General features: G+C 36.9%; 47 protein-coding genes (2 of these 47 only partly in view). 27 read left to right on the top strand and 20 right to left on the bottom strand.

Features of this window, described 5'->3' with window-relative positions; genetic code table 11:
- The 6 genes from ACQ33O_RS07080 to ACQ33O_RS07105 all read left to right on the top strand — a co-directional run.
- Positions 1 to 674: the 3' portion of an MFS transporter gene (locus tag ACQ33O_RS07080; RefSeq protein ID WP_430994869.1), read on the top strand. 550 nt of this gene lie to the left of the window's left edge; only the last 674 of its 1,224 coding nucleotides appear in the window; its start codon lies off the left edge, out of view; the stop codon is at positions 672 to 674.
- A gap of 74 nt (positions 675 to 748) precedes the next feature.
- A complete protein-coding gene (locus tag ACQ33O_RS07085) occupies positions 749 to 1,348 on the top strand; it encodes a DUF922 domain-containing protein (RefSeq protein WP_430994870.1) in 600 nt (199 codons plus the stop codon).
- 52 nt (positions 1,349 to 1,400) lie between these two features.
- Positions 1,401 to 3,494, top strand: coding sequence for an ATP-dependent DNA helicase RecG (gene recG, locus ACQ33O_RS07090; RefSeq protein WP_430996153.1), 2,094 nt, complete (start codon positions 1,401 to 1,403; stop codon positions 3,492 to 3,494).
- A gap of 83 nt (positions 3,495 to 3,577) precedes the next feature.
- On the top strand, positions 3,578 to 7,231 hold the full coding sequence (locus ACQ33O_RS07095; protein WP_430994871.1) for a PKD domain-containing protein: 3,654 nt from the start codon (positions 3,578 to 3,580) through the stop codon (positions 7,229 to 7,231).
- A gap of 55 nt (positions 7,232 to 7,286) precedes the next feature.
- Positions 7,287 to 8,363 (top strand): PorP/SprF family type IX secretion system membrane protein, encoded by a 1,077-nt coding sequence (locus ACQ33O_RS07100; RefSeq protein ID WP_430994872.1) that lies wholly within the window; start codon positions 7,287 to 7,289, stop codon positions 8,361 to 8,363.
- A 5-nt stretch (positions 8,364 to 8,368) separates the two neighbouring features.
- On the top strand, positions 8,369 to 8,977 hold the full coding sequence (locus ACQ33O_RS07105) for a hypothetical protein (RefSeq protein ID WP_430994873.1): 609 nt from the start codon (positions 8,369 to 8,371) through the stop codon (positions 8,975 to 8,977).
- Here the strand turns inward: ACQ33O_RS07105 and ACQ33O_RS07110 are convergent.
- Positions 8,974 to 9,510, bottom strand: a complete 537-nt coding sequence (locus ACQ33O_RS07110; protein WP_430994874.1) for a TIGR00730 family Rossman fold protein — start codon at positions 9,508 to 9,510, stop codon at positions 8,974 to 8,976. The genes ACQ33O_RS07105 and ACQ33O_RS07110 overlap by 4 nt on opposite strands.
- Positions 9,511 to 9,565: 55 nt before the next feature.
- Here ACQ33O_RS07110 and ACQ33O_RS07115 point away from each other — a divergent pair, with 55 nt between their 5' ends.
- The 5 genes from ACQ33O_RS07115 (at position 9,566) to ACQ33O_RS07135 (ending at position 15,370) form a co-directional block, all read left to right on the top strand.
- Complete coding sequence (locus ACQ33O_RS07115; protein WP_430994875.1) at positions 9,566 to 11,065, top strand: sodium:solute symporter; 1,500 nt, start codon at positions 9,566 to 9,568, stop codon at positions 11,063 to 11,065.
- 104 nt (positions 11,066 to 11,169) lie between these two features.
- Entirely contained in the window at positions 11,170 to 11,802 is a 633-nt protein-coding gene (locus tag ACQ33O_RS07120; RefSeq protein ID WP_430994876.1) for an O-methyltransferase, read from the top strand.
- Between the two features lie 24 nt (positions 11,803 to 11,826).
- Positions 11,827 to 12,990 carry a glucosaminidase domain-containing protein gene (locus ACQ33O_RS07125; RefSeq protein ID WP_430994877.1) on the top strand — a complete coding sequence of 388 codons (1,164 nt, stop codon included), beginning with the start codon at positions 11,827 to 11,829 and terminating at the stop codon, positions 12,988 to 12,990.
- A gap of 12 nt (positions 12,991 to 13,002) precedes the next feature.
- Entirely contained in the window at positions 13,003 to 13,545 is a 543-nt protein-coding gene (gene hpt / locus ACQ33O_RS07130) for a hypoxanthine phosphoribosyltransferase (protein ID WP_430994878.1), read from the top strand.
- Between the two features lie 70 nt (positions 13,546 to 13,615).
- The gene (locus tag ACQ33O_RS07135; RefSeq protein ID WP_430994879.1) at positions 13,616 to 15,370 is read left to right on the top strand and encodes a YfbK domain-containing protein; all 1,755 of its coding nucleotides are present in this window, start codon (positions 13,616 to 13,618) and stop codon (positions 15,368 to 15,370) included.
- Positions 15,371 to 15,375: 5 nt separating this feature from the next.
- Here the strand turns inward: ACQ33O_RS07135 and ACQ33O_RS07140 are convergent, their stop codons facing one another.
- Positions 15,376 to 16,275 (bottom strand): carbohydrate kinase family protein, encoded by a 900-nt coding sequence (locus ACQ33O_RS07140; RefSeq protein ID WP_430994880.1) that lies wholly within the window; start codon positions 16,273 to 16,275, stop codon positions 15,376 to 15,378.
- A 221-nt stretch (positions 16,276 to 16,496) separates the two neighbouring features.
- Between ACQ33O_RS07140 and ACQ33O_RS07145 the strand changes: the two genes are divergently transcribed.
- Complete coding sequence (locus tag ACQ33O_RS07145; RefSeq protein ID WP_430994881.1) at positions 16,497 to 18,026, top strand: sensor histidine kinase; 1,530 nt, start codon at positions 16,497 to 16,499, stop codon at positions 18,024 to 18,026.
- Positions 18,016 to 18,423, top strand: coding sequence for a response regulator (locus ACQ33O_RS07150; RefSeq protein ID WP_430994882.1), 408 nt, complete (start codon positions 18,016 to 18,018; stop codon positions 18,421 to 18,423). The genes ACQ33O_RS07145 and ACQ33O_RS07150 overlap by 11 nt, the downstream gene beginning before the upstream one ends.
- 3 nt (positions 18,424 to 18,426) lie before the next feature.
- Here ACQ33O_RS07150 and ACQ33O_RS07155 read toward each other — a convergent pair whose 3' ends face one another.
- From ACQ33O_RS07155 to katG, 7 genes are all read right to left on the bottom strand, one after another.
- The gene (locus ACQ33O_RS07155; protein ID WP_430994883.1) at positions 18,427 to 18,891 is read right to left on the bottom strand and encodes a hypothetical protein; all 465 of its coding nucleotides are present in this window, start codon (positions 18,889 to 18,891) and stop codon (positions 18,427 to 18,429) included.
- Positions 18,892 to 18,923: 32 nt separating this feature from the next.
- A complete protein-coding gene (locus ACQ33O_RS07160) occupies positions 18,924 to 19,523 on the bottom strand; it encodes a zinc-ribbon domain-containing protein (protein ID WP_430994884.1) in 600 nt (199 codons plus the stop codon).
- A gap of 133 nt (positions 19,524 to 19,656) precedes the next feature.
- Positions 19,657 to 20,823 carry a molecular chaperone DnaJ gene (gene dnaJ / locus ACQ33O_RS07165; RefSeq protein ID WP_430994885.1) on the bottom strand — a complete coding sequence of 389 codons (1,167 nt, stop codon included), beginning with the start codon at positions 20,821 to 20,823 and terminating at the stop codon, positions 19,657 to 19,659.
- Positions 20,824 to 20,932: 109 nt separating this feature from the next.
- Positions 20,933 to 21,484, bottom strand: coding sequence for a nucleotide exchange factor GrpE (locus tag ACQ33O_RS07170; protein WP_430994886.1), 552 nt, complete (start codon positions 21,482 to 21,484; stop codon positions 20,933 to 20,935).
- Positions 21,485 to 21,638: 154 nt separating this feature from the next.
- Entirely contained in the window at positions 21,639 to 21,980 is a 342-nt protein-coding gene (locus ACQ33O_RS07175; protein ID WP_430994887.1) for a T9SS type A sorting domain-containing protein, read from the bottom strand.
- Positions 21,981 to 22,087: 107 nt separating this feature from the next.
- Complete coding sequence (locus ACQ33O_RS07180; protein ID WP_430994888.1) at positions 22,088 to 25,645, bottom strand: T9SS type A sorting domain-containing protein; 3,558 nt, start codon at positions 25,643 to 25,645, stop codon at positions 22,088 to 22,090.
- Positions 25,646 to 25,885: 240 nt separating this feature from the next.
- Complete coding sequence (gene katG, locus ACQ33O_RS07185; RefSeq protein WP_430994889.1) at positions 25,886 to 28,090, bottom strand: catalase/peroxidase HPI; 2,205 nt, start codon at positions 28,088 to 28,090, stop codon at positions 25,886 to 25,888.
- 219 nt (positions 28,091 to 28,309) lie between these two features.
- Between katG and ACQ33O_RS07190 the strand changes: the two genes are divergently transcribed.
- Both ACQ33O_RS07190 and ACQ33O_RS07195 read left to right on the top strand, forming a co-directional pair.
- Complete coding sequence (locus tag ACQ33O_RS07190) at positions 28,310 to 28,990, top strand: toxin-antitoxin system YwqK family antitoxin (RefSeq protein ID WP_430994890.1); 681 nt, start codon at positions 28,310 to 28,312, stop codon at positions 28,988 to 28,990.
- A 66-nt stretch (positions 28,991 to 29,056) separates the two neighbouring features.
- Complete coding sequence (locus ACQ33O_RS07195) at positions 29,057 to 29,437, top strand: group III truncated hemoglobin (protein WP_430994891.1); 381 nt, start codon at positions 29,057 to 29,059, stop codon at positions 29,435 to 29,437.
- Positions 29,438 to 29,596: 159 nt separating this feature from the next.
- Here the strand turns inward: ACQ33O_RS07195 and rpsA are convergent, their stop codons facing one another.
- Entirely contained in the window at positions 29,597 to 31,513 is a 1,917-nt protein-coding gene (rpsA, locus tag ACQ33O_RS07200) for a 30S ribosomal protein S1 (RefSeq protein ID WP_430994892.1), read from the bottom strand.
- A gap of 390 nt (positions 31,514 to 31,903) precedes the next feature.
- On the opposite strand from rpsA, the gene ACQ33O_RS07205 reads away from it, so the two are divergent.
- Entirely contained in the window at positions 31,904 to 32,872 is a 969-nt protein-coding gene (locus ACQ33O_RS07205) for a serine hydrolase domain-containing protein (RefSeq protein WP_430994893.1), read from the top strand.
- Here the strand turns inward: ACQ33O_RS07205 and ACQ33O_RS07210 are convergent.
- Complete coding sequence (locus ACQ33O_RS07210; RefSeq protein WP_430994894.1) at positions 32,855 to 33,328, bottom strand: FKBP-type peptidyl-prolyl cis-trans isomerase; 474 nt, start codon at positions 33,326 to 33,328, stop codon at positions 32,855 to 32,857. The two genes, ACQ33O_RS07205 and ACQ33O_RS07210, sit on opposite strands and share 18 nt — an antisense overlap.
- A gap of 220 nt (positions 33,329 to 33,548) precedes the next feature.
- Between ACQ33O_RS07210 and ACQ33O_RS07215 the strand changes: the two genes are divergently transcribed.
- The 4 genes from ACQ33O_RS07215 to ACQ33O_RS07230 are packed head-to-tail and all read left to right on the top strand — an operon-like array spanning position 33,549 to position 36,771.
- Positions 33,549 to 34,139 carry a TetR/AcrR family transcriptional regulator gene (locus ACQ33O_RS07215; RefSeq protein WP_430994895.1) on the top strand — a complete coding sequence of 197 codons (591 nt, stop codon included), beginning with the start codon at positions 33,549 to 33,551 and terminating at the stop codon, positions 34,137 to 34,139.
- Positions 34,140 to 34,144: 5 nt separating this feature from the next.
- Complete coding sequence (locus ACQ33O_RS07220; protein ID WP_430994896.1) at positions 34,145 to 34,366, top strand: hypothetical protein; 222 nt, start codon at positions 34,145 to 34,147, stop codon at positions 34,364 to 34,366.
- A 10-nt stretch (positions 34,367 to 34,376) separates the two neighbouring features.
- Positions 34,377 to 35,657, top strand: coding sequence for an MFS transporter (locus ACQ33O_RS07225; RefSeq protein WP_430994897.1), 1,281 nt, complete (start codon positions 34,377 to 34,379; stop codon positions 35,655 to 35,657).
- A gap of 13 nt (positions 35,658 to 35,670) precedes the next feature.
- A complete protein-coding gene (locus ACQ33O_RS07230) occupies positions 35,671 to 36,771 on the top strand; it encodes a hypothetical protein (protein WP_430994898.1) in 1,101 nt (366 codons plus the stop codon).
- 92 nt (positions 36,772 to 36,863) lie between these two features.
- On the opposite strand, the gene hxpB is transcribed toward ACQ33O_RS07230, so the two are convergent.
- On the bottom strand, positions 36,864 to 37,520 hold the full coding sequence (gene hxpB, locus ACQ33O_RS07235; RefSeq protein ID WP_430994899.1) for a hexitol phosphatase HxpB: 657 nt from the start codon (positions 37,518 to 37,520) through the stop codon (positions 36,864 to 36,866).
- Positions 37,521 to 37,615: 95 nt separating this feature from the next.
- Between hxpB and ACQ33O_RS07240 the strand changes: the two genes are divergently transcribed.
- Complete coding sequence (locus tag ACQ33O_RS07240) at positions 37,616 to 38,392, top strand: lysophospholipid acyltransferase family protein (protein WP_430994900.1); 777 nt, start codon at positions 37,616 to 37,618, stop codon at positions 38,390 to 38,392.
- Positions 38,393 to 38,402: 10 nt separating this feature from the next.
- On the opposite strand, the gene ACQ33O_RS07245 is transcribed toward ACQ33O_RS07240, so the two are convergent.
- Positions 38,403 to 38,945: an acyl-CoA thioesterase gene (locus tag ACQ33O_RS07245; protein ID WP_430994901.1), complete on the bottom strand. Its 543-nt coding sequence runs from the start codon at positions 38,943 to 38,945 to the stop codon at positions 38,403 to 38,405.
- Between the two features lie 70 nt (positions 38,946 to 39,015).
- Between ACQ33O_RS07245 and ACQ33O_RS07250 the strand changes: the two genes are divergently transcribed.
- Together ACQ33O_RS07250 and ACQ33O_RS07255 are read left to right on the top strand one after the other, a co-directional pair.
- Positions 39,016 to 40,254 carry a proline dehydrogenase family protein gene (locus ACQ33O_RS07250; protein WP_430994902.1) on the top strand — a complete coding sequence of 413 codons (1,239 nt, stop codon included), beginning with the start codon at positions 39,016 to 39,018 and terminating at the stop codon, positions 40,252 to 40,254.
- A 54-nt stretch (positions 40,255 to 40,308) separates the two neighbouring features.
- The gene (locus tag ACQ33O_RS07255) at positions 40,309 to 40,818 is read left to right on the top strand and encodes a hypothetical protein (RefSeq protein WP_430994903.1); all 510 of its coding nucleotides are present in this window, start codon (positions 40,309 to 40,311) and stop codon (positions 40,816 to 40,818) included.
- 352 nt (positions 40,819 to 41,170) lie between these two features.
- Here the strand turns inward: ACQ33O_RS07255 and ACQ33O_RS07260 are convergent, their stop codons facing one another.
- Positions 41,171 to 42,358 (bottom strand): hypothetical protein, encoded by a 1,188-nt coding sequence (locus tag ACQ33O_RS07260; RefSeq protein WP_430994904.1) that lies wholly within the window; start codon positions 42,356 to 42,358, stop codon positions 41,171 to 41,173.
- 32 nt (positions 42,359 to 42,390) lie between these two features.
- Positions 42,391 to 43,923, bottom strand: coding sequence for a glutamine-hydrolyzing GMP synthase (guaA, locus tag ACQ33O_RS07265; protein ID WP_430994905.1), 1,533 nt, complete (start codon positions 43,921 to 43,923; stop codon positions 42,391 to 42,393).
- Between the two features lie 194 nt (positions 43,924 to 44,117).
- Between guaA and ACQ33O_RS07270 the strand changes: the two genes are divergently transcribed.
- Positions 44,118 to 44,615 (top strand): hypothetical protein, encoded by a 498-nt coding sequence (locus tag ACQ33O_RS07270; RefSeq protein WP_430994906.1) that lies wholly within the window; start codon positions 44,118 to 44,120, stop codon positions 44,613 to 44,615.
- A 60-nt stretch (positions 44,616 to 44,675) separates the two neighbouring features.
- Here ACQ33O_RS07270 and ACQ33O_RS07275 read toward each other — a convergent pair whose 3' ends face one another.
- From ACQ33O_RS07275 to ACQ33O_RS07290, 4 genes are all read right to left on the bottom strand, one after another.
- Positions 44,676 to 46,205, bottom strand: coding sequence for a DUF6770 family protein (locus ACQ33O_RS07275; protein WP_430994907.1), 1,530 nt, complete (start codon positions 46,203 to 46,205; stop codon positions 44,676 to 44,678).
- A gap of 2 nt (positions 46,206 to 46,207) precedes the next feature.
- Positions 46,208 to 47,659 carry a M48 family metallopeptidase gene (locus tag ACQ33O_RS07280; protein ID WP_430994908.1) on the bottom strand — a complete coding sequence of 484 codons (1,452 nt, stop codon included), beginning with the start codon at positions 47,657 to 47,659 and terminating at the stop codon, positions 46,208 to 46,210.
- Positions 47,660 to 47,823: 164 nt separating this feature from the next.
- Positions 47,824 to 49,443, bottom strand: coding sequence for a T9SS type A sorting domain-containing protein (locus ACQ33O_RS07285; protein WP_430994909.1), 1,620 nt, complete (start codon positions 49,441 to 49,443; stop codon positions 47,824 to 47,826).
- A gap of 89 nt (positions 49,444 to 49,532) precedes the next feature.
- Positions 49,533 to 50,432 carry a S1/P1 nuclease gene (locus ACQ33O_RS07290; protein ID WP_430994910.1) on the bottom strand — a complete coding sequence of 300 codons (900 nt, stop codon included), beginning with the start codon at positions 50,430 to 50,432 and terminating at the stop codon, positions 49,533 to 49,535.
- Positions 50,433 to 50,570: 138 nt separating this feature from the next.
- On the opposite strand from ACQ33O_RS07290, the gene ACQ33O_RS07295 reads away from it, so the two are divergent.
- From ACQ33O_RS07295 to htpG, 3 genes are all read left to right on the top strand, one after another.
- Positions 50,571 to 53,135: a TonB-dependent receptor gene (locus ACQ33O_RS07295; protein ID WP_430994911.1), complete on the top strand. Its 2,565-nt coding sequence runs from the start codon at positions 50,571 to 50,573 to the stop codon at positions 53,133 to 53,135.
- A gap of 27 nt (positions 53,136 to 53,162) precedes the next feature.
- Positions 53,163 to 55,280: a DUF5689 domain-containing protein gene (locus tag ACQ33O_RS07300; RefSeq protein ID WP_430994912.1), complete on the top strand. Its 2,118-nt coding sequence runs from the start codon at positions 53,163 to 53,165 to the stop codon at positions 55,278 to 55,280.
- 122 nt (positions 55,281 to 55,402) lie between these two features.
- Positions 55,403 to 57,217 carry a molecular chaperone HtpG gene (htpG, locus tag ACQ33O_RS07305; protein ID WP_430994913.1) on the top strand — a complete coding sequence of 605 codons (1,815 nt, stop codon included), beginning with the start codon at positions 55,403 to 55,405 and terminating at the stop codon, positions 57,215 to 57,217.
- On the opposite strand, the gene ACQ33O_RS07310 is transcribed toward htpG, so the two are convergent.
- Positions 57,214 to 57,671 carry the 3' portion of a class I SAM-dependent methyltransferase gene (locus tag ACQ33O_RS07310; protein ID WP_430994914.1) on the bottom strand. The gene runs 199 nt beyond the window's last position, so the window shows 458 of its 657 coding nt (coding positions 200-657); its start codon lies off the right edge, out of view; it ends in the stop codon at positions 57,214 to 57,216. The two genes, htpG and ACQ33O_RS07310, sit on opposite strands and share 4 nt — an antisense overlap.

Below are 57,671 nucleotides of genomic sequence, written 5' to 3' on the forward strand. Positions count from 1 at the left end.
CTGTTGCCGAAAGTGGTATGTTCAATGCGGTAAAAACTTCTGCAGTACAAAAAGGTAATTTCCTTATGCTTTTTACCAATAAAGACCGGTTTAAGAAATATATGCTTTGTATTTTGATTGGCTTACCAACCTGGTTTGTTATTGGAATCCTGGTGTCATTCTCTAATAAATTCGCCACACATTTTAATATTCCGGGTAAGATCGATAGCGGTAAATCTGTGATGTATGCTTATGTAGCAATATCGATCGGAGATATTCTTGTTGGTTTATTAAGTCAATATTTGAAGAGTAGAAAAAAGGCTTTATACATATTCTACGGTCTCTCCATTATCGCCATGTTTATCTACTTTACTCAATTGTACAATTCAACAGCGAATCATCTGTATTGGGTATGCGGCTTTCTTGGGTTTGCTACCGGTTTTTGGGCAATATTTGTTACAATGGCGGCAGAGCAGTTTGGCACAAACTTAAGAGCAACGGTTACTACCACCGTTCCGAACATGGTAAGAGGCTCACTTGTTTTAACAACTATTTTATTTACAAGTTTACAAGGCAGTATGAGTTATGTGCAGGCAGGTGTCACAACCGGTGTAATTGTAATGTCTATAGCCATTGTAGCTGCATATTTTACAAAAGAAACATTCGGGAAAGAACTGGATTATGTTGAAAATTGATTGGGAGATTTGATGATTTGAAAATTTGCTATTTGAAAGCGGTACAGTTCTTGATATTTCATTAATAAAATTCAATGCATAAATACTTAATAGTTTTTCTATTTTCATTTATCGCCTCACTATCTTCTATAGCACAAGTGATCGATATAAAAGTTAGTTATGTTCCTGCAGATGAAAACGACAAAACTGTTATCAGTTATGTTGCCGGCAATAAATTAAGCTGGTCCGATTTTCAGGGAACACCGGATGATAATATGGCTTCTGCTATTACTTCATCAGGTATTGGTTACCGGTTTACATTGCACCAAACCGAAGATTCTGCTTGGTTTGTATTTACTGTCGATTGCAAATTCTCTAAAACAAAATCATGGGTATTGAAAGATAAAAAGACTGATTATGTTTTAAGGCACGAACAAAATCACTTTGACATAACATACATCAATACCCTCTTATTTATTGAAAAATTGAAGAAGGCCGATCTTTCGGTGAAAAATTATCGCAACGAGATCAAAGCTATTTATAAACAGATCTCGGAGGCTTTAAGTAAGATGCAAAGAGATTACGATACCGAAACTAAAAATGGTATGGATGAACAAAAACAAGTTGAGTGGAATAAAAAGATCGCAACTCAACTGGAAACTTTACAGTCCGCTGTTATAGGCTCTGTTCACTGATTTAAATAAAATATATTTGTAAAAAATTAGTGCCATCGCAGCCGATCAAAATATATTATTAAGTCCGATAGAATACCTGAAAGGCGTTGGCCCTCTTCGGGGAGATATGCTCAAAAAGGAGCTGAATATTTTTACTTTCAAAGACCTGCTGGAACATTTTCCTCTAAGACATTTAGATAGAACTAAAGTTGATAAAATCGGACATCTTAATCCGCATGCAGATTATGCTCAGATCACGGGTAAACTTATGCAGATGGATATAGTCGGCGAAAAAAGAGCCAAACGTTTGGTTGCATACCTGCAGGATGATACGGGTGAGATGGAGCTTACCTGGTTTCAAGGTATTAACTGGGTACAAAAAGCGTTGGTTGTCGGCGAAAAATACTTAGTGTTTGGTAAGCTCAGTTCCTTTATGGGAAAATTACAGCTCACACACCCTGAGTTTGAAATTTATACAGCTGAAAAAGCAAGCGGCAAAAAATTTTTGGAACCTATTTACCCATCTACAGAAAAATTAAAAGTACGGGGGTTGAACGGTAGAGCTATTGCAAAACTTACATACGCTTTGCTTCAACAGTTATCGGAGAAAAATTTTCCGGAGAATATGCCCGAAGCATTGATCACTCAATATCGCTTTATAAAAAGATGGGATGCTTATTGCAATATTCATTTTCCTGCTACAGATGGGCTTTATAAACATGCCGTAAGGCGGTTGAAATTTGAAGAACTCTTTTTTGCACAGATACGATTGGGGCTTATTCGCAGCACCCGTCATCGTTTTAGTAAAGGCTGGGTATTCGATAAAGTAGGTGATCTGTTCAATAATTTTTATAGTAATCAACTACCGTTTAGTTTAACCAATGCACAAAAAAGAGTACTGAAGGAAATCAGGAAAGATGCAGGCAGCGGCAAACAAATGAACAGACTCTTACAAGGAGATGTGGGTAGCGGAAAAACAATTGTGGCGTTGCTGAGTATGCTGATTGCAGCGGATAACGGTTTTCAAAGTGTATTGATGGCACCGACAGAAATTTTGGCTCAACAACATTTCAACGGAATAACGGAAGTGCTGGGTGATATGAATGTTGGTGTTAGATTGCTCACAGGTTCTACAAAAACAAAAGAGCGTAAAGAGATATTGGCAAAATGTGAAGACGGATCGGTACATATTCTCATCGGTACACATGCAGTAATCGAAGAAAAAGTACAATTTAAAAATCTTGGATTTGCAGTGATCGATGAACAGCACAAATTCGGGGTGGCGCAAAGAGCAAAACTCTGGAAAAAAAATTCATTGCCACCACATATTTTAGTAATGACTGCAACGCCAATACCCAGAACCCTTGCACTAACAGCTTATGGCGATTTGGATTACAGTGTTATAGATGAGTTGCCACCAGGCAGACAACCAATTAACACATTACATCGCTATGAAAACAAAAGGCATCAGGTTATGGATTTCATCAAAGCGGAAATTGCAAAGGGGCGGCAGGCATATATAGTTTATCCGTTGATAGAAGAATCTTCTAAAATGGATTATGAAAATCTGATGAAAGGGTTTGAGGAAGTGAAGTCGTTTTTCCCAGAGCCAAAGTATTGGATCAGTATGGTGCATGGTAAACAACCGGCCGAACAGAAAGAAACCAATATGCAAAGGTTCATTAAAGGAGACACACAGATAATGGTAAGTACAACCGTGATTGAGGTAGGTGTAAATGTTCCTAACGCCTCCGTTATGGTGATTGAAAGTGCAGAGAAATTCGGTTTATCTCAGTTGCATCAGCTTCGAGGAAGGGTTGGAAGAGGGGCTGAAAAAAGTTTTTGCATTTTATTAACAGGGGGTAAACTATCACAAGATGCAACTGAAAGGATCAGAATATTGTGTGCTACCAACGATGGATTTGCGGTTGCCGAAAAAGATCTGGAAATACGTGGCCCGGGAGATATAGAAGGGACAAGGCAAAGCGGCGATTTAAACTTTAAGATAGCAAACATCGTCCAAGACAAGGTTATACTTGAAGCAGCAAAAGAAGCGGCAACGGCAATTGTGGAGAACGACCCGGATTGTACTATGGCAGAAAATTTGCCGGTAAAAGAATACCTGGAAAGGCAGAAAGGGAAAACAATGTGGAGTAAAATATCGTAAATTCGAACGCAGTATCTTCCTTGGCCTTGGCCGTTCTAAACAACATGCATGGTTATTTTGTTAAGGATGAAAAAAAATAGACTTTGAGACAATTATTAATAATCGTACTTTTTTTTGCTTCAACTTTTCTTGCAGTTAAGCCCTTGCAGGCTCAATTATCATTTGTAGAAAATAAAGGCCAATGGGATGCAAGGGTAAACTTTAAAGCAAGTATTCAGGCCGGAGCTTTTTTTCTTGAGAAGAACGGATTCACAGTTTTGTTGAATAACCCTCAGGATCTCGAAAAATTTGCAGCACAAATGCATGGACATGATCATGCCGCTGAAAAAACGAGTAAAACAAGCGGAAAAGAAGAAGTGGTAAAAATTGATGAAACCATTACCATTCGTTCCCATGCTTATCGTACGCATTTTATCGGTGCTTCAAATAATGCCCAAATAATTCCCGAAAAAGAATTGCCTACTTACGATAATTATTTTATCGGTGATGATAAAAGTAAATGGCAAGGTGGTTGCAAACTCTATCAGGCTGTACTGTACAAAAATGTTTACCCAAATATTGATGTAAGGTATTATACAGATGGAAGTACATTGAAGTATGATATCATAGTTAATCCGGGTGGTAATGTAAATGATATTGCAATGCAATATGAGGGGGCCGATAAATTGAGCATTAAAAATGAACAGTTGTTGATACAAACTTCGGTTGGAGAGATCAAAGAACTTTATCCATATACCTATCAATTAAACAAAGGCGCTAAAGAAGTATTGAGTTGTAAATACCAGCTCAAAAATAATATTGTGAAATTTAGTTTAAAAGATTATTCACCGGATGCAATCATTGTCATTGATCCTACTTTAATTTTCAGTACGTTCACAGGAAGCAGTGCTGATAATTGGGGATACACTGCAACACCTGGTCCGGATGGAACGATGTTTGCCGCTGGTATTGTTTTCGGCTCAGGTTATCCGGCTTCTCCGGGAGCTTTTTCAACCAATTTTAACGGAGGAATTAATGAAGATGGTTTTGGCCCATACGATATTGCATTGATGAAATTTTCATCAAACGGTGCTAACAGATTGTATGGTACATATTTAGGTGGTAGTGGAAATGAGCAGCCTCATAGTATGATCTGCGATGCACAAGGAAATTTAACGTTAGCCGGAAGATCTAATTCAAATAGATCGGGCAGTGCTTATCCTACAACAGTTCCGGCAATAGGCGATACAGGAAAATTTGATATTGTAGTAACAAGATTTAATGCAGCCGGCACAGCACTTTTAGGATCAATAAAAATTGGTGGCAAGGAAGATGATGGTGTGAATATTAAACCCAAGTATGCTTCTTTAGCTGTTATCTCAAATGGTCAAAAGGTTGATGGCGCTTATGAAACAAGAAGAAATTATGGTGATGATGCCCGTAGTGAAATAATATTGGATGCGGCAAAAAATATACTTGTGGTATCATGTACTCAATCAAGCAATTTCCCTGTGAGGGGCACTGTATTTCAGTCTGCCTATGGCGGAGGAAAGCAGGATGGGGTTGTACTGAAATTTAATTCTTCACTCAGTGCGGTAACGAATAGTTCTTTTTTTGGCGGCAATGGAAGCGATGCATGTTTTGTCTTATCCATCAATCAGAAAAATGGAAATATTTATGTTGGGGGAGCAACCACAAGCACAAATCTCCCAGGTGATAAATCGAATGTGATCACCGCTTCATATCAAGGTGGAGAGTGCGATGGTTTTTTATCGATCATCAATGCTAATTTTTCTTCTATTGTAAAAACCACTTATCAGGGAACCTCAGGTGATGATCTGGTTTATGGTGTGCAGTTCGATAGAAATGGATTCCCTTATATCATGGGTACCACAACAGGCGTGTGGCCGGTTGTAAATGCACCGTACAATGTTGCAGGTAGTAAACAATTTATCAGCAAACTACAACCCGATCTATCTGCCTATGTATATTCAACAATATTTGGCACTAATTCTCCGGTTCCAAATATTTCACCCATTGCTTTTTTGGTAGACAGATGTGAAAATGTATATGTATCAGGATGGGGTGGAAGGATCAATACAGTTAAGTTGTATCCATCTGCTGGCACAAGGGGTTTGCCTGTTACACGTGATGCAATAAAAAGTGGAACCGATGGCGATGATTTTTATTTTTTCGTTCTTGAAAAAAATGCCAACAGTCAATTGTTTGGCAGTTTCTTCGGGCAAACTGGCGGCAACAATGGAGAACATGTAGATGGCGGTACCAGTAGATTTGATGCAAACGGAATTATTTACCAAGCTTTATGTGCCAATTGTGGAGGTCCTTCTAATCTAGGCTTTTTCCCTACTTCTCCGGGTGCATGGGCACGTACAAATGGATCAAGTATTTGTAACGAAGCAGCCATAAAAATAGAAATGAATTTTAGTGGTATTACTGCCGGTATCCGACCTTCCATCAGTGGCAATTACGACACGATCGGTTGCGCCCCATTACAAATAGCATTTGTTGATACTGTTGGGAAAGGAAAGCAATACATTTGGAATTTTGGTGATGGAACACCAGATCTTATGGTAGAAGGAAATCCTTCAACAACACATGTATATAATACCGTTGGAAGATTTACTGTAAGGTTAATTGCAATAGATTCAGCTACCTGTAATATTTCCGATACAGCGTATGCAACGATAAAAGTAGGTAGTAATATTGTAACACCGGATTTCAATGCAAATAAAACGGGAGATTGTAGCAGTTTTACTTTTCAATTTAATAATACAACCACAGCGGTCAAACCTATTTATAACGACAGTTCTTTTGTTTGGGATTTTGGAGATGGTACACCACCCGTAAAAGCAGGTTTCTGGAGTGTGAACCATACCTATGCTTCTATAGGAACATATGAGGTTACACTAACGGTAATAGATACAATATTTTGTAATATTCCAGTCAGCATTAAAAAAACGATCAGATTAGCAAATAACGTAAAAGCGCAATTTGAAACGCCTGCAAAGGGTTGTGTTCCTTATACAGCTCTGTTTAATAATACATCTTTGGGCGGCACTGATTTTATATGGGATTTTGGAGATGGCAGTGCTCAATCAACGGATATAAGCCCTACACATACTTATAATTCGAAGGGTACATATACCGTTCGTTTGATCGCAATCGATCTGCTTACCTGTAATCAAAGAGATACTACTTACAGTACAATTGAAGTGTTCTCGATCCCGACTGCTAATTTCAGTTTTACGCCGACAACACCCAAAGAAAACGTAGCTACACAGTTTGTCAATTCTTCCATTGATGCAACATCCTATTACTGGGATTTTGGAGATGGAGATAGTTCACTTTTATCAGATCCACAACATCAGTTTAATGCTTCCGATACATTTACAGTTTGTTTAATTGCTATGAATGCCGCAGGTTGTGTAGATACATTCTGCAAAAATGTGCCTGCGCTCGTTTTACCATTATTAGATCTGCCAAATGCATTTACACCGAATAGCAATGATATAAATAGTACGATAAAAGTTGCAGGTTTTGGTATTGCAAAAATGAACTGGCGGATATACAATCGTTGGGGACAGTTGGTATTTAAATCAATCAATCCGAAAGTTGGCTGGGATGGAACTTTTAAAGGAAAAATTCAACCAATGGACGTGTATACATATACGTTAGATGTAGAATTATCTGACGGGAAAAAAATAAGAAAAACAGGAGATATAACTTTATTAAGATAAATATATTTACGAGTTAGGATTTTGGATGTACGATTTAAAGAAGAACACATATTGAATGATCAATAAAGAACAGAAATATAACAGAACAAAATTATTGAACAGGCTCTTTGTTTTAAGAGGAGTATTTCTGTTGTCCATTGTCTGTGGTCTGTGGTCTAACGCTTACTCTCAAGATCTTCATTTCTCTCAGTTTTATAACTCTCCGCTTACCACTAATCCGGCAAATACCGGTTTTATTCCCGATGCTGATTATAGAGTTGGCGCACACTACAGAAATCAATGGTCATCTATTCTAACGGCGCCATATAAAACGGTTAGTGTATTTGGTGATGCACAGATATTAAGAGATAAATTTGAAAATGGTTGGATGGGAGTAGGTGGATTAATACTAAGTGATGTAGCTGGTTCGGGTAGTTTACGGTCCACAAAGGTTTACGGCTCCCTTGCTTATCATCAAATGCTAGGTGAAGCAAGTTTGCTGAGTGCAGGCTTTAATATTGGTTGGGCTAACAAAAGAATTGATCTGTCGAAGCTTACTTTTCCCAGTCAGTTCAACGGAAAGTTTTTCGATCAGTCCATTACAGCTAATTATCCAAGTTTTGTTGCTACAAATGTGAGCTACATGGATATGCAGGCTGGATTGAATTATGCCTATTTCCCTGACGAAAATACCTATTTTAATGTCGGCTATTCTATTCATCATGTAAACAGACCGGCAGAAACTTTCTTTGCTCCAAAAGGCGATAGTAGCCGGATCTCAATGCGTCATATCGCATTCGTCAATGCTATATTAAAACCAAACGATCGGGTGATCATTAATCCCAATGCCTATTTTACAACACAGGCAAAAGCTATGGAAATCACACTTGGAATGAATGCCAATTATAATTTATCTGCCGCAGGCGAAATGCAGTTGATAGGCGGTCTCTATTATCGTGTAGGCGATGCTGTTATACCTACACTAGGTTTTGAGATCAATAATATACGTTTTGCCTTCAGTTACGATGCTACAACATCTGCACTTAGGAATTTTAATAATATGCAAGGAGCCTCCGAATTCAATATAATGAAGAAAGGATTTTACAGTCAGTATAACGGAGATGCACGTAAAGTTTTATGCCCTAAATTTTAATAAAGATGAATAGAAAATTAATTTTAGCATTAATGCTAACATTGGCAACCACATTGTCTTTTGCTCAAGATAAAGAAGAGGAAGAGGAGGAAAAAAGTGGTTTCAAAAAAGAGAATCTTTTCACCGGAGGAAGTATAGATGCGGTACTCAGCAATGGTACAACTGCTTTCGGCGTGAGCCCTTTTTTCGGATACAGTGTTATCAGATGGTTGGATGTAGCAGCTTCTTTGAATTTTAACTACATCTCACAAAGAGATCCTTATTCAAGTGCTAAAGCACGGCAAACAATAATTGGCCCCGGAGCCCTGGTTCGTGTTTTTCCAATTAAAGAGGTTTTCTTTCAGGCTCAATACGAGCATAATTTCATAAGAGAAAAGTATATGGACGGATATGGTGGATCTTACATTCAGAAATATGAAGCAAACAGTTTATTGGTAGGGGGTGGTTATGCAAGTGGTAGGTCAAGAAACAATGATCCTTATTATTTTGTATCAATACTTGTGGATGTACTCTCAAATTCATCTTCGCCTTATCGTGATGCTTATGGAAGAGTTGTGCCCATTTATAGAGCGGGGATAGTTGTTCCTTTGTTTCAAGGAAAGAGTAAACGCTAAAAATAACTTTCAATTTCGGAAGGATCGGATAAGATCGTTATCCTGCTATCGAGCGACTCATATAAAAAACCATCGTCGAATATTTTTTTCATATGAGCAATCAGCGGTGTATAAAACCCATCCGAGTTCATGATAAATATTTTCTTGTTGTGAATGCTGAGTTGGTTCCAGGTGAGTATTTCAAAAAGTTCATCTAAAGTGCCAAAGCCACCCGGCAGTACTATCGCTGCATCGCATTTTTCATATATCTGTTGTTTACGTGTATGCATACTGTCCACCACGATTAATTCTGTAATGTCATTGTGTTGATGCTCCCATTGTGTGAGTACCTCGGGCATAATACCAATCACTTTACCTTTTTTTTCTAACACAGAATTTGCAATGGCTGCCATTAAACCCTTATTGCCTCCACCATATATCAGAGTAATGTTTTTTGCTGCTAATAATTGCCCTAACTGTTCTGCATGAATTGTATAAATAGGATTATTGCCTGCTTTACTGCCGCAAAAAACAGCGATTGATTTTATTTGCATATTTTAACTATCTTGAATTTTAAAGCAAGCTAATTTTTAATTCTTAATTAAATACATGTCTCCATTAATTCTTTTTTCTTTTGTCATCGGTTATTTTTTGGTGCTGTTGGCAGTGGCTTACTATACATCCAAAGGCAGTAACAACGATTCTTTTTTTATAGGCAACCGAAATAGTAACTGGATGTTGGTTGCATTCGGGATGATCGGAACTTCATTGAGTGGTGTGACATTTGTGAGTGTACCTGGTGGTGTTGGTACCGGTAACTTTTTTTATTTTCAAGTAGTGCTGGGTTATTTACTCGGGTATATGGTTATTGCTTTTGTGTTGATACCATTGTACTATAAAATGAATCTTACATCTATCTATACTTATCTTGAAAAAAGATTTGGTGTAAATGCTCACAAAGCTGGAGCGTTCTTTTTTATCCTTTCACGTACTGTTGGGGCTACTGCAAGGTTATATCTGGTAATCAATATCCTGCAAATATTCATATTAGATAAACTAGGCGTACCATTTGTAGTTACCGCACTGGTTATCTTATTAATGATCTTATTATATACTTTCGAAGGAGGTGTAAAAACCATTATCTATACCGATACTTTACAGACAACGGGGATGCTGGTTGGATTGGTAGTTTGTATAATCGTTATAACAAAAGCATTGGGTACAGATTTCTCCGGAGCCTTGTCGATGATGAAAGATAAAGGCTACACACAAATTTTTAATACAGATGTGAAAGCTGGTTCTTATTTTTTAAAACATATCATCGGCGGTATGTTCATCGCCATTGCAATGACAGGGCTTGATCAGGAAATGATGCAAAAAAATATCAGCGTAAAAACACTGAAAGATTCACAGAAAAATATCATGACATTTTCTCTTGTGCTGGTAGTTGTAAATCTTCTTTTTCTTGTATTGGGGGCTATTCTGTATTTATATGCTTCAGCTAACGGAATTGTAGCTTCTCCTGACGACTTGTTCCCAACACTTGCACTTAGTAGTACATTCAGTAGTACGATCGGTGTGATCTTTATTATTGCATTGATATCCGCATTGTTTCCGAGTGTAGATGGAGCAATTACATCACTCACCTCCAGCTTCTGTATCGATATATTAGGGCTAAGAAAATCTGATCAATCAGAAAGTCAGCAAAAAAGAAAAAGATTGATGGTGCATTTCACATTTGCTGCAGTCTTCTTTATTATGGTGCTGATTTTTAAAGCAATCAATGATAAATTGATCATCGACTTTATTTTAAAATTTGCCGGTATCACTTATGGACCCTTGCTTGGTTTATTTGCGTTTGGCATTCTTACAAAACGAACACTCAACGATAAACTCATCTGGACGGTTTGCATTGTGGCGCCCTTACTTGCGCTAGGTATTGATGTATTGAGTAGTCCTGAATGGTATGAAAAGAAATTGCACATCACTCTGGGTATTAGCTCTCTGTCTCAAAGCGTTTTTGGTGGCTATAAGATTGGTAATGAGTTGATTCTCATAAACGGAATTTTAACTTTTTTAGGCCTATTATCTATCTCAAAAAAGCAGTAATACTTATTTCTTTTACTTATCTTTGTACTGTTAGTTAGTGCCGTTTTTCAAATCATGTAATTTGAGAAATGGCATTTTATGTTTTAAACTGATAATAAAAAAGATTGACAGAACTAGTTCATAGCAAGGCGGAGAAATATGCGGATGATTTTACAACTGCAGATGGTGATCTTTTACTTGAAGTAGCAGACCATACTATTAAAAATCATTCAATGCCGCATATGTTGAGCGGACATGTGCAAGGAAGATTGCTGTCGATGTTGAGTTGTCTTGTAAAACCGGAAAGAATTTTGGAGATAGGCACATTCACCGGTTATAGTGCTTTGTGTTTGGCAGAAGGATTACAGGATAAAGGTGTATTGCATACAATCGATATCAGAGATGAAGGGGCAGCAGTTTTTTTTGATCGGTCTGCTTTTAAGAACAAGATCGTTTTGCACATTGGAGATGCTAATAAAATAATACCTGAATTAACAGAATCTTGGGATATTGTTTTTATTGATGCAGATAAAACTGGGTATCTTAATTATTACGAGTTAATTTTGCCGCAGTTAAAAATAAATGGCCTTATAATTGTTGATAATGTATTATTCCATGGCGATGTGTTGGAAGACAATATTACAGGGAAAAATGCAAAAGCCATTCATGCGTTTAATGAACATATTAAAAACGATAAGAGGGTTGAGCAAGTGTTGTTGACAGTAAGAGATGGCTTGTTATTGTTGAGAAAAATATAAAATATTAAATACCAATATAGTCAGATGAAAAGAGTATTAATAAGTGCCTTTGCTATTGTAACAACAGTAGCATCTATAGCGCAAACGATCACTCCTGAAGAGTACATTGCTAAGTACAAAGATATTGCCATCAGAGAAATGAAAAGAATGGGTGTACCTGCTGCTATTACGTTGGCACAGGGAATTCTTGAAACAGAAAGCGGTAATAGTGTACTGGTAAAAAAATCCAATAATCACTTTGGTATAAAATGTAAATCTACCTGGACGGCCGGTGGGGTTAGTCATGACGATGATGCTCCCGGTGAATGTTTCAGGGTATATAAAACAGCCGATGATTCTTACAGAGATCACAGTAATTTTTTACGTGGCGGCGAACGCTATGCATTTCTTTTTAAATTAAGTCCTACGGATTATAAAGGTTGGGCCAACGGTTTAAAACAAGCCGGTTATGCAACCAACCCAAAATATCCGTTGATATTGATCAAGCATATTGAACAATACAACTTGCAACAATATTCTTTAGCAGCTGCAGATGAAGTGCCTAAATTTGATACAGAAGGGTTTACCGACGATAAGGAAAAGCCGGTTGTTGATGAAGAACGTCCTGTAAATACGGTACCAGTTGTTGAAGAACCTGAAGCATCAAAAACAACGTTGGATTCAAAACATGATATCATGTACATCAATGGTGCCAAATGTATTCAGGCTGCAAAAGGAACTTCATTGTTGGTAATTGCTACAAAGAATAATATTAATCTCGATAAGTTGTTGGAGTATAACGATCTTGGTGAAGATGGTCTCTTGCAAAAGGACCAGATCATTTTTCTGCAAAACAAACGTAGTGTTGGCGCTAAAGAATATTATATTTCTAAAGAAGGAGAAACATTGTATGACGTGGCTCAAAAAAACGGAATAAAATACCAATCTTTATTAACGTATAATAATTTGCAGGCAGGAGCCAAAATATATCACGATACAAAATTGTTTTTGAAAAAAGTTGAATATGCAACTGTAGAAACTCCCGTTCCCGAAGTTCCTGTTAAAACAAAATATTATACAGTGCAGCAAAGCGAAGGCTTGTATGCTATTGCAAAAAAGTACGGAGTAAAAGTAGATCAGTTGAAACAATGGAATAATCTTCAAACAGATGCATTACAAGTTGGACAACAGCTAATCGTTTCACCATAATAAAACCAAAACATGCCGATAATACAGGTACACGACAAAAAATTTGAACCGTTTATAGATGCAGCTGAGATCAGTAAGCAAATAAAAAGAGTAGGTGCTGAGATCAACCGTGATTATGAAGGGAAAAAACCTCTTTTTATTGCAATATTGAATGGATCTTTCATGTTTGCTTCCGATCTGTTCAAAGAGGTTTCAATTGAAGCAGAGATCTGTTTTATAAAACTGGCATCTTATAAAGGCACAAAATCTACCGGTAATGTAATTACCTCAATTGGTTTAGATGAGCCGCTAAAGGGGCGTCATGTGATCATTGTAGAAGATATTGTGGATACAGGTAATACACTTACCAAGTTTTTGCCACAATTGCACAATCAGCAACCGGCCTCTTTAAAGATCGCTTCTTTATTGCAAAAGCCCGATGCATTGGAACATCCTGAGCTAAAAGTAGATTATCTTGGTTTTAGTGTAAAAAACATCTTTTTGCTTGGATTTGGATTAGATTTCGACGGACTTGGCAGAAATATCCCCGAAATCTATCAGTTGGTAGAAGCGTAAGGGCAATAAAATGGCGTGGGTTCACGTCTATATGGCACAAAATTTCTATCTTTCGTATAAGTTTAACCTATTGAGAAAAATCTTTTTATATATCCTTGCCATTTTTCTAGCAAAGACTTCGGTGGCGCAGTACTATTTGCGTGGCGAAGTAAAAGATAAAGAAGGGCAGTCTGTTCAGAATGTAAAAATGCTTTTACAGTCTAACAGGATCATTTACTACTCCGGTGTTTCCGGTGGCTTTGGAATCAGCACCGAAAAACTCTACGATTCTATCACCGTTAGCCATGAAGGTTTCGAAACACAAACAATAGGCATTAAGGCGGATGTTTATCAGGTTATTATTATGAAAAAGCTTGCAGCTAATGATAATAAGAACCGGCAAAAATTGATCTCGGTTACCAAAAATCTAAATCAAACATCCAAGTACAAATGGTTTTTAGGAGATGAGTCATATTTCTCATTGGTAGAAAATACTATCGTTGATGCAGGAAATTATCCTAACACCGGCTTTTCGTTAAATGTAAACAAAGCATCTTATAGCAATATCAGACGCTTTTTGAATATGAAAAGTTCTGTACCACCGGATGCTGTGCGTATAGAAGAATTGCTGAATTATTTTAATCTTCATTACAGAGAGCCAGATCCTCACGAAGTGTTTAAGATAGAATCACAGATCACTAACTGCCCTTGGAATGCAAAAAATAATTTACTATACCTGAATGTAAATGCACGTAAAATAAATTTAGATAGTGTTCCTCCAAGTAATCTTGTTTTTTTAATAGATGCATCAGGCAGTATGGATATGCCCAATCGTTTACCATTGGTAAAAGCGGCCTTTCAGATGTTTGTAAAAAACCTCCGTCCAATTGATACTGTTTCTATTGTTATTTACGGCGGCCCGGTACAGGTTTGGATGCAACCAACCAGCGGAGCTGAAAAAGAAAAGATCATACAATCTATTGAAGAATTAACCGCAAATGGGGATACTCCCGGTGAAGCTGCGATACGTACTGCTTACCGTGTTGCAAAAAGTACTTTTATAAAAGGAGGAAACAACAGAGTGATACTTGCTACCGACGGCGATTTTAACGTTGGTGAAACAACCGAAGAAGCATTGGAGGATTTGATCGTAAAAGAAAAGCAGGCGGGATTATATCTTACTTGTTTGGGAGTGGGAATGGGCAATTTTAAAGATTCAAAATTAGAAACACTTGCCAAAAAAGGTAATGGTAATTACGCTTACTTAGATGACATTCAGGAAGCAGAAAAAGTTTTAGTAAAAGAAGTAACACAAACTTTTTACACTGTAGCCGATAATGTTTTTTTAAATGTACAATTCAACCCGGCACTTGTAAGTGAATATAGGCTAATAGGTTTTGATAATAAACGAGATGCGGTAGCTGATAGCACCGGTGAACTGGAAGGAGGTGAGATCGGTAGTGGCAACAGTATTCTTGCAATTTTCGAATACACATCTTCGATCAATAAAATAAATGAATTCCCTACAACGGATCCAATTGCAAATGTCTCATTAAAATATACAGTCTCTCCGAATAAAACACCTAAAGAAATTCGTTATGATTGTAATCAGAATTATGGCGAGTTTAAAACAATCGATAAAGAATTTCAATTTGGAGCAGCTTTAGCAATGTTTGGAATGAAACTTCGACAATCTAAAAATTTAGGCATTGCGGATTGGAATGATATTGAAACCATAGCCACAAATGCAGCCAATCAGGGTAATTACCTTCAAAGAGATTTTCTTAAACTGCTGAAAGAAGCAAAAAAACTTTATACAAAAAAACGAAAAAAGGGATACGAATAATTTTATTATTTGATAGTTGATTCGTACTTAATGAATAACGCTTCCAACAATTCTGTAGTTAAATTTTCTGAAACTATTTGCCGAGAAGTAATGCATAAAGCCCCGCTGATAGAGCCATAGAGCATACACTCCTTTATATTTTTCCCATTGAGATAAGCATATAAAAATCCTGAGAAATAATTATCTCCTGCGCCATTGGCATCTACCAATGAAAATTCTGTCAATGCACTTATATCTATCCATTCGCCATTTTTTGTAAGAGCTGTAGATCCTTTTTTGCCATGTGTGCAAACAACAAGTTCTTTCCCTTGCTGCATCAAATTTTGCATGGTTTGTTTATAATCGGAAAGATTATCGGAACTTAAAAAAATATGATCGGCAACATCAATGAATGGTTGGTGGTAAACATTGTAGTCGGTATAATCATGTAAGTCTGTCCAAATGGGTTTATTGTATTGCATCAGCAATGGAATAATATCCTTGCAATATGATATAATGTTCAGAATAATCATATCACTTTTCTGAATATTACTTTCAATCAACGATCTATTCATTGAAAGGTGTTCAGAAGATTGTGTTACAAACATCGATATACGATCTCCGTTAGTATTCATCAGGTTAACATGTCGTTCTGTTCCTTTCGGGTCGATATCGTAAATAAAATCAACACCGTCTTTTTTTAGATGGTCAATAATATGCTGGCCATATATATCATTTCCTAATACAGAATATAAAGTATTCGACACATCGAGTTTTTTCAAACACAAGGCCTTGCCTGAACCGGTAGAACCGGTAGCTTCATGAAAAACCGTATTGTGTATGGTTTGAGGAAAAGGTGCAGGAAACTCATTCAGAGAAATTATATGATCGAATGTTGTTCCGCCGATGATGAATATATGTGACATGATATTTGCTATTACATATAGACGAAATTAATGTTTCCGCTTGATAGTTATGAAAAGCTGCTTCATAAGAGTTTAATAGTATGCATAACAAAACACGATTTTTAACGTTTAAGTTATTGAAGTATACAGTAAAAACTACTGTTTACGGATGAAACAAACCTTACATGTTTTCCAATATCTTAATTATATAATAAAAGAACCACGAGTGTTTTTTCTTGAAAATGAAAAGGCTTAAAGACATTTCAATTGCAAAAAAACTTTACTTCATAGTCGGTGCTATGGCGGTGCTTATTATTTTTGAGTTGCTTACACTTTGGTTCGCTATTCATACACTTTCATCAGTAAGGGCATTAGTTGGTGCCGAAGGCCTATGGTCTAAGGCTCAAAAAGATGCTGTTTATCAACTCCGCAAGTATAATGTTACACATGATGAAAAGGATTTTAAAAAGTATCAGCAATTTATGGCAGTACCAATGGGAGATCACAAAACCAGGATGGAGTTATTTAAACCAGATCCGGATCTAGCCATATGTAGACAGGGCTTTATTGAAGGAAGGGTGCACCCGGATGATATTGATGGAATGATAAAATTGTTGCGACGTTTCCATTCAAATTATTATATCGCTAATGCAATCAATGCTTGGTCAAATGCTGATTCTGCATTGTTTTTTAAATTAATGCCGGTTGCAGAAACTTTTCATACTGAAATGAATTCTTCTAACCCATCTAAAGTAAAACTTGATCAGTTGATGGGAGAGATCGACCTGGTGAATGAGCAATTGACTGTACTCGAAGATAATTTTTCGTATACATTAGGTGACGGATCGAGATGGCTCGAAAATCTTATCTTAAAAATTTTATTAAGTGTAGCTTTTACAGTAGAATTTACCGGGCTGTTTTTAACGTTTTTGGTTACACGAGGAATAAGTAAGGAGCTGAAGGAAATTGAAAAAGCTACAAGTAAGGTTACTAGAGGCGATCTTACCGCAAGAGCGAAAGTGTTATCTCAAAATGAAATTGGACATGTGGCTGCAGAGGTTAATCAGATGACAGAGCAATTGGTTTTATCTAACAGAGAATTGGGACAGGTAGCGTATATCGCTTCTCATGATCTGCAGGAACCTTTGAGAACGATCTCAAATTTTGTTGTGTTGCTGCAAAAACAATATGAAGGTAAGCTCGGAGCAGATGCAGATGAGTATCTGGCTTTTATCAGCGAAGGAACTTTAAGAATGCAGTTGCTTGTAAAAGATCTTTTAGATTATTCCAGAATAGGGAATGATAAAAAAATGGTTAAGATCGATTGTAATAAAGAGGTACAAAATGTATTAAAAGGAATGACTGTTTATATTACGGAGAATGCCGCAACAATTGATGTTGGAAAACTACCTGTTGTTGATGGATACTTTGAACTACAGTATCTTTTTCAAAATCTGATCGGTAATGCTATTAAGTATAAAAAGAAAGATGTTGATCCGATCATTAAGATAGAAGCAAAAGATAACGGCAAAGAATGGTTGTTTTCTGTGAAAGATAATGGTATCGGTATTAATAAAAAATACCATCAAAGAATTTTTACCATATTCCAGAAACTTCATTCCGATAGAGAGTATGCCGGAACGGGTATCGGCCTTGCACATTGTAAAAAAATTGCAGAACTTCACAGAGGAAATATATGGTTAGAGTCTGAAGAAGGGCAGGGAGCTACATTCTATTTTACAATACCTAAACAGACAAACAATGGAAACTAAATTCAAATCCGTCTTACTGATAGACGATAAAATAGGCGATAACCGCTACAACGAGATCATTCTTGGGCAAATGAATGTGATTGATAGAATTGAGATCGCTGAAAATGGGGAAGATGCGTTGAAAATACTGGAACATGCGAATATTGCTCAACCTAAACTCATTTTTCTCGACATCAATATGCCACGAATGAACGGATGGGAATTTTTAGATGAGTATCAGGCATTGGGCCTGCACATAAAAACTAAGAATGTAATTATTGTACTAACTACTTCAATGAATCCGGAAGATAAAGCAAAAGCAGATCAGATAAGCTTTGTGTCCGAATTTCACATCAAGCCTTTAACACAGGAAAAGATCAAAAATATTCTGGATAAATATCTTGTGTATAATAATTAGATATTATTGAACTTTCTTCATCGTCCAAACAGCACTTCCACCAAGCGGATCGGTAATAAAGCCACTCTTTAAAGTTCCATCAGCACTGTTGTATATTGCGTTGCCTGTTTGTGTATGTTCTTCTCCGCCTCCGGCAATATTCACTGTTGTTACTTCAAATGAAAATGAAGATCCGTTTAAACTCCATGTGCCATCTGCAAAAGTGATGTACTCACGACTGTTCTGGTAAAAGCCTTTGCTTTTATAACTCAGTTTTCCATCGGGGTAAATACTAAAGCTAAAAAAGAAAGATGTGCCATCGGGCACAGGTTCTCCTTGGCCTACAGTGTAAGTACCAATCCAAAGGCCTTCAATAGCTGCAGCATTCTTTTTCTTGTCCGAAGAGTTTTTAGAACTGGTGCTACATCCAGCTAAAAAAATGATAATAGCTGCCAGTATCGCAATTAAAAATTTAGGATCTTTTTTCATAAGGCATATATACTTTCGTTTATTCAATACTGTCACTGTCTAATGATGTTGAGTATTTCGTCATTATCAAGCATTTTTTTTAATTCGGTTTTTGAAAACCCGTAAATATCTTCCGAATAACTCTTTTCTCTTAGTTGATCTAACTTGCTCACTTTATTTATCTGATAATTGTTTACCTGAACAAAGACAGAGTCTTTCTGAACTTCGTGGACTTTATACAATGTGTATTCGAGAGCTTTTATTTTGACCTCAAAAATATCTCCTTTCTTTGGTGCAAGTATAAGTTTATTGTTCTTTTCATCTTTCTCTTTCTCACTGATAATACCGACTGTTATTAAAAATGCTACTAAAGCAAGTCCGGAAAACATCCATTTAGGTGTTTGGGTTTGTGCTTTCAAGTTTTCATAAGTTGTAACTAGGTGAGGAGGCATTTCCTTAAGCTTGAGCATCTGCTTACAATGATCACATTGACTAACACCTGTTTTGCCCATCGGAAAAAAAGGGATCCAGAAAACATGGGCATACTTTTGAAGCACATACATGTCAATACTGTTCTGTGTTCCGCAATGAGGGCATTTGTCTATGATGTGCTCTTTTAAAAGTTCTTTGCTTTTACTTCCGTAGACGATCATGTTGGTTTATTTTTTCAAATATAAAGATCATTTCTTTGAGATGGTATTGTGGTAGAATGCTTGAGCAACGCTAAGGTAAAAAAGTGGCCCGTAATTTACGAGCCACTTTTTTATACAATAAACCATTCAATAATTAATTAAACATCTCCCTCACTTTATCAAAGAAGGATTTATCTCCCTTCTCAGGTTTGGGTTGAAAGTTTTGACTGCTTTGCATTTTTTCGAGCATTGCTTTTTCTTCGGCAGTAACATGTTGAGGTGTCCATACATTAACATGTATCAACTGATCGCCTTTTTCATAACTGTTCACCGAAGGGAAGCCCTTGCCTTTTAATCTGAATATCTTACCGCTTTGTGTACCTGCCGGTATTTTAATTTTTGCCTTTCCGTCAATGGTCGGTACTTCTACCTGTGTGCCGAATACTGCATCAGGAATAGACAAGTGTAATTCATAAGCTACATTTAAACCATCTCTTTGTAATTCTGCATGTGCTTCTTCTTCTATCAATACAATAAGGTCACCGTTAGCACCGCCACGTTCGCCGGCATTACCCTTGCCATTCATGCTCAGTTGCATACCTTCCTGCACACCTGCCGGTATTTCAATGGTTACTGTTTCTTCGCCATACACACGGCCATCGCCTTTACAAGCTGTACACTTATTAGTTATCGTACTACCTTCACCGTTACAGGTAGGGCAGGTAGTTACAGTTTGCATTTGTCCGAGAAAAGTATTTTGTACTCGTCTTACTTGCCCACTACCACCACAAGTACCACAGGTTTGTGTACTGTTCTTATCTTTTGCACCGCTGCCTGTACAAGTTGTACAGGTAACATATTTTTTAACTTTTACTGTTTTGGTGGCCCCCTTTGCCATCTCTTCAAAATTCAATTTTATTTTGATGCGTAGGTTGCTGCCTCTAACACCACGGCTACGGCTACCCGAAGAACGTCTGCCGCCACCACCAAAGAAACTTCCAAACGGGCTATCATCTCCAAACACATCTCCAAACTGACTGAAAATATCATCCATATTCATGCCGCCACCGCTGAAACCACCGCCACCGCCACGTGCTGAACCAAATGCCTGATGACCGAAACGATCATACTGTGCTCTCTTATCGGCATCGCTTAATATTTCGTAGGCTTCTGCGGCTTCCTTGAATTTTTCTTCAGATGCTTTATCTCCCGGATTACGGTCGGGGTGATGCTGCATAGCTACTTTACGGTACGCCTTTTTTATCTCATCCTGCGATGAAGATTTAGATACTCCTAATATTTCGTAAAAATCTTTTTTCATTATTTTAATTTGGAGATTTGAAGATTTGGAAATTTGGAGATGTGAACAGTACTTTTAATTATCCGTTGCTTTCATCTTCAAATTTTCAAATTTCCAAATTGACTAATTGTTATTTTCCCACCACCACTTTTGCAAAACGAATTAATTTATCATTCAGATAATAACCTTTCACAACTTCATCTACCACCTTATCTTTCAATGCTTCAGTTGGTGCAGGTATTTCTGTAATGGCTTCATGTTTCTCTACATCAAAATCTGTATTGATGCTTTCCATTGCTTTCAAGCCTTTATTCTGAAGTGTAGTTCTAAGCTTGCCAAATACCAGTTGGATACCTTCTTTTATTTGAGCAATGTCTTCTGTAGTTTGAATTTGTTTTTCGGCTCGGTCGCAATCATCTAATACATCCAATAATGAAGTGATTACTTCTTTACCTGCTGTCTGAAACAATTCAGCTCTTTCTTTAGCACTGCGACGTTTGAAATTGTCGAACTCGGCAAAAAGGCGAACGTATTTGTCTTTCTGCTCGTCTAATTCTTTTTGGATCTTATCTACGCCGTTATCCGGTTCTTCGGGGTTACTTAAATGGGTATTTCCCGGAACATCAGAATCTGCGTTAATATTCATTTCTTCTTTTTCTACAAGTGTTTCCTTTTCTTCCATAGTTTAAAAATTGTGTGCAAAGGTAAGATAGTCAAACATTTTGCCAATGCTTGTTTTCGGTCAAATTGACAAAATATTTGATTAATTCTGACGGACTTGTAAAAGGAATCCGGTAATAAATAAGCTTAATTAATAAAAAGAAGGAAGAAGGGGGTTATTTCACCACCTGAAATTTGCCTGATTGCAGGATCTTGCCGGTTTTATCACGTAGCTGATAAACATATACGCCACGGTAAAAATCGGTTAAAGGAAGATAAAAGCGTTGAGTAGTGGTTTTGGTCTCATATACCTTTTTACCCATGAAATTGTATAACTGAAGAGAGAGGTTTTTATCGAAACCACGTTGAAAATCAAAGTTGATGCCGGTGGCCGCAGGGGTAGGATACACTTTGATAAGCTTTACAATAGGATCAACATTTGCAGCAGTTCTGGTCTGTGCAAAGGATGTAAAGTTTAGGCTTATTAGTAAAATTGATATGGTTAGTATCTTTCTCAACGAAGTAAAGTTAATGGTTTCTTTATGAAATAAAAAAATATCAGCCCTGTTTTATGACTAAAAAGATAGAAAATCCCCTGTTTTTAGGGGATTTTCTATCGAAAATGCTATTGTTTAACAAATTGTAAGTGTTGAGCTTTACCCCCGTTTACCAAAACAAGGTTGTAAGTGCCTTTAGGTAAACCGGTTGCATTGATGGTGGTTTGAACCGCATCTCTGGTCACTTGCTGTTCGCTGATCTTTCTTCCGTCAATACTATATATCTCTAATTTAGCACCAACGGTGGCTTTGCTATGAGATACATAAAGATTATTTGCCACCGGATTAGGGAATACTGTTAGTCCCGTTTTAACCTTATTATTAACCGCAATAATATTGCTGTAAGTATATCTGCCATCTCTGTCAACTATTTTCAAACGATAGTAGCTAACAGCTGAAGTTTGAGCCGCGTCTGTTACGGAATAATTATTATTCAACAAATTAGTTGCCATTGTTACTGCGTTGGTACTGCTGAAATTTTTACCATCTGTACTTCTTTCAACAATGTATTTAGCAACATTCAGTTCATTGTTAGCTGACCAGTATAGTTTCGTTTGTCCGTCAACGCTAGTTGCGCTGAATGAAATAAGATTTACCGGAGTAGTACCGGCAGGTCTCAATCCGAAAGTAAATGGACTAAATGAACTCAATAATTGAGAATTCACAACGCCGCTTGTAGCACCGCCGGAAATTGCCGTTCCATTTGCAGCAGTAGCATCTACCCAGTTGCCTGCAACTAAATGAGCCACTACAATTTCCTGTGAAACATTTGGAACACCTGCATTAGACCAGGTGGTTGTTAATGTATTGTCGAAATTGAAGCCAACAAATGCATCTGTACCGAAATCTTTCTTTATATCCCAGTATTCACTTGTACCAACTGAGGTTAATGGTAGTGTTGTAGAAGAGGTAGATGCGGCCGATGTATTAAAGTATTCTGCAGTATAGCTGCTGAGCGTAGCATCTGCTGCTATTATACTTGCCGGATGATACACACCGCCTTTACCAACGGGGAATGTAAATAGAAAAGTTGATGCCGTCTGTTTTGTTATTGGACCATTTACATGCGATGTATTGCTACCTCCATTTACAATTCCTCCTGGTTCTAAAGTGATCTTTTCTGCAGCTGTATTTGTAATAATTCCATTAGTTAGATTTAAAGAATCAGCAAGTGAAGTACTCTTGGTCATGGTAAGACCTGCAGCATTATTGATGACTAAGCCACTTGCAACAGCAGGAAGTCCATTACCTGAAACTTGTGCAGCAGTTCCTTCGTACGCATACGTTCCGGCATTATAGCCCCTAGTAGTTGTTTGTATTGGTCCTGCAGCTGCCGATGTAGTAATACCATCTGTAGAACCAATTCTCATTTTAGCCATAAATCCTAAATTGAAAGCACCTGCACCTGTTACTGTTTGTAGAGGATTTCTAAAGTCAGCGATCCTTGAAACATTTAGAGCACCGCCTGCAGCAACTGTAATTGTAGTTAGATCTCCTGTGCCAGGTGTGTTATCTGCTTTAGTGCCGTTAGGATAAAATTCGCTAACATTTAAAACACCGGTAGCACCAATATTTAAATTGAATGCTTTGCCCGTTACACCTAAACTCATATATCCGTTTGTATGTCCGCTCCATCCGTTAGCAGTTGCATTGCCCGGAACCAATCCATCCGTGAATGTTAAAGTGCCATTAACATTAATAGTTTGAGCATTACCGCCATTGGTATGAGAACTTGATACCGGAGTATAGCAACTCCATGGTGCAAAAGTTAATGTTTTACCAGCATTGATGGTAAGAATGTTGTTATCTCCTGCAACAGTATAAAAACCTGCTGCATTACCTGCATTACCACTACCGTGATAATTCAACGTTACATCTGTGTTTATAGTGATAGTTGTGGCTGCAGTGTTTGTTCTCATTCTTGATAAATTAACTGTTCCGCCACCGGTTACAGTAACATCTGTTCCAAAAATATCTAAACTGATACCATCAGCATTATTGCCATTCAATAGATTGCCGATGATAGAACCCGGATCAACCTGTACAGTTGTACCGTAGATTCTTACATAAACAGGAGCATTAACAAGGTTGTTTGTTTTTAAAGTAGCACCATTGTTTACATAAAGATTTTTTACGCTTCTACCTGAAGTTGCTTTTGTTACGGTAAATCCGTCGGTAACAAATACGCTTGCAGTTTGTGAGTTAGGGAATTCAGGAGCAGCTACCCAGTTCGTTCCGTCAAATTTATTCCAGGTTGCAGTAGCATCCCAGTTACCTGTAGCAACTGATTTATAGTCGCCTGCTTCATACACTATATTGTTGCCTGATCCGCTAACTGCAACTCCAATTGCAGCACCACCGCCTGATATATCTATGTCGCCTGTGTATGTGATTAATGCAGTAGGACTAAAACGAACATAAATTGTTGTAGCACTTAATGCAGCTCCTGTGTATGGAACTAAAATGCTTTGTGCAAATCCGCTACCGCTTGATAAGGAAACTTCATAGCCGCTTGGTGCAGGTACAGTTATATTTCCGCTAGTAGGAGACAAACCCCCTGCAACAAGTGTAAATGTTTTTTCGGTAGACGTTGTATTGACAAGAATGCTTCCAAAATTTAATGAAGTTGGATTGGTCAATATTGTTGGAGATGATGGAGCAGCTGTTGTAAAAGTTTCATCCGAACCATAAGTGGTGCCACTACTACCGGTAGCGTATGCACGAACATGGTATACTGTGCTAAATGTTAAACCACTAATCGAACTCGTAATGGCGCCAACGCCGGTTGGGCCATCAGTAGTTTTTGGATCAGCAATGGTTGGGTTTGCACTGGTGCTATAGCAAAATCCGCTCGAAGTGATTGTACCCGAACCTGCATCGCTAATATTTCCTCCTAAAGTTGCAGATGAAGCTGTAATGGCTGTAGCCACCGGAGTATTTGTTGTTACAGTTGGTGGAGTGGAAGCAACGGCGGTTGTAATTTCAATATCATCGATAGTTACTTCACTGCTGTTTCTTTGAATTTTTATAAATGCCGGTGCAGATGAACCGTTACCTGTTACTGCATAACTTACCGAGGTCCACCCAATAGTTGAATTAACTGTATAGCCACTTGAGTTTGACCATCCTGTTGCATTGGTTGCAGAGGAGCTCATATTGCCAGTAGCTGTAGTAAGATTCGGATTTGTTCCTTCATATACTCTGAAGGCAGCAGTAGTACTTGCTGTTCTAACCCAAAAAGTTACGGAAACAACTCCATCACTAATGATCGGACTTATTAAATAAGCAGCGCTAGATCCTCCAAGATGAAATGCCTTGTCACCTGAATTTACAGTATATGTTTTCGAATTTGCAGCATCCGTAGTAACGGCATAACCACTACTGTAAAGCCAGCTTCCTGTATGCTTTGTTCCAGCATTGGCATACTGAGTAACTACTACTGTTCCATGGGTCGCATTTCCTCCGGTGCTGGTAGTAACGGCAGACCAGGCGTCTTCTTCAAAACCTTCATTAATGGTTTGAGATTTACCTATACTGGTAAAAAAGAGAAGCATTACTGAAATACAAAATGCCCATGTTTTTTGTGAAAGACTTTTTTGTAAATGGCGTGTAAATAATCTTTTCATGATGATTTTTTTGTGTAGAATTTTTTGCAATCGTTCCGGCTTCTTCAAGCAGTAAACAAATATACATTCTTTGGCAAAAAAATGAGAACGTTTGCATTAACATATTAGGAACATTCAGTTGTTTTTACGCAATCGTTCCCGATGAAAAAGTGAATATCTAAAATGTTCCTGACCAAACCGATAGAAATAAAAAAGGTGATAAGCCATCTTACCACCTTTTTATAAAATTTACTGAAAAAATCAAGCAAGATCAAATCTATCCAGATTCATCACTTTATCCCATGCAGCAACAAAATCTTTTACGAATTTTTCTTTTGAGTCTTCGCAGGCATATACTTCAGCAATGGCACGAAGTTCGGAGTTAGAACCAAAGATCAGGTCAACACGAGTGCCGGTCCATTTGGTTGCTCCTGTTATACGATCAAAACCTTCAAACACTTGCTGAGCATCCGTTGTAGCTTTCCACGTAGTTCCAAGGTCAAGCAGGTTTACAAAGAAATCATTGGTCAATGTTTCAGGATTATTTGTGAAGACGCCATTTTTTGATTGATCAAAATTTGTATTCAATACTCTTAATCCACCAATAAGTACAGTCAATTCCGGAGCAGTTAATGTGAGCAGTTGTGCTTTATCGATCAGCATTTCCTCAGCAGGTGCGGCAGCACGAGGTTTAAGGTAATTGCGAAAACCATCTGCATTCGGTTCGAGTACTGCAAAGGATTCTACGTCGGTTTGATCTTGCGATGCATCAGTACGTCCCGGGGTGAGTGGTACTGTTATATTGTGACCTGCATTTTTTGCTGCCTGTTCAACACCTGCACAACCTGCCAATACAATAAGGTCAGCTAAAGAAACAGCTTTTTCAGAGGCAATTCCATTGAACTCTTTTTGAATATTTTCCAACACATCTAATACTTTTGATAGCTGCGATGGATTATTCACTTCCCAGTATTTCTGCGGAGCAAGACGAATACGGGCTCCATTGGCGCCGCCACGTTTATCTGATCCACGGAATGTTGAAGCGGATGCCCAGGCAGTTGATACCAGTTGCGATACGGAAAGACCTGAAGCCAATATTTTTGTTTTAAGATCTGCAATGTCTTTTTCATTGATCAATTTATGTGCAACAGCCGGGATAGGATCCTGCCAGATCAAAACTTCTGAAGGAACTTCGGCTCCCAGGTAACGAACTATTGGCCCCATGTCGCGGTGTGTTAATTTGTACCATGCACGTGCAAAAGCATCGGCAAATTGATCGGGGTTTTCAAAAAATCGTCTTGAAATTTTCTCATATGCAGGGTCAAATCTTAAAGAAAGATCTGTAGTCAACATAAAAGGTGCATGACGTTTGGATGTATCATGTGCATCGGGCACTAAGCCTGCACCTGCATCACCTTTTGGTTTCCATTGATGTGCACCGGCCGGGCTCTTTGTCAATTCCCATTCATAACCGAAAAGATTTTCAAAAAAGTTATGACTCCATTTCGTTGGAGTGGTGGTCCATGCACCTTCTAAACCACTGGTAATGGTATCGGCACCTTTACCGCTACCAAATGTATTTTTCCAGCCTTGGCTTTGTTCTTCAATACCGGCGGCTGCAGGTTCTTTACCAACATACTGACCAGGGTTGGCTGCACCATGTGTTTTACCGAAAGTATGACCACCTGCGATCAATGCTACGGTTTCTTCATCATTCATTGCCATACGGCCAAAAGTTTCACGAATATCTCTTGCTGCGGCCAGTGGGTCGGGGTTTCCGTTAGGGCCTTCAGGGTTAACGTATATCAACCCCATCTGAACTGCTGCTAAGGGATTTTCCAACTCACGGTCACCAGTATATCTTTTATCTCCTAACCATTCTTTTTCAGAACCCCAGTAAATATCTTCTTCAGGTTCCCACACATCTTCACGTCCGCCACCAAACCCAAAAGTTTTGAAGCCCATCGATTCAAGTGCACAGTTACCTGCCAGGATCATCAGATCGGCCCATGAAATTTTCTTGCCATATTTCTTTTTGATTGGCCAAAGTAGTAAACGTGCTTTATCAAGATTTGCATTATCGGGCCAGCTGTTCAATGGAGCAAAACGTTGTGTGCCTGCACCGGCACCACCACGTCCGTCGTGAATTCGGTAAGTACCTGCACTGTGCCATGCCATACGTATGAACAAGGGGCCATAGTGGCCATAATCTGCAGGCCACCATTCTTGTGAGGTGGTCATCAGATCGAAAATATCTTTTTTTAATGCTGACAGATCAAGACTCTTGAATTCTTTGGCATAGTTAAATGTTTCATCCATCGGATCAGATAATGACGAATTCTGACGAAGGATATTTAGTTTTAATTGATTCGGCCACCAATCACGATTTCTGGTGCCGCTACCGGCACTTTGCTTTAAAGCTCCGTGGTTAAATGGGCATTTGCCTTGAGGTGCATTATTTTCCATACTATAGTTATATTGTTTATTAAATGGTTTTGAATGGTAAAATTATGATAAACTCATCTTTCATTTTTGATAAACGTTTTCGTTTTAAGGAACATTTTTAGTGAACAATTGTTCAACTTAGCAAAGAGTTTTTAGAATATGGTGTTAAATCTCACATTGTGTTATTTGGGCTGTTGAAAGAAATATTATATTTGGTTCGATCTTTGTTTAAATCTAAAAATGATGTATAAAATAAAATACGGCCTTCTTGTTTTATTTACGATTGTATACAGTGGATTGAATGCTCAGTATAAATCATTTAGTCTTACCCCTCAAGGTGATACACTGAATGCTGTTGATAATAAAGGTTTGAAACAGGGGAAATGGGTAAATACAGTTCCGGAATTAAGAGGCAATCCGGGTTATGATGAAGAAGGCGTTTATAAAGATGATAAGAAAGAAGGAGTTTGGCGAAAGTATTCTGCCGAAGGTGATCTGTTGGCGGTAGAAAATTATAAATTCGGAGGAAAAGACGGTATTCAGCAATATTATACGTTTTTAGGCTCTATAGAAAGGGAGGAAGAGTGGCATTCTTACAACCCCGATGCTCCTTATGATACGATCCCGATTTATGGTACCACTAATAATGATATCATTGAATATAAGGTTGTAAAAGCTACCCAGTATAGTGTGCCCCATGGTACCTGGAAATATTTTTCTCCGGATGGAAGAGTTACCAAAGCAGATAAATACGAAAGGGGGCGGTTAATTGTTGATGCACCCGAGCCGCCGGCTGCAGAACCTGTTGCAACTGAAAAACCAAAAGAGAAAACAAAACCACAGGAAGTACTCGACTACGAAAAAAAATACAGCAAGAAAAAAAGGGAGCATATGGAGAGGGAAGGGAAGACCAGTTTGTAGGCTCGTACAAAAATATTTTACAATAGGGGGCAACTTAATTCAAGTTGCCTCTTTTATTTTTGATAAATGAAAAAGGACATAGAGCATATCGACGATATTAAATTATTAGTAGATAGTTTTTACAAAAAAGTTATTGTAGTTGAAACAATCGGATATTTTTTTACTAAAGTGATACAGTTTGACTGGCAGGTACACTTACCCGTTATGTATAGTTTTTGGGATACTATTTTATTCGGCACTATGAGCTACAAAGGCAACCCTATGGTCAAGCACATTGAAATGAATAAAAAAGAAAGCCTGAAAAAAGAACATTTTGATCAATGGATGAAATTGTGGAAAGAGACGATTGATGAATTATTTATTGGTGAAAAAGCGAATGAAGCTAAAAAGAGGGCCGGTAGTATAGCACAGTTGATGCAATATAAAATACAAAACACAATTGTATGATTCAGGATTTGCAGGATTTACAAGATTGGTTCTACTTAATTAGAAAAGTTATCCTTTCCTAAAGCTCTAATCCTGCTAATGTTCATCCTGATTCGGACAAATGAATAAAAAAATCCCCTCACTTTAGTGAAGGGATTTTTTACGTTGTCTTGAAAAGTATTATGCTTCTTTTTCAGCATCAGCAGCACCATCCAATTTAGCTTTCAAATCAGCTAATGCGCTGATATCACCTAAGGTAGATTTTTCTACTTTGCTTTGAAGATTTTTAACTGCTTTCTTAGTTACTTCAGCTTCCGCTTTTTTCTCTTTAATTACAGCTTGTTTTTCTTCTTCTTGTACTTGTTCCCACAAACGAGTATGGCTTAATACAATACGTTTGTCGTTACGATCAAATTCAATTACTTGAAATTGTGCAACTTCATCCGCACCAACTGTTTTGCCATCTTCTTTATTCAAATGACGAGTAGGAGCAAATCCTTCTAAACCATAAGGAAGAGATACTACAGCACCTTTGTCGTCTTTTTTAGTAACTGTACCTTCATGAATAGTACCTACTGCAAAAGTATCTTCCAAAGAGTTCCATGGATCTTCTTCAATTTGTTTGTGTCCTAACTGAAGTTTGCGGCCATCTTTATCTATGTTCATGATGATAACATCGATGGTAGCACCAACTTTCGTGTATTCGTTAGGGTTATTGAAACGTTTTAACCAGCTAAGGTCGCTAACGTGGATCATACCACCGATACCGCTTGCTAATTCAACAAATACGCCATAAGGAGTAATGTTTTTAACAGTACCACTGTGTTTGCTTCCTTCAGGGAATTTAGTGTCGATATCGCTCCAAGGATCGTTTGCCATTTGCTTAATAGACAAGCTCATTTTACGAGTGTCTTTATCCAATGTAACAACCTTAGCTTCGTGTTCGTCGCCTAATTTGAAGAATTCTTTAGCGTTGATAGGAGTGTTAGCCCAAGTAATTTCACTTACGTGTACCAACCCTTCAACACCCGGCATGATTTCAAGGAAAGCACCGTAGTCTTCAATGTTAACTACTTTACCTTTAATGATCTCACCTTCTTTAATGCTTTCGCTTAAAGTATCCCAAGGGTGAGGAGTCAATTGTTTTAAACCTAAGCTGATACGTTTTTTATCATCATCAAAATCTAAAACAACAACGTTAATTTTCTGATCCATCTTCAATACTTCAGAAGGATGGTTGATACGGCCCCATGAAATATCAGTGATGTATAGTAAACCATCTAAGCCACCCAAATCAAGGAATGCTCCGAAATCTGTAATGTTTTTGATAGTTCCTTCAAGAACCTGTCCTTTTTCCAATTTACCGATGATCTCAGCTCTTTGAGCTTCAATATCGCTTTCAATAAGTGCTTTGTGAGATACAACAGCATTCTTAATTGTTTCGTTGATCTTAACAACTTTGAATTCCATTGTTTTACCAACAAACTGATCGTAATCAGTAACCGGTTTAACATCAATTTGAGAACCTGGTAAGAAAGTCTCCATACCGAATACATCAACGATCAAACCACCTTTAGTTTTGCTTGTAACCAAACCAGTAACAATTTCACCGGTTTTGTGCAATTCCATAATGCGTTCCCAAGCACGACTTGTACGAGCTTGTTTACGGCTAAGGTGTAAGTTGCCGTTCTTGTCTTCTTTGTCAACCACCATTACTTCAATGATGTCGCCAACTTTGATACCACCAACTACATCTCTGAATTCGTTCAAAGAAATCAAACCATCACTTTTAAAACCGATGTTTACAACAGCATCTGTTTTAGTGATTGCTTCAATAGTAGCCTGGATCATTTCGCCATCGTTGATCTGTTTAAAAGTGTTGTCATACACTTCATCATACTTGGCTTTTTCTTCTTTTGAATAACTTGATACGTTACGTTTGTCAACGCTCCAATCAAAATCATCATGAGCAGTTGCAATTGTTTCAGCAACAGGCTCAACCACAGGCACGTTTGTTACCGCAGCAGATTCAACTTCCTGAGAAGCTGCTCCTTCCTGTGCATCTGCGTTTAATTGTTTTAAAATATTAAATGACATAAAATAAATCCCGGTTTTTTAACGGGACGGCAAAGTTAGGGTAAAATTTACGATTTTGGCTGTATGATGTACGATTTTTTTCAGTGTAGGAGCAGGTTTTGGGGGTGTTTGGGTTTGATATTTTTTGGGACGGGCATTGGAACTTTGGGCATCATCGTTGTGTCACTCACTTGTACGGCATACCAATGGGCAGCTTTGCCCAAGCGTCAGGACGGCCATAAGCTTTCAGACGCTTAAAACACGGACTAACTGATTGATTTTAAGCAGATATTTAATTTGTTTCGAATATTTGTAATATTTTGTACCAAAATCGAATTGTTCGGTTACCTCATCTAAAGGCTTAGACCTTAAGCCATTGAAATTCCTAACAAACAGGAAAATATTTTCGTTATGCAAATAGATAAAATCCAATTCAAGATTAATAAGTTTTCGACTAAAAACTCAATCAAAAATTTGCAGGTGGGTGTTTATAAGGATGGAGAAATATTTCGATTAAGTAATTCAGGCAATATCTCTCATCAAGCTTTTGAATTGGCTTCTATTACAAAAGTGTTTACAGGTTGTGCCATAATGATTGCTATTGAAGAAAATAAAATATCCTTAAATACGACGTTAGAACAAATATTGTCAAATAAATTCGAAATCAGTGATAGCTTTAAAAGCATTACAATAGAAGAGCTATTGACGCATTGTTCAGGATTGCCTAATCTTCCACATTTGTTTTTAGAGAAAATGCAAACTAATCCTACTGATCCATATAGTGTATTACAAAAAGATGATGTCTTTAATTATTTATCGCTGCAACAAACATTAGGGAAAAAGAGATACTGCTATTCCAATTTTGGCTATGGTTTATTGGGTTTGATTTTGGAACATATTTATGTATTTTCGTACGCTGATATAATGACAAAGAAAATTTTTGACCCCTTAAATATGCAATTCTCGTCTATAGGATTGAGTAGTAAAACGGAAAACATATTAGAACAAGGTTATAGTGTAGAAGGTAAAGAAACAACTATTTGGCAAGATGATGTATTAGCTGGAGCAGGATCTCTTATATCGACTTGCGATGATATGATGCTGTTTATCAAAGCGCATTTTGCTTCAAATTCTTTGAAAAATATTTTGAATACTATACTTCTTCCTCAAACTAAAAAAATGGCAATTAGTTGGCATAGACAAGGATGGTTAGGAAGGATTGCCGGTTACAAAACTTATTTGTGGCACAATGGCTGTACTGGCGGTTATTCGTCTTACATCACGTTAAGTATTGAAAAGAAAACAGCGTTTCTAATATTATCCAGCAAAGGAATTATAGTTGACGAATTAGGAATGGATTTATTACATTACGTTAGTTAGAGTTATCGTAAAATCTAAAATAGAATTTGCAGGTATTGAGCCGGCGGCACGTTCACCATATCCATAATAGGAAGGTATCAACAAACGGATCTTACCACCTTTTTGAATATAGGGTATCCCAATTTGCCAGCCCAGTATCAAACCGCCTAAAGTAAATGTTCGGGGTGTGCCATTAGAGTCATCGAAAACAGTTCCGTTCAATAATCTGCCTTGATAATCTACTGTTACTTTGGTTGTACCACTATAGGAAAAACTTCCTGAGCCGGGCTCTAATATCTGATAGAACACACCATAGCTATCCTTGATTGCAGGAATACTATTGGCTGTAATAAATGCTCTAATTGCGGTTGTATCTGCAGTGAATTGTGCAGCCGGGCTATATAATTCGGCTTTTTTACATGCAGCAAAGCTGGTTGCAATGCAGATCAATAATATAAAGTATTTGAGTTTAAACATAGGTTGCAAAAATAGGGGATTAATATTCTTTGAGTTCTACTTACCTATTGTTCTCTAGCGCAGGTCTCCCGACCTGTGCTTATCCGTTACTTAATTTCAAGTTTGTAAAACGTTGATGATTTATTATGGGGCGACCTGCTGACACAGGCCGGAGGCCTGCGTCAGATGAAAAATAAAAAAGTTATAAATAAACAAACATTCATTTATATTTGCATTTCAAATGAGAGTAAGAGACGAAAATAAAGAACAGTTGGTGCGTCAAAAAGCACTTGAAATGCTGGTTAAAGAAGGCTTTAACGGTTTCAGTATGCAAAAATTGGCAAAAGCTGCTAATGTATCACCTGCTACTTTATACATCTACTACAAAGACAAAGACGACCTTATTGTAAAAATTGGGATCGAAGAGGGATTGAAAATGAAAACAGCCGCTTTAAAAGATTTCGATCCGGCAATGCATTTTGAAGAAGGGTTAAGATTGCAATGGAAAAACAGATCCGAGTTTTGGTTGAACAACAGATTATCATACGAGCTCTTCGAATTGCTGAGACAATCATCTTACAAAGAAAAAATTTTCGAATCAATTTTTATCGGCTTTAAAGAAACCATGAAAGCATTTGTAATGAATGCGGTAAAGAATGGAGAATTAAAACCAATGCCCGTAGAAGTTTATTGGTCGATGGCATTTGCACCGCTCAATAATTTAATTCGTTTTCATATTGAAGGAAGAAGTTTAGGCAATATGCCTTTTACTTTTTCGGAAGACCTGATGTGGCAGACCTTCGATCTTGTTATCAAAGCATTAAAACCATAACTGTTATGAGTGTTTCGCCAAACGAGGTATTGGTTTTTAAAACCGATATAAAATTTAAAAAAGACATACAAAAAATTGCTCCTGCACTAACCATTGCCGGAATTACTCAATGGACTATTGACAGAGATGATGTGGACTGCGTATTACGTGTTGTTACGGATTCTTTTTCAGTGAATGATATTATTGAGATCGTATCTGACAATGGGTATACATGCAGCGAACTATAAAAAAATAATTATGCAACAAACAACAACGACAACAACATTCACAGGCTATCAAAAAATGGCCATTGCTATATTGGCATTGATACAATTCGCCGTAGTACTCGATTTCATGGTGCTATCGCCATTAGGAGATGTGCTGATGAAATCGCTTGACATTAGTCCGAAACAATTTGGTTTTACTGTTTCTGCCTATGCATTTAGTGCCGGGATATCTGGTGTGCTGGCAGCAGGCTTTGCCGATAAGTTCGATAGAAAGAAAATGCTTCTGGTGTTTTTCGTAGGCTTTATCGGCGGAACATTGTTTTGTGCTTTAGCAAACAACTATCACACATTACTGTTTGCCCGTATCATCACCGGTTTATTTGGTGGCGTAATTGGCGCTATCTCTATGGCCATTGTAGCAGATATTTTTGCTATGAACCAACGGGGAAGGGTAATGGGTTTTATACAAATGTCATTTGCAGCCAGTCAGGTATTGGGTATCCCTATTGGTTTGTATTTTTCAAATATCTGGGGATGGCATGCACCATTCTTGATGATAGTGATACTAGGATTGCTGGTAGCATTAATGGCCTTGTTTCAATTAAAACCTGTTACAGCTCATTTGGCATTACAATCCGATAAATCGGCTTTTTTGCACCTATGGCATACCGTTACTAATAAAAAATACAGAGTTGGATTTTTAGCAACAGCCTTTTTGTCAACCGGCGGATTTATGATGATGCCTTTCGGTAGTGCGTTCCTGGTAAACAATATAGGTATATTGAATGAGCAATTGCCGCTGATCTTCATGATAACAGGTATAGGTTCTTTGATCATTATGCCGATCATCGGAAAGTTGAGCGACAAAATTGATAAGTTCAAAATATTTGCCGCAGGTTCTCTATGGGCAACTGTAATGGTGATCGTTTATACGCATATGTCTGTAATGCCAATGTGGTTGGTGATTCTTATCAATGTTATTTTGTTTATGGGTATTATGAGTCGAATTGTTCCGGCTACGGCATTGGTATCGGCTATCCCTGAAATGAAAGACAGAGGAGCTTTTATGAGTATCAATGCTTCATTACAACAAATGTCGGGTGGTATTGCAGCGGCTTTTGCAGGAATGGTAGTAGTACAAAAAACAAAATTCAGTCCGTTAGAACATTATGATACCTTGGGGTTTATTGTTGCAGGCTTAATGCTGTTAACCATTTATTTAGTGTACCGAGTGAGTAAGGTTGTGAAAAATAAATATAGTGCTGCTGATAATACGATTAAAATGGAAAAGGATTTAGTTATAGCTGAATAACTAACTTTGCTGAATGGAATTCGAAGATATCATAAATGCAAAACTGTCTAAGGAAGTAGACAGGCCGATGATGAAGAAAGATTCATTTCCGGTGAGTGATGCATTGGCGGGTTATTTGCACAGAAATGATAGGGATATTAATTTACCGATCGTTTATAAAGATCTGCTCAATTATCGATATGCAACTTCATTAAAAGATAAAAACGGAAAGATCACTCACTGGGAAAATGCAGTGTACGATCTGAAGGAAATGGAATTCCTAAATGAAGCATTAATAAAAACCTATGCAATTTTAAAAACAGAAGGCGATCTGAGTTTTAGCAAACATCTTTATGTAGAAAGAATTGATTTCTGCGAATTTGGCAATAGTGTTCCATTCAGAATAAGAATACGCAATCAGGTAAACGACAACTACGATCATTTTTATGTAAAGTCTGCCGATGCTTCCCGTATTTACGGATTGGAACTGGAAGATATGTTGTCACCCAACCGCATAACATTTCTCTATCATAAAAACACTTTGGTTGAAGAGCATATACCCGGAATACCGGGAGATGTCTTTATTGATAATTATTTGAATCTCCCTGAAGCCAATAAAGTACGTATTGCCAAAGAGTTTGTAAAATTTAATGAACGTTGTTTTGCAAGGTTGCTGGGAGATATGCGTAGTTATAATTTTGTGGTAGATATTACGCCTGATATTGAAGACTACCAGTACCGCATACGTGCAATTGATTTTGATCAACAGAGCTACGAAGGAAGAAAGAATTTATACCTGCCACAGTTTTACAAAGAAAATTACGAGTATGTGCAATTGGTGCTGAATACATTAAGTCCTGAAGTGATTGCCCAATATAGGGTAGAAGAGCGTACAACAATGGCTTTAAGAGTAATTGCATCTCGTCGTCGCTTAATGGAATTGCTGAATATTATGAGTAAGGATGAAATATCTGAAAATTATAAGGTTAAGATTTTGAGAGAAGAACTAAATGCTCATTTCGATAATAACTATTTTTCTAAATGCAAAACAATGGGAGAGTTGGTTAAACGACAACTTAAACAAATGTTGCAAAAGCATTTGAATCAGTTTCAGAAGATACAATCAGGGTTTTAAGAGAGCATAGCCCCAAGCTTCTAGCTACAAGGGAGAAGCAAAGAAACTCGATTCAGTATGCTTGTCCCTTGGGGCTTATCCCTTGCAGCTTCTTACAGCCCATGCATCAGCAATTCATTAAAATTTTGCAGCGATGATATTTTAAGATCGGCGGCATTAAATTTAGGATGCTGGCTTTCATGTGGAGCAGGAATTACCACACATTTCATTCTTGCAGCCTTCGCAGCAATTAATCCATTAAAAGAATCTTCAAAGCAAATACATTCGCTTGGATTGCTCCCTAGTTTTGAAGCACAGTTCAAATATACTTCAGGATGAGGTTTGCCATATTGCAGGTCGTCTGCCGAAGAAATAGCCTGTAAATAATTGCCTACGCCTAATTTTTTCACAACAGTGTCGATTACATGATATCCGGAAGAAGTTGCTAACCCGATCTTAAATCTTCTTTCAATAAAAAAATTAAAAATGTGCTCAAGCCCCGGCATGGCTTTGCCCTTTGTTGTGATCTTGTTTGCGACAGTTTCTACAATATCTTTTTCTGCACGGATTGCATTTTCCATTGGTATTTTATAAACAGAGAACCACCAGTTCACAAATTCTTTGGTGCGTAAGCCTGTAGTGGTTGAATATTGTTCTTGTGTGATCTTTATACCATGTTTTGCAAAAACTTCGTCTGTGGCTTCACTCCATAATGGTTCACTATCTATCAGTACACCATCCATATCAAAAATTACTGTATTCAATTTCATAGATACAAAGATAACTCATAGAGAAATATCTATTTGTATTGAGTATTCAATCTAATCAATCTGTACATTTGTGATCAGATTAAACACACTCATACATGGCTGCCTGGTGGGAAAAATTTAAGGAAACAAAACTGGTGAAAGGTACAATTTACGTCATCGTTGGTGTACTTACTTATCCGGGTTTAAATATGATCAACAGATTGAAGATCACCGGTATGGAAAATCTTCAGAAACTCCCCAAAAAAAATGTTTTATTCATCAGTAATCATCAAACTTATTTTGCAGATGTAATTACATTTCTTCATATTTTTTGTGCAGTAAGCTGGCGAAAAAAAAATGGGTTAGGCATTCCTTATTATTTACTATGGCCATTTACAAAAGTTAAATATGTTGCTGCGGAGGAAACGATGAAGAAGAGTTTTATCAGCAGATTATTTATGCTTGCGGGAGCATTAACAGTTAGGCGTACATGGAATGACGGGAGTAAGGAAGTTAGAAGAACATTGGATCCTAGCGACACAAGAAAAATTGAAAGAGCATTGCAAAATAATTGGGTCATTACATTTCCGCAGGGTACCACCAAGCCATTTGCTCCTGGTAGAAAAGGCACAGCCTTTATTATTAAACAACATAAACCCATTGTAATACCTGTTGTTATCAATGGCTTTTGGAGAGCGTTCAATAAAAAGGGGTTGAAGTTTAAAAAAACAGGTGTGCTCTTATCCGTAAGATTTAAAGAACCCATGCAAATAAACTACAACGATACCACCGAAGCAATATTAGCACAGATCATGGATGCAATTGAACAAAGTAAAGAGCACATGTTCAAGGGAAAACATCATAAGCCAGTTGTTGAAACCAAAGTATCTTGAGTTGAAAGTACTATCCGTTGTCCGTAGTCGGTTGTCTATCGTCTGTTAGAAACAGTGCCTTTAACTCATCCGCATCCTGCGGTTTCATCTTTCCACCTAATATCAATCTTAGCTGTCTTCTTCTCAAAGCACCGGCATACAATCTTTTTTCTTCGTCTGTTTCAGGAATTAATTCATTTGTTATAGCCTGTGGTTTATTTTTTTCATTCAATGAAACAAAGGTCATAAACGCTTCATTACTCTTGTAACGATGTTTGCCAATGGCATCTTCTCCCCAAACTGTAAGATGCACTTCCATACTTGTCTTAAATGTTCTTGTCAATTTGGCTTCAATATGTACCACATTGCCCAAACGTATCGGGTTTTCAAAAGAGATATTATCTACAGACGCTGTAACACAGGCTGTTTCTGTATGTTTCATTGTAGCCAATGCCGCCGCAATATCCATCCAATACATTAATCTACCTCCCATTAAGTTGCCCAAATGATTGGTATCATTCGGCATTACCAGTTCAGTCATAACTACCAGCGATTCGGATGCTTTCTTTTCCATACAATTACTTTTTATCAAAGATAGGCAGCTTTAATTTATTTGGTAATTCGTTTTGATTGATGCAACTTAGATGACAATTTTTTTTATGGTGTCGTTCGACAATACTGAATTAGCTTTTGCATATAAAACAACAGCCGAATTAAAAAAAGCCAATTTCCTCTTTTCATCAATGGGTAAACCATGGCTTGTTAATGTCGGATTAAAATTAATTCCAACGGCCATTAAATGGAATTTACCTTTTACAAAAAAGATCATTCGCAATACCATCTTTCAACAATTTGTTGGCGGTGAAACTTTGTCTGAAACTGCGGTGGTAGCTGATAGATTAGAAAATTATGGCGTACAGGTAATACTGGATTACGGGGTTGAAGGAGGTGAAGACGGCGAAGCAGGGTTTGATCATTCAACCGAAGAGTTTATCAGAGTGATCGATTATGCTGCAACGCAATCCAATATTCCTTTTATGAGTATAAAGGTTACAGGATTTGCACGTTTTGGGTTATTAGAAAAATTAGATAGCTCGATGAATGCTAATTCAGGTACACTGATGAAAAGATATTTGCAGGCTGTTGAAAAACTTTCTCCAGAAGAAAAAAATGAATGGCATGCAGTAAGATCACGGATGCTAAAACTTTGTGAGGTTGCTGCGAATAAGAAGATCGGTATACTGGTAGATGCAGAAGAAACCTGGATACAGGACCCGGTAGATGCATTAACCATTTTAATGATGGATACTTTTAACAAAGGTCGTTCGGTGATTTATAACACAGTTCAACTGTACAGGCACGACAGGTTAAAATTTTTGCATGATATGTATGAAGCGGCTACAGAACGAGATTTTACGCTTGGCGTTAAAATTGTAAGAGGAGCGTATATGGAAAAGGAGCGGAGCAGAGCTGCAGAAATGAATTACCAATCTCCTATACAACCTGATAAAGCCGCCTGCGATAAAGATTACAATGCAGCAGTAGATTTTTGCATTGGTAATCTACACCAGATATCTGTTATTGTAGCATCGCATAACGAACATAGTAATTTGTTCACCATACAGTTGATGCAGGAGAAAAATATCCCACTTGATCATAACCATGTTCATTTTTCGCAATTGTATGGAATGAGCGATAATATTACTTTTAATTTAGCAGCCGCCGGTTGCCGGGTAAGTAAGTATTTACCCTTTGGACCGATAAAAGATGTGATCCCTTATTTAATGCGTAGGGCCCAGGAAAATACTTCTGTCAGTGGACAAACAGGCCGAGAGTTATTGTTGATAAAAAAGGAATTAAAAAGGCGCAGCATAAAAAACTGAACGATCTTTATAAATTAGATGAATAACCTTTAAATTGTACTAAAATTAATTTTTATGAGTGATACCAATACTTCTACTGATGTTTTAAATTTTGCCGAGGAAGATAATTCCAAGCTTCCGCAAGGTTTAAATATATTGACAATTCTAACTTTTATCGGTTGTGCTTTTGCGTTATTAATAACTGCTGCTACGCCGTTTATTATGAAGATGTCGAAAGAGTTTATGGATAAAGCTTTGAGAATGAGCCAGGATATGACCTCCAAGCAAATAGAAGAAATTGAACGAGGAAAACAAATGATTGAATTAACGCAGCAAAATATAGTACCATTAACCATTGTAGGTTTGATTGGTGTTATTGCTTGTTTTCTTGGAGCTTTATGGATGCGTAAACGCAAAAAGGATGGTTATTGGTTGTATGTTGCCGGTGAAGTGCTGCCAATAGCGGGTAGCTTGATCTTTTTAGGTACTGCACAGTTTGCAGACTGGAAAAGCTATTTTGGGCTAGCCATTCCTGCAATATTTATCATTTTGTATTCAATGCAAAAGAAGTATTTAACCAAGTAAGTGTTGGTAGTAGCAAATGAGTTTACAAGCTGTTTAACATGCAACGAAGAGAAATAATTCTTATTTCATTTCTTTTGTTGATATCCTGTAATGTGTATGCTGAAGGGCAGGCAGGACTGGATACACTTATACTGCTTGTCTATACATTTTTCATTTTATTATACACATTAATAGGTGGTCTGATTATAAAAGCTATTTCAGTTTTTATAAAAGTAAAGAAGCCAAAGACTATTTGGTTTTGTTTTGGAATTGCATTTTGTGTAGTGGTCTTATTATTTGCAATAGTAGGGGATAGTATTATTCCCTTTTAATGATCGAATTTTGTTGAGCGGTTACCGCACATTTCGCTTTGTTACCAAGCCTTTGATATACTACCATTCAGTATTTTCACGAAATACAAATGCTTGTTTTCAAAATAATCCGGTATCGTATTTTCTTTTTTCAATTTTACAGGATGGAAATTATATTCTGTAAATACTTTAAAGGTTTTGTCATTTATATGACTCATAAAATCATTCGGATTTTTGGCCAATAATTTTGTGAACAGATAAGCACATTCGAAACCTTTGAATGCCATGTCGCTTGGTTTCCCTTTATACTTTTTTAGAAATGCATTGGTAATGATCTTGCTGTAATTATCCTGTTTGGTATTGAAGTATGGCGAAGTGAAATAGATGGGAAAATCTTTATATTCTTCTTTCGTTACTAAAGATTTAAATCCATCCCAATTGGGCATACCGATCAGCGTTAGTTGATATGTTTTGTTTAGATCATAACAAGTAGAGGCTAAGTTGCTTGCAAAACTTTCATCCAAACTGCCACCTATTATTACCGTTTGCCTTGTAGAGTCTAATTTAAATGCGGATGTTTTAATAGTGCTATCAAAATTCAGTATCTGAATATCAAGGAAATTTCTTCCATCTTGTTCATTCAGGTCTTTGAAATAGGCTGCAACTTTATCTTCCTGTGTGCCTTTTTTTCTACAAAGAATGATCTTATCTGTGCCATGGTTTTGTAAAATATAACTGAATATGGCTTCACAATGGGCTTTTAAAGTCGAATTAACTACAACTACAAAAGGGTTTGCGGTAATACCTCCATCATTTGGATAAGTTGCAGAAATAAAGGGAATATTTTTTCTAAGAGCAAAATCTGCTAATTGTTTGTATTCGAAATCTTTAACTGAGCCAATGATCAGATCGAGTTTATCTAAACTTTTGTTGCTGATCAAAGTAGGTATAGGTGTGGTATAAGATTTTGTATCGTAAATAAAAGCCTGGGCATTTGCATTCCAAAGCTTCATTGAGTCAAAAGCCGTTTCAGCCCCTTGAACAAAATCAATTCCGGGCAATACAAATTTTGGAATGCCTTGCTTATACCTGAAATTACCTGAAGTGCTGAACAGTGAATCCAAATAGAGCGGAGCAAAAACACCAACATTATAGGTTTTAAGTACAGGTACAGAATCTGTTTGTGCAATTAATTTATTATTACAAAAAATACTTGCTGCAAAAAGTAAAACCAATAGCCATCTTTTCATAACCTTAAACCTTTAAACGTGTTAAACCTTTTTTATTCCCATTCAATTGTTGCCGGCGGTTTGCTGCTGATATCATAAACAACCCTGTTAATACCGGGAACATTATTGATTATTTCATTGGATATATTAGCCAAAAATTCATACGGTAAGTGTGCCCAGTCAGCGGTCATCCCATCAATTGAAGTTACGGCTCTTAAAGCTACGGTAAATTCATATGTTCTTTCATCACCCATAACACCAACACTCTTTACCGGTAGTAAGATTGTTCCTGCCTGCCAAACGGTTGCATACAAACCGGCTTTTTTTAAGCCATTTATATATATCGCATCTGCATCCTGCAATAAACGTACCTTTTCTTCAGTAATTTCTCCCAAAATTCTAATGGCTAAGCCCGGCCCCGGGAATGGATGTCGGGAAATCATCTCATCAGGAATCCCCAATTCTTTTCCAACCTTTCTTACTTCATCTTTAAAAAGATATCGGAGTGGTTCTACCAGCGACAATTTCATTGTGTCTGGCAGTCCACCTACGTTGTGGTGTGATTTGATCGTAGCCGATGGGCCATGTACCGAAATGGATTCGATCACATCCGGGTATATTGTTCCTTGACCCAGCATTTCAATACCTTCTAATTTTTTTGCTTCCTCATCAAAAATTTCAATAAATCCACCGCCGATGATCTTTCTTTTTTCTTCTGGATCAGATTTGCCGGCAAGACGACCGTAAAAATGATCTTTTGCATCAACACCTTTTACGTTTAAGCCTAACCGTTGGTAGGTGGCAATAACTGATTCAAACTCGTTTTTTCTAAGTACACCATTGTCTACGAAAATACCAAACAGATTCTTACCGATCGCTTTATGGATCAGCGTAGCTGCTACAGTGCTGTCCACGCCACCACTTAAAGCCATGATCACTTTCTTGTCGCCTATCTGTTTCTTCAATGCTTCTACAGTGTCTGTTATAAAGTGAGCCGGGGTCCAGTCTTGTGTACAACCACAGATATTTACCAAAAAGTTTTTAATGATAATTTTTCCTTCGGTAGAATGATATACTTCAGGATGAAATTGTAAGCCATATAATGGATTCCCTTCAGTCGTTCTCTTAAACGCTGCTACCGGAATACTTTCCGTAGTTCCTAAAACTTCAAAACCGGCAGGTAGTTCTTTGATGCTATCGCTATGACTCATCCATACTTGTGATGCCGGAGAAATATCCTGCAATAAAATATCTTGCTTTTGTATTTGTAAACTGGCTCTGCCGTATTCTCTTTTAGCACTTTTATCTACTCTACCGCCAAATAGTTTTGCAGTTAATTGAGCGCCATAGCAAACACCCAAAACAGGCAATTTATCTGCCATTGCTTTTACATCAACGATCAAAGCTTTTTCTTCATTTACAGAAAATGGAGAGCCGGAAAGAATGATACCTTTTAAAGAAGGATCATAAACAATTTCTTTATTATAAGGGGTTATTTCGCAATAAACATTTGCCTCTCTAACGGCACGGGCAATCAATTGGGTATATTGCGAACCAAAATCAAGAATTAAAATTTTCTCTGTCATAGGACTGCGAAGGTAATATTTAGTTTTCAGTTGCCGATTTGGAATTTTTGTAACAAGTAGAGATTGTAATTTCTTTAGTGTATAGGTATTCAAACCAACAAAATTTTATAATTTCATCATATAACTGCAAGTATCATCTAAACAGAACCCATATGAAATTTAAGTGCATTTTCCTTTTGGCTAATCTACTTGTAATGTCTTTCATCATGTATGCTCAGTCATCCAAAACCGAGACAGTGCCTGACAGAGTTTTTTTAGGCCTTGGGGCCGGTTTAGACTATGGGGGATTTGGTTTAAGATCTGAGTTTGTAATTACCAAAAATGTCAGCATTTTTGGTGGGGCAGGCTATAACCTTGTGGATGTGGCATATAATGTTGGCGCCATCTATAATTTTTTACCGGATAAAAGAGTCTGCCCTACATTTCTGGCCATGTATGGTTATAATGCTGCATTAAAATTTAAAGACAGGCCGGATCTTTCCAAAACATATTACGGGTTTAACCTGGGAGTGGGTTGCCAAATAAAAGACAGAGATTTTAAGAACAGATGGGCTATAGAAGTTTTATTGCCTTTTAGGAGCGATGCATTTGAAAAAGATTATGATTATTATAAACCTATTTTAGAAAGCAAACTATTGCCTATAACAATTACCATCGGTAGAAATTTTGCTCTTCGGAAGAGATCTAAATAACCGCAATAAAAAAACTCAATCATTACGATTGAGTTTTTTTATTTATTGTTAAACTAACTATTAATTTACTTTTTCCAAATTAGTAGTGATCTGTTTTTCTTTAGAATTGTATTTCATGATCATTACATAACCAGGTTTACCACGTAAAACATAATAAGATACTTTCTTTTCTTTTTCCAAACTAAAGCGTTTAGTTGTGTAGCCTTTTTTCTCATCAATAGTTAAGGCAACTGTGCCATACTTTTCTTCTCCGAAAGAACCTTTTGCCAAAATGGTTTTGTTTCTTCCGTCTAAACCTTCGTCTGTGTACATATATCCAAAGCTGTGCGAATAAGTTAATATACGAGCCATTAATCCAATTGGTAAACCATCTGTAGGCATTGGTACTCTTTCTTTGTCTTTTTCGATTTTTTCAAGAGATTTTGCTTTCAGGTCAGTGCCGAGTCTTAGTAAAAACATATCTTCAATTGTGGCCTGAGCAGCTGATGCATTTCCTTTCGATAATAATTTCATTGCCATGCCACCGGCACTTACCGTTTTTCTGAAGAACTCACCTACAAGTACCATACTACCATCTTGCATCATTAAAATGTCATGAGCTTTTATGTAGCCATCTTCTGATTTACTTGCACTTTTCATTTCAAGTACACTGCTTAGATCATTCTGGTAATTAAAATCTTTTATAGTTTTTATTTCACCTGTTAGATCATTTAATTCTCCAATGCTGAAGCCTATAGGTTTTGCATTGGCGAATTTGGCTTCTGCATTGGCCATTGTAGAAACAATTTTTAATTTATTGTCTGTACTTTTTTTGATCAACATTGGTTCGTAAGTAATGCCGTTAATATCCATTGGCTTTTTAAATAATTGTTTTCCGTCGGCAACACTAAGTCCAACTAAAAATATTTCTGCATCTCTTGCCATCACACTTCCTCTATCCATTTCGAAGAAAAGAATAGTATTAGGTGTTGTTGCCAATAAGTATAGATCGGCTCTATCTCCCTTATCGGCAGTGATATTTTTTTCCCATTTAAGTTTTCCGTTCACATCTATCATCTGTACATCTATACCGCCGGTTTTAGCTTTGCTCTGATAAACAGTAACAAATCCTTTGCCTTCAATATTGTCTGTACCATCATAGATCATTTCCATTTGTGCTGCCACAGCTGCACCAAACATTCCTTTTTTTACTTTTTCCGGATCGTAAGGAACCATGCCGGTTTCTTTACCTTTCAGGTCGAACACTTTTACAAATCTTGTGAAATCGCTGTATTTATCTTCGTCATAAAAACTAAGTAATAAATGACTCGACTCATATACAGCTCTTACAAGTAATAAATCTTTTCCCCCTTCAAATTCGTTACTGCCAATCTCTTTTAAATTTTCATCCAAGATGGATAATCTGTATAATGCAGATTTTTTCATTTTATCTATCTTGTAAAAAAGAGCATAGCCGACAATTTGTTTGTTGTTGGTAATTTCTACTGAACTCTGCAGTTCTACATCAACAACATTGTCGAATACTTTGCTTTGAGAAAAAACATTGAAGCAAACGAAGAACGTTAGCAATGTTAAGGTGATTTTTTTCATGGTCATTTTTTTTGAATTAAGTATTGATATTTGCTTTTGGGGAATTTATTTAAAAAACTTTCATAAGCCGAATTTGCATCTTTCATTTTTATTTGTGTGTTATACATCAGGTCTGCAAATAAATAATCTTCGGAGTTGGTATCTACTTTGTATTTTAAAAAGTGTAAAGCAAGCTTTTCTAGATCGGCAGTATTAGCTGCAAATAAATAATCTTGTGTTTCTTTGAGATTAGATTCTCTTTCTGCATCGGCATTAGCTCCACTGAAACGTGCCAGGCGTTTATCATCATCATACAGTTTTGAAAAACATAGCGATAGAAATCGATTGTACACAACAGGGTCGTAGTTGTTTTTTATAGCAATTAAAGATAAATGAATGCACCACCCCAGGGAATTATTTTCATAAAGATATCTCACCGTTTCAAGCATGGCATTTTCTTTATAGGCAGCATATGAACTATTTAATTCTGTACAACAAACAATTGATGCAGTATCGGTGTTCCCTGTTATGGTCTTGTATCTTTTAATACAATCCGGGTGCGTTTTTATTGAATCGAAATCTTTATCAGCATTCATTTCTACATTCATAGAAGATAAACCATTGTACTTTGGTTTTACATTGAAGTGAGAAAGGTCAATACCTGTATTTTCTAAATATTCTTTTAGTGTGTATAGTTTTTTTGATTTAAAAATATCGTCGGTATTATCTAGTTTCAATAAGATCTTTGCCCCCTTGTTAACATCGTAACCGGCATTTTTTATTAGTACGGCACCGAGGCTGTCTGCTTCGCTTTCTTTGTAGGTACTATGCTTGCCAGATTCAATATTAAGATCTTTCATCAATTCACGAAAACGAGAGTATTTGCCTTCATTAGATTTTTTAATATCCTTCAGTTCTTCCTTAAAATCCTCGGAAGTAAGCATAGCGATACTTTTTTCAATTTTTCTGTCAGAATGTTTGAGTAGTTGATGTGCTAATTCGTGTGCAATTACCATTGCCAGTTCATCATCATTATCTACCCAAAAAAATAAACCGAGGTTGATCATGATCGTGCCTTCTCCATAACATACGGCATTGGCTATTACCGACCGATTGATGTATAGTGTAATAGAATCGAAATTGTAGTTCCTGTTAGCAGCCATAATTCTTCTGAAAATATCATTGCATTTTGTCAGAAGAAATGAATCATACACCACTTTGTTTTCTTTAAATGCATATTGAAGACTTTTGTTTCTGTCAGACAATATTTCTTTATACCATGCCTGTGCTGATTTGTCATCATACTTTTTAGAAACCTTGAACTTTTCTAACTGAGCAATCTTTTCCTTGTATTTTGTGGCACTTAATTCGCCAAAGCTAAAACTATTGCCTTGAGCAAAAGATTGAATGGATAAGATAGAAAAGAATATTGCAACGAAAAACTTCGTGTATGCGTTAGTTTGTGGGCAATACATTATCAGTAGGTGGTAATTTTCCGTAAACCTAATGTTTTTTTTAGAACAATGTTTACAAGAGAGTTAAATTAACTGTATTTTTTGATTTACCTGATTGTGTTTTCGGTATACAAAAAAGCCCAATCAACGATTGGGCTTTTTTAATAATATGGTATATTATGGTATTACTGAACAGATATTTTTTTAGTGGTAATATTTGTTCCGTCAATAACTTTTACAAAATAAATACCTTTTGCCATACCGTTAGTTGGTATTGATATGGTAGAAAGAGCCGATGATTCAGAACGAACAAGTTTACCATTGATATCACTGATTCTAACAATAGTGTTTGTTCCGTTATTTTTAGAAATATACACATTGATAAAGTCTCTAGCCGGATTAGGAGTTACCATTACTTTGTAGTTAGTACTGAATAAAACTTTTCTAATATCAGACATTGTATAAGTTCCATCTTCGCTAACTTGTTTTAAACGATAGTAGTTGAAACCATTCAATGGGGTATTGTCAGTTATTGTATAATTCAAAATTGAATTGCTTGTACCTGCAGCAGCTACAGTTGAAACTTCTGACCATGTTGATCCATCAGGGCTACGTAATACAATAAATGATTTTGTGTTAGATTCTTGTTCAGTTACCCAGTTAAGTGTAACAGAAGAAGTTTTCTTTTGAGTAGTGAATCCACTCAATTTTACAGGTTGCGTTGCCAATTCAGGAGCAAAAGCAATACCTCTGAAACCAGTACCACTTGGAGCAGAAGCTATTTCAGTAAAGGTAGAAGCTGCACCGGCATCAACGCCTACGGCAATTTTGTTTTGTGATGTACCTGTTGTAGTAACATACAAAGTAGGGTTCGTAGTTGTCCAATCAACAACAACACCTCTTGCACCAGAGGCTGTAGCTCCGGCACCTGTAGTTAATCCTGAATTTAATGTATAGGCAAGTGACCATGTACCTGCACTTAAAGTCCACTTTTGAATACCGCCACCTGAAGCTGAAGCTCTATCATCTGCAACATAGATAACATCACCTGCAGGGTTCATATCAAAGGCATATGGGCTTGGGCCGGAAGCAACCGGAAAGCCGGGTAAAATAGTTGATGCATTACCAGCAGTTGTTGGAACACCTGTTCCTACTGAACTAACGCCAAAAAATGTTCCTGAGCCTGATGTTGCATACAACTGGTTGTTATAGATACTAACCGCTCTTGTATTTGACAAACCGGTATTTACCAAAACAGATGTTGTTGATCCTTTCGTAGTATATCTAATACCTGCAGTAGCACCTTGGCCACTACCTCCGTTACCGGATGTAAAGATATCTGTACCATTTGTACTAGCTGCACCTCTGATATTGCTACCATTATACGCATCTCCCATTCTTGTTGAAAGATCTACTGCAGAAGTTTTATCAATAACTGCAACAACTCTGGCTATAGTAGCAGCAGTAGCCGTGTTTGGAGTAGCCGTACCTGTTATCGTGCCATATCCTGCAACTACAATAACGCTCTTATCTGTTGATCTTGAAATAAAGCCTTCTGAAGAGGCAGATCCTGCAAAAGTGATCGGATTAGTTACCGTATCTAAGTAGAACGACTGTACCAATGTTCCTGATTTGGTATATTCTTCAATCGAACCTGCAGTAGCAGAGCCACTGATTGTGCTTCCGTTACCAAGACGTAGCACTACCAGATTTCCTGTAGTGAAAGGAACGCCGGTATGGGTAAACTGAGCAGAAGCCGCTGCAAAAGTGAAAGCAGTTAAAAAAGTTAAGTAAATTTTCTTCATAGTAGTTTTATTTAATTTATCAAATGTAAAAAAAAATAACGAGACTTTATAGTAAAGATGCAGTTCATTATCAAAATGTTGCCCCGTTTTTAGAAACAATCATCCCCGTGCTCAACCATAAATGGGTAAGGCAATGATTTTTCGTCGTTTTTAAGTGCTACATAATTGTAATAATTAAAATAATCATCGTACCCAAAATTGGTTGCCGTTTCATTCTTGCCGGGGTTAAAAATTTGCTTTAAAACACTCGCAAGCCTTAATCCTCCTCTTAATAATTGTTTTGTGATGATTGGAGACATATTATCCAGATAAGGCTTATCGAGCAAACCATTTTTGAAATTGTATGCAGTGTCTAAATATGATCTTGATTCTTTATACCATCCCAACACATCTATTTTTTTAATTGCTTTGATCTCATCTTTGCCTAATGAATCGTAAAGCTTGATGCAATCGGAAAAATTGATCGGGAAATAATCTATGATCTGTGTGTCCCAAACACTGTGCAAATTACCGGAAACGAATGGAGAATGGATGCTGATGGCGTTACCACCCTTATCCGATGCATATCCGCAATGTAGTGGCTGGTGTAGGTCTCCGATCAAATGGAACAATAATTTAAGGTCCCTGTTGATATCTTTTTTCTTCATTCCATTTACTTTCTCTAACTCTTTTAATGCAGAATATATAACCGTCAGCATATTTCTGTCGGGTGTAACTTTGATCTCTTCTCCTTTTTCCAGATCGAAATAATGCCATGAACGCATATAATCATAATAACTATTGCCTTTACTTTCGTCCATCCAGTTGGCAGCCTCCTGAATAGTAAGGTTGCCTAAATATTTTTGAACAAGCGCTTTTGTGGTGTCATCTAAAAAATGAAAGGCTATTTCCGCCACTAAACCATGGCCTTTAGCCCCCCAGGCAAAAGATTTAGCAGGAATTGCAAAAATAGAAGCAGCAAAAATGATAGAAAGGATGCCTTTTTTCATGAAATGTTATTTATACAAATGTAATGTAATTTCAAAATAGCTCAATCTGATAAAAACATTATTTCTACATTATTTTTATATTATCGAGTTATTTCTAACAAATTAACATTATTTTTGACTTTCCTTTAAATTTTTTTTATGATTAAACTGAAATGTGCTCTATTGATATTCTTGCTGAATTTTGGAGTAACATCACTGATTTTTGCTCAGGATGTCCCTCAAAGATCAAGTGCATCTACCGATACTTCAATTGTTGATGAAATCAAAGATCTTTCTACCGATAACATACCAGTGGTATCTTTAGATGAAAGTGATGGTAATGATGCTAACGTACAAAATGCACCTGTACAAGGTAACTCTTTCAGAGATGTTTTTTATAGTGCCGCTCGTTACAATTTTGGAGCTGTTAGGTTTCGTCTAAGAGGGTATAACTCTAATTTATCTGATACATATATGAATGGAGTACCGGTTGAAAATTTAGAGAATGGATTTACTCCTTATCAATTATGGGGTGGTTTACCTAGTGTTACCAGGTACACTGAAAATTTACCGGGTTTACAAGCTAATAAATACGCATTTGGAAATGTTGGTGGAGTTTATGCAATTGACGCAAGAGCTTCTCGACAAAGAAAAGGAACCAATTTTGGTTATACTGTATCTAATCGTAACTATGTCCATCGTTTTACAGTAAATCATTCAACAGGCTTTAATAAGAAAGGATGGGCATTTAGCTTCGCTGGTTCTCGTCGTTGGGCAGATGAAGGATATGCGGATGGAACTTATTATGATGGTTGGTCAGGTTATGTTGGTATAGATAAAAAAGTCGATGACCAAAATATATTGTCGTTTATAGCTTTGTATGCACCAACTGAAACCGGAAGACAAGGTACTGCAGTGCAAGAAGCTTTTGGTATAACTGGTAATGAATTTTATAATCCATTATGGGGTTATCAGAAAGGTAAAAAAAGAAATGCAAGTGTTACTACAACAAAACAACCTGTATTTATTGTTTCGCAAGATTTGAAGATTAACAAAAAAACATCTTTACAAACTGCTTCCTCAATAATGTTTGGTCGCAGAAGTATTACCGGTTTAGACTGGTATAATGCACCTGATCCTCGCCCGGATTATTACAGGTACTTACCAAGTTACAATGCAGAAGATCCAGGATTGTATCAGCAAATTTTAAATCAATGGCAAACAAATACCAATGTTAGCCAAATCAATTGGCATAGACTATACGATGTAAATCGTAGCCAATACGATTCAATATATAATTTGAACAACGAATTGATAGGTAAGGGTAAAAGATCAAGATATATTTTAGAAGAAAGGGTTACAAAAGCTACCACTTTTAATTTTAATACTACTTTAAATTCTAAAATTAACAAGCATATTGATTTTACGGCAGGGCTTACTTATCAATACCTGCACAACCATTACTTCAAGGAAGTAAATGATTTGTTGGGTGGAGATTTTTATGTAAATGTTAATCAGTTTGCAGAAAGAACCTTTGGAACCGGAGGTACTTCATCTATCAACAATCTGAATAATACCAATACAATAGTACACGAGGGAGATGTTTTCGGATACAACTATGCAATGAATATTCATAAAGCAACAGCTTGGGCACAAGCTGTTTTCAAGTATAAAAAATTGAATTTCTTTTTAGCTGGTAGTGGTGGGATAAGCAGTTTTTACAGGGTAGGATATTATAAGAGCGGCTTATTCCCTGACAATTCTTTCGAAAGATCAACAGTCAATGAATTTGGCAACTACGCAGGAAAGGCAGGTGTTTCGTATAAAGCAAATTACCGTAATTATTTTTACGTAAATGCTTCTTACACCGCTCAGGCTCCTAATTTCGAAGATGTTTATTTATCTCCAAGAACAAGAGATATCACACAAAGTAATTTAACTACCGAAAAAATTGCCTCTATAGAAGGCGGTTATGAGTACACTAGCCCTGGTTTTAAATTTAGAACTACGGGTTATTTTACAGAGTTCAAAGATGGGGTAGAGCAGTTCTCATTTTATAATGATCTAAGTCAAGCCTTTGCCAATGTTTCCATGAGCAATATTCAAAGAAAGAATATGGGAGTTGAAATTGGTACTGAGGTCATAGTGGCAAAAGGATTATCGCTTACAGGAGCTGCTTCAATTGGCAGATATCGATTCAGCAATCGCCCTACACTTATTGGTACAAATGATAACTCTACTGAAGTGATCATGAACGAGATAGTTTATCAGGAAAATTTCCATACAGGAGATCCTGAAGAAGTTTACTCGGCAGGGTTCAACTACAGATCACGTAACTATTGGGGCTTTGGAGCTAACTTTAATTATTTTGATGGTATGTATACAAGATTTAGCCCTATACGTAGAACTGCAAGCGCAGTGAATGGTGTAGAATATGATAGTAAATTATGGCATGATATATTAGATCAAACCAAGATCAAAGCACAGCATACTTTAGATCTTCATGCCAACTGGTCTTTAAAATTAAATCGCTCATTTATTAAAAAAACATCCTTCTTGTCTTTTAGTCTTAATGTAAATAATATTTTAAACAATAAACAAGTTGTACAATCTTCATTTGAGCAACTTCGTTTTGATGACGAAAAAGACCCACAAAAATTCCCAATCAAACAAAGCTATGCGTATGGCATAAACTTTGGATTTACAGTGGGGTATAGATTCTAAATATTACAAAAATTTTAAAATTAAAATATGAATAAGTTTTTTAAATTATCGACCACAGTCCTATCAGTTATTTTGGTAGCAACTATATTAAATTCTTGTAAAAAGAAATTTGATGAGCCACCTGCAGCAACCGACCCTGCTATAGCGGTTACGCATACTATCAAAGATTTTAAAGCTAAGCATACTGTAGCAGGTGCTTATGATCTTATCTCGGAAGACATTGTGATTTCCGGTGTTGTGATCTCTAGCGATAAATCGGGTAATATTTACAAACAGATTTATATACAGGATGAAACCGGGGCAATTGCTATTAACGTTGATGTGCCAAGCATTGGAACCTCATTTCCTCTTGGAAGAAAGGTTTTTGTGAAATGTAAAGGATTAACACTTTCTGACAATAACAAACAAATACAATTAGGAATGAAATACATCCTTAATGGTGTTGTAGGTTTGGAAGGAATCCCTAATTCACTTGTTAGTCAATATTTGTTTGGTGGAACTTTGAATAACCCTGTTGTGGCACATTTGGTTACTCCTGCTCAACTTGGTGGCGCTACTGTAAATATGCAGGACCGCTACATAGGAGATTTAGTACAATTAGAAAACTATGAGTTCGTTAATGCAGATAAAAACAAAACTTATTCAGATACCTCTGCTTATAAATCTACAGTAAATCTTAACGTTAGAAACTGTTCAGGTGCAAGTTCAAATTTAATTATTCGTACAAGTGCTTATTCAAATTTTGCAGGCGTTAATGTGCCTGACGGAAACGGTACTATTACAGCTTTATACACCGTATTTGGAAATACTAAACAAATGATTATTCGTGATACAAGCGATGTTCAGTTTGCAGGAATCAGATGCGATGGATCAATTCCGGGCACAGAACCTACCTTGATCACGATTGCAGCTTTACGTGCTATGTTTACGGGAACTGCGGTAGATATTTCATCTAACAGAATTACAGGTGTTGTAATATCAGATTCAAAAAATATCGGTGCAGGTAATATTGTAATTCAACAAGGTACAAGTGGTATCGATCTTTTCTTTGGCACTTCAGCTGCATCTGCATTAAGTGCATTTAAAGTTGGCGATTCAATTGTAGTAGATATCAGCGGAAGTTCTTTAGAATCATATAATGGAATGTTAGAAGTTGTTTTGTCATCAGGGGCAGTTCCTTTGTCGGCAGCAGGTACAGGAAAAGTTGTTACTCCGGTAAAAAGAACCATTGCTGATGTAATTGCAAATATGGCTTCAATTGAAAATACATTGGTTACTATTGATAATGCAACAGCAACTTCAGGTACTTTCAGTGGAAACAAAACATTGACAGATGCAAGTGGTACAATGATCATCAGAACATTAAGTACTGCTGATTTTGCAGGAACAAGTTTACCGGCCACTTGTCAAAATTGGACAGGGTATGTGAGCAGATTTAATGCCGATAATCAAATTTATATCAGAACATTAGCAGATATGACTGCAGGATTGAGTTGCCCGGTTGCACCGCCTACCACAGGTTTAGCAATAACAACTTCACCTTTCTTATTGAACTTTGATGCGATAGGTACAGGTTTACCTTCAGGGGTAAGTGTAAGAACAGCTTCAACTGCAACTGCTTTAGGTGCTACCGGTACATATCAGCCTTCAAACGCTACAGGTATATGGACTAAAACTGCTAGCGCCTTCAAAAACTTTGCATCAGCAAGTAATGCCGGCTTTACAGCAACAACCGATTCAGCAACTCAGGCAGATGCAACCAACAGAGCATTGGGTTTACGTCAGGTAAGTGCTACAGATAAAGAAGTTGCATTTGTTTTCCAATTGGATAATACAACCGGTAAAACTAATTTTGCAATAGAATTCTTATTACAATCGTTGGATCCTTCGGTAGGTAGAACAGTTACCTGGTCTGTAGATTATGGTATTGGCGATGCTCCTACAACTTTTACTCCTATTACAACATCAGGAACTATGACCACTGGACCGGTGTTTACCAACAACACTATTACAGGAAGTTTTGGTACTGCTTTAGATAATAAAGCAAGTAAAATATGGATCAGAATTGTTGCTTTGGGTGCTTCAACCGGTTCAGGAAATAGACCATCTTCTGCGGTAGATAACTTTAAACTTACTTGGAACTAAGCATTTCGAGATAATATAATAAAAAATCCTCCGACTGGTTCGGAGGATTTTTTTTGTCATCATGTCAGTAAACGGGCCGTGGCATTTTATTTGTGAAAGGAACAAAAACATAACATACAGCTATGCAAAAAGGAAACATACGTGTACAGACAGAAAACATTTTTCCGATCATCAAAAAGTTCTTATACAGTGAGCATGACATTTTTCTAAGAGAATTAGTAAGTAACGGGGTGGATGCTACTCAGAAATTAAAAACTTTATCATCTATCGGCGAGGCAAAAGGCGAATTGGGCGAATTGAGAATTGATGTAAAAATTGACACTGAAAAAAAGACATTGACAATTTCCGACAGAGGTATTGGTATGACAGCCGAAGAGGTTGATAAATACTTGAATCAGGTTGCATTCAGCGGAGCAGAGGAGTTTGTAGAGAAATATAAAGGACAAAACGAAAATAATATCATTGGGCATTTTGGATTGGGTTTTTACAGTGCCTTTATGGTAAGTGATAAAGTTGAAGTAATCACAAGATCTTTCAAAGAAGGTGCTAAGGCGGTAAGGTGGGAGTGTGATGGAAGTCCAGAATTTATTTTAGAAGATGCTGAAAAAGCTGAAAGAGGAACGGATATCGTCCTGCATCTAAATGAAGAAAGCCTTGAATTTCTTGAGACAGCCAGAATTTCAACTGTGCTTGAGAAATTCTGTAAGTTTCTGCCAGTACCTATCTTTTTTGAAGATAAGCAGATCAATAATCCTGCTCCGGCATGGACAAAAAAGCCATCAGAATTAACAACAGAAGATTATCAGAATTTTTACAAAGAATTGTATCCATTCAATGAGCCACCTTTGTTCTGGATTCACCTTAATGTTGATTATCCTTTCAATTTAACGGGCATTTTATACTTTCCTAAGATCAAACAAACTTACGAGTTGCAAAAAGATAAGATACAGTTGTATTGCAACCAAGTTTTTGTAACAGATGAAGTGAAGGATATTGTTCCGGAGTTTTTGATGTTATTGCAAGGTGTGATCGATAGTCCGGATATACCGTTAAATGTTAGTCGCAGTTATTTACAAGGCGATCCGAATGTAAAAAAGATCAATGCACATATTACCAAAAAAGTTGCGGATAAACTAGAAGAGATATTCAATAATGATAGAAAGTCATTCGAAGAAAAATGGGAAAGCCTTGGTCTGTTTGTTAAATATGGTATGATGACAGACGACAAGTTCCTTGATAAGGCGAATAAGTTTTTAGTGATGGAAGATACTGACGGTAAGTTCTATACACAGGAAGAATATAAACTTGCTACAGAAACATTACAAAAGAATAAAGACGGAAAGCAGGTAATTCTGTATACAACCGATACTGTGCAGCAGGATGCTTTCATTCAACAGGCAAAAGCAAAGGGCTACGTGGTTGTAAAAATGGGAACTATTATTGATGGAGGTTTTATTAGTCAAATGGAAATGAAATGGGATAATATTCAGTTCACCAGAGTTGATAGTGACATCACCGACAATCTTATTGATAAGCAAGAAAACGTTGAAAGTGTTTTAAGTAAAGATGATGAAACAAAATTGAAAGAGTTGTTTACACTTCAGGTTCCCGAGTTAAATATCAATGTAGAAATTAAAGGTCTTTCTGCAGAAGCTCCCCCTGTAACAGCTACCAGGCCTGAGTTTATGCGTAGAATGAAAGATATGGCTGCAATGCAATCTGGCATGGGGGCGTTCTATGCTCAAATGCCTGATGAAGTTACATTAACCGTAAATGGTAATCACCCTATCTATAAAAATTTACTTTCTCAATCCGAAACAGGTAAACAACAAAAAGCGATTCATAATTTGGCAGATCTTGCATTGTTGTCGCAAGGATTGTTAAAAGGAAATAGTCTAACCAATTTTATTAACCGCAGTGTTGAGTTAATGAACTAAAGATTATTTTTCAAAATACAAACTTCTAAATATTTAAGACGTTTACTGTAATATACTTCAGTAAACGTTTTTTTTGTAAAACTGTTTTTCAATACAGGATTAACATACACAATGTAAACTTCACGTTTGTTTGAAGCAATACTTTGTTGAATGTTTTGTACAACTTTATTCATAATGAGTTCATTGAACGGATTGAATAAAAATATACAATCAACATCATTAGGGATCTTGTAGTTGGCTGCGTCTGTAGCTATTACATCAAAAGTTGAAGTGGTTTTTTTTAACAAACGAGTGTTTTCAATTGCATCTTCGCACAATGATTTTGAAAAATCTATTCCTGTAATTTTCTTAAACTTATACTGAGAAGCGACACAGATCACTCTTCCTTTTCCACAACCGATATCAAGAAAATGGCGGTTGATAGTTGAAGGAAGTGAAAAGAAAATTTCTTCTA

Source organism: Ferruginibacter sp. SUN002 (assembly GCF_050611725.1).
In the GTDB taxonomy this organism is placed as follows: domain Bacteria; phylum Bacteroidota; class Bacteroidia; order Chitinophagales; family Chitinophagaceae; genus Ferruginibacter.

Coding starts and splice junctions, on each gene's coding strand:
- ACQ33O_RS07270 (WP_430994906.1), top strand. CDS start 44,118: ATGTCTTTCATCATGTATGCTCAGTCATCCAAAACCGAGACAGTGCCT.
- ACQ33O_RS07255 (WP_430994903.1), top strand. CDS start 40,309: ATGAGTGATACCAATACTTCTACTGATGTTTTAAATTTTGCCGAGGAA.
- ACQ33O_RS07230 (WP_430994898.1), top strand. CDS start 35,671: ATGGAATTCGAAGATATCATAAATGCAAAACTGTCTAAGGAAGTAGAC.
- guaA (WP_430994905.1), bottom strand. CDS start 43,923: ATGACAGAGAAAATTTTAATTCTTGATTTTGGTTCGCAATATACCCAA.
- ACQ33O_RS07105 (WP_430994873.1), top strand. CDS start 8,369: ATGAATAGAAAATTAATTTTAGCATTAATGCTAACATTGGCAACCACA.
- ACQ33O_RS07195 (WP_430994891.1), top strand. CDS start 29,057: ATGAAAAAGGACATAGAGCATATCGACGATATTAAATTATTAGTAGAT.
- ACQ33O_RS07275 (WP_430994907.1), bottom strand. CDS start 46,205: ATGAAAAAAATCACCTTAACATTGCTAACGTTCTTCGTTTGCTTCAAT.
- hpt (WP_430994878.1), top strand. CDS start 13,003: ATGCCGATAATACAGGTACACGACAAAAAATTTGAACCGTTTATAGAT.
- ACQ33O_RS07085 (WP_430994870.1), top strand. CDS start 749: ATGCATAAATACTTAATAGTTTTTCTATTTTCATTTATCGCCTCACTA.
- ACQ33O_RS07205 (WP_430994893.1), top strand. CDS start 31,904: ATGCAAATAGATAAAATCCAATTCAAGATTAATAAGTTTTCGACTAAA.
- ACQ33O_RS07110 (WP_430994874.1), bottom strand. CDS start 9,510: ATGCAAATAAAATCAATCGCTGTTTTTTGCGGCAGTAAAGCAGGCAAT.
- ACQ33O_RS07225 (WP_430994897.1), top strand. CDS start 34,377: ATGCAACAAACAACAACGACAACAACATTCACAGGCTATCAAAAAATG.
- htpG (WP_430994913.1), top strand. CDS start 55,403: ATGCAAAAAGGAAACATACGTGTACAGACAGAAAACATTTTTCCGATC.
- ACQ33O_RS07210 (WP_430994894.1), bottom strand. CDS start 33,328: ATGTTTAAACTCAAATACTTTATATTATTGATCTGCATTGCAACCAGC.
- ACQ33O_RS07300 (WP_430994912.1), top strand. CDS start 53,163: ATGAATAAGTTTTTTAAATTATCGACCACAGTCCTATCAGTTATTTTG.
- ACQ33O_RS07290 (WP_430994910.1), bottom strand. CDS start 50,432: ATGAAAAAAGGCATCCTTTCTATCATTTTTGCTGCTTCTATTTTTGCA.
- ACQ33O_RS07145 (WP_430994881.1), top strand. CDS start 16,497: ATGAAAAGGCTTAAAGACATTTCAATTGCAAAAAAACTTTACTTCATA.
- katG (WP_430994889.1), bottom strand. CDS start 28,090: ATGGAAAATAATGCACCTCAAGGCAAATGCCCATTTAACCACGGAGCT.
- ACQ33O_RS07100 (WP_430994872.1), top strand. CDS start 7,287: ATGATCAATAAAGAACAGAAATATAACAGAACAAAATTATTGAACAGG.
- ACQ33O_RS07220 (WP_430994896.1), top strand. CDS start 34,145: ATGAGTGTTTCGCCAAACGAGGTATTGGTTTTTAAAACCGATATAAAA.
- ACQ33O_RS07115 (WP_430994875.1), top strand. CDS start 9,566: ATGTCTCCATTAATTCTTTTTTCTTTTGTCATCGGTTATTTTTTGGTG.
- ACQ33O_RS07285 (WP_430994909.1), bottom strand. CDS start 49,443: ATGAAGAAAATTTACTTAACTTTTTTAACTGCTTTCACTTTTGCAGCG.
- ACQ33O_RS07280 (WP_430994908.1), bottom strand. CDS start 47,659: ATGTATTGCCCACAAACTAACGCATACACGAAGTTTTTCGTTGCAATA.
- dnaJ (WP_430994885.1), bottom strand. CDS start 20,823: ATGAAAAAAGATTTTTACGAAATATTAGGAGTATCTAAATCTTCATCG.
- ACQ33O_RS07180 (WP_430994888.1), bottom strand. CDS start 25,645: ATGAAAAGATTATTTACACGCCATTTACAAAAAAGTCTTTCACAAAAA.
- ACQ33O_RS07190 (WP_430994890.1), top strand. CDS start 28,310: ATGATGTATAAAATAAAATACGGCCTTCTTGTTTTATTTACGATTGTA.
- ACQ33O_RS07170 (WP_430994886.1), bottom strand. CDS start 21,484: ATGGAAGAAAAGGAAACACTTGTAGAAAAAGAAGAAATGAATATTAAC.
- ACQ33O_RS07125 (WP_430994877.1), top strand. CDS start 11,827: ATGAAAAGAGTATTAATAAGTGCCTTTGCTATTGTAACAACAGTAGCA.
- ACQ33O_RS07215 (WP_430994895.1), top strand. CDS start 33,549: ATGAGAGTAAGAGACGAAAATAAAGAACAGTTGGTGCGTCAAAAAGCA.
- ACQ33O_RS07250 (WP_430994902.1), top strand. CDS start 39,016: ATGACAATTTTTTTTATGGTGTCGTTCGACAATACTGAATTAGCTTTT.
- ACQ33O_RS07140 (WP_430994880.1), bottom strand. CDS start 16,275: ATGTCACATATATTCATCATCGGCGGAACAACATTCGATCATATAATT.
- hxpB (WP_430994899.1), bottom strand. CDS start 37,520: ATGAAATTGAATACAGTAATTTTTGATATGGATGGTGTACTGATAGAT.
- ACQ33O_RS07295 (WP_430994911.1), top strand. CDS start 50,571: ATGATTAAACTGAAATGTGCTCTATTGATATTCTTGCTGAATTTTGGA.
- ACQ33O_RS07155 (WP_430994883.1), bottom strand. CDS start 18,891: ATGAAAAAAGATCCTAAATTTTTAATTGCGATACTGGCAGCTATTATC.
- ACQ33O_RS07240 (WP_430994900.1), top strand. CDS start 37,616: ATGGCTGCCTGGTGGGAAAAATTTAAGGAAACAAAACTGGTGAAAGGT.
- rpsA (WP_430994892.1), bottom strand. CDS start 31,513: ATGTCATTTAATATTTTAAAACAATTAAACGCAGATGCACAGGAAGGA.
- ACQ33O_RS07245 (WP_430994901.1), bottom strand. CDS start 38,945: ATGGAAAAGAAAGCATCCGAATCGCTGGTAGTTATGACTGAACTGGTA.
- ACQ33O_RS07150 (WP_430994882.1), top strand. CDS start 18,016: ATGGAAACTAAATTCAAATCCGTCTTACTGATAGACGATAAAATAGGC.
- ACQ33O_RS07160 (WP_430994884.1), bottom strand. CDS start 19,523: ATGATCGTCTACGGAAGTAAAAGCAAAGAACTTTTAAAAGAGCACATC.
- ACQ33O_RS07260 (WP_430994904.1), bottom strand. CDS start 42,358: ATGAAAAGATGGCTATTGGTTTTACTTTTTGCAGCAAGTATTTTTTGT.